This is a genomic window from Ruegeria sp. D7, assembly GCF_056534355.1.
Window position 1 is genome coordinate 1 of sequence record NZ_JBQFPG010000022.1, and the last position, 45,233, is coordinate 45,233.

At 55.6% G+C, this 45,233-nt stretch carries 37 protein-coding genes; 13 read left to right on the forward strand and 24 right to left on the reverse strand.

The features are described 5' to 3' along the window. From ACRZ9U_RS20270 to ACRZ9U_RS20285, 4 genes are all read right to left on the reverse strand, one after another. On the reverse strand, window positions 1–1,916 hold a 1,916-nt coding region (locus tag ACRZ9U_RS20270; protein ID WP_480902855.1), incomplete at its 3' end, for an adenylate/guanylate cyclase domain-containing protein. Window positions 1,917–2,311: 395 nt separating this feature from the next. Beyond that, a complete protein-coding gene (locus tag ACRZ9U_RS20275) occupies window positions 2,312–4,285 on the reverse strand; it encodes a pyridoxamine 5'-phosphate oxidase family protein (protein ID WP_170407202.1) in 1,974 nt (657 codons plus the stop codon). A 26-nt stretch (window positions 4,286–4,311) separates the two neighbouring features. After that, the gene (locus ACRZ9U_RS20280) at window positions 4,312–4,788 is read right to left on the reverse strand and encodes a nuclear transport factor 2 family protein (RefSeq protein WP_170407199.1); all 477 of its coding nucleotides are present in this window, start codon (window positions 4,786–4,788) and stop codon (window positions 4,312–4,314) included. Window positions 4,789–4,800: 12 nt separating this feature from the next. Then, complete coding sequence (locus ACRZ9U_RS20285; protein ID WP_170407197.1) at window positions 4,801–5,424, reverse strand: glutathione S-transferase; 624 nt, start codon at window positions 5,422–5,424, stop codon at window positions 4,801–4,803. A gap of 107 nt (window positions 5,425–5,531) precedes the next feature. On the opposite strand from ACRZ9U_RS20285, the gene ACRZ9U_RS20290 reads away from it, so the two are divergent. After that, the gene (locus tag ACRZ9U_RS20290) at window positions 5,532–6,434 is read left to right on the forward strand and encodes a LysR family transcriptional regulator (protein WP_170407194.1); all 903 of its coding nucleotides are present in this window, start codon (window positions 5,532–5,534) and stop codon (window positions 6,432–6,434) included. Window positions 6,435–6,682: 248 nt separating this feature from the next. Here ACRZ9U_RS20290 and ACRZ9U_RS20295 read toward each other — a convergent pair whose 3' ends face one another. The 16 genes from ACRZ9U_RS20295 to ACRZ9U_RS20370 all read right to left on the reverse strand — a co-directional run bounded on the left by ACRZ9U_RS20295 (window position 6,683) and on the right by ACRZ9U_RS20370 (window position 26,577). Beyond that, entirely contained in the window at window positions 6,683–9,343 is a 2,661-nt protein-coding gene (locus ACRZ9U_RS20295; RefSeq protein ID WP_170407191.1) for a nitrate reductase, read from the reverse strand. Next, the gene (nirD, locus tag ACRZ9U_RS20300; RefSeq protein ID WP_170392822.1) at window positions 9,343–9,675 is read right to left on the reverse strand and encodes a nitrite reductase small subunit NirD; all 333 of its coding nucleotides are present in this window, start codon (window positions 9,673–9,675) and stop codon (window positions 9,343–9,345) included. The genes ACRZ9U_RS20295 and nirD overlap by 1 nt, the downstream gene beginning before the upstream one ends. Next, on the reverse strand, window positions 9,672–12,107 hold the full coding sequence (gene nirB / locus ACRZ9U_RS20305; protein ID WP_170407187.1) for a nitrite reductase large subunit NirB: 2,436 nt from the start codon (window positions 12,105–12,107) through the stop codon (window positions 9,672–9,674). The genes nirD and nirB overlap by 4 nt, the downstream gene beginning before the upstream one ends. Before the next feature lie 4 nt (window positions 12,108–12,111). Beyond that, the gene (locus ACRZ9U_RS20310; protein ID WP_170407184.1) at window positions 12,112–13,791 is read right to left on the reverse strand and encodes an ABC transporter ATP-binding protein; all 1,680 of its coding nucleotides are present in this window, start codon (window positions 13,789–13,791) and stop codon (window positions 12,112–12,114) included. A 5-nt stretch (window positions 13,792–13,796) separates the two neighbouring features. Next, window positions 13,797–14,879: an ABC transporter permease gene (locus ACRZ9U_RS20315; RefSeq protein ID WP_170407182.1), complete on the reverse strand. Its 1,083-nt coding sequence runs from the start codon at window positions 14,877–14,879 to the stop codon at window positions 13,797–13,799. Window positions 14,880–14,952: 73 nt separating this feature from the next. Beyond that, on the reverse strand, window positions 14,953–16,317 hold the full coding sequence (locus ACRZ9U_RS20320; RefSeq protein ID WP_480902861.1) for a CmpA/NrtA family ABC transporter substrate-binding protein: 1,365 nt from the start codon (window positions 16,315–16,317) through the stop codon (window positions 14,953–14,955). Between the two features lie 271 nt (window positions 16,318–16,588). Next, the gene (locus ACRZ9U_RS20325) at window positions 16,589–17,758 is read right to left on the reverse strand and encodes an ABC transporter substrate-binding protein (RefSeq protein WP_170407176.1); all 1,170 of its coding nucleotides are present in this window, start codon (window positions 17,756–17,758) and stop codon (window positions 16,589–16,591) included. After that, window positions 17,755–18,339, reverse strand: coding sequence for an ANTAR domain-containing protein (locus ACRZ9U_RS20330; protein ID WP_170407173.1), 585 nt, complete (start codon window positions 18,337–18,339; stop codon window positions 17,755–17,757). Before ACRZ9U_RS20330 ends, ACRZ9U_RS20325 begins: the two co-directional genes overlap by 4 nt. Before the next feature lie 862 nt (window positions 18,340–19,201). Continuing rightward, window positions 19,202–19,750, reverse strand: a complete 549-nt coding sequence (locus ACRZ9U_RS20335) for a hypothetical protein (RefSeq protein ID WP_170407170.1) — start codon at window positions 19,748–19,750, stop codon at window positions 19,202–19,204. A 245-nt stretch (window positions 19,751–19,995) separates the two neighbouring features. Then, complete coding sequence (locus ACRZ9U_RS20340) at window positions 19,996–21,054, reverse strand: aldolase/citrate lyase family protein (RefSeq protein ID WP_480886615.1); 1,059 nt, start codon at window positions 21,052–21,054, stop codon at window positions 19,996–19,998. 12 nt (window positions 21,055–21,066) lie between these two features. Continuing rightward, window positions 21,067–21,867, reverse strand: a complete 801-nt coding sequence (hpaH, locus tag ACRZ9U_RS20345) for a 2-oxo-hept-4-ene-1,7-dioate hydratase (RefSeq protein WP_170407165.1) — start codon at window positions 21,865–21,867, stop codon at window positions 21,067–21,069. Beyond that, window positions 21,864–22,718 (reverse strand): fumarylacetoacetate hydrolase family protein, encoded by an 855-nt coding sequence (locus ACRZ9U_RS20350; RefSeq protein WP_480902866.1) that lies wholly within the window; start codon window positions 22,716–22,718, stop codon window positions 21,864–21,866. The genes hpaH and ACRZ9U_RS20350 overlap by 4 nt, the downstream gene beginning before the upstream one ends. Before the next feature lie 62 nt (window positions 22,719–22,780). Next, window positions 22,781–23,764: a 3,4-dihydroxyphenylacetate 2,3-dioxygenase gene (gene hpaD, locus ACRZ9U_RS20355; RefSeq protein ID WP_170407161.1), complete on the reverse strand. Its 984-nt coding sequence runs from the start codon at window positions 23,762–23,764 to the stop codon at window positions 22,781–22,783. Window positions 23,765–23,776: 12 nt separating this feature from the next. Continuing rightward, window positions 23,777–24,628, reverse strand: coding sequence for a 3,4-dihydroxyphenylacetate 2,3-dioxygenase (gene hpaD, locus ACRZ9U_RS20360; RefSeq protein WP_170561957.1), 852 nt, complete (start codon window positions 24,626–24,628; stop codon window positions 23,777–23,779). A 51-nt stretch (window positions 24,629–24,679) separates the two neighbouring features. Continuing rightward, window positions 24,680–26,191 carry a 5-carboxymethyl-2-hydroxymuconate semialdehyde dehydrogenase gene (gene hpaE, locus ACRZ9U_RS20365; RefSeq protein ID WP_170407157.1) on the reverse strand — a complete coding sequence of 504 codons (1,512 nt, stop codon included), beginning with the start codon at window positions 26,189–26,191 and terminating at the stop codon, window positions 24,680–24,682. A gap of 2 nt (window positions 26,192–26,193) precedes the next feature. Further along, entirely contained in the window at window positions 26,194–26,577 is a 384-nt protein-coding gene (locus ACRZ9U_RS20370; protein WP_170394004.1) for a 5-carboxymethyl-2-hydroxymuconate Delta-isomerase, read from the reverse strand. A 105-nt stretch (window positions 26,578–26,682) separates the two neighbouring features. Between ACRZ9U_RS20370 and hpaR the strand changes: the two genes are divergently transcribed. Next, window positions 26,683–27,123, forward strand: coding sequence for a homoprotocatechuate degradation operon regulator HpaR (gene hpaR / locus ACRZ9U_RS20375; protein WP_170394006.1), 441 nt, complete (start codon window positions 26,683–26,685; stop codon window positions 27,121–27,123). A gap of 34 nt (window positions 27,124–27,157) precedes the next feature. Here hpaR and ACRZ9U_RS20380 read toward each other — a convergent pair whose 3' ends face one another. Together ACRZ9U_RS20380 and ACRZ9U_RS20385 are read right to left on the reverse strand one after the other, a co-directional pair. After that, window positions 27,158–28,510 carry an aminotransferase class III-fold pyridoxal phosphate-dependent enzyme gene (locus tag ACRZ9U_RS20380; RefSeq protein ID WP_170407155.1) on the reverse strand — a complete coding sequence of 451 codons (1,353 nt, stop codon included), beginning with the start codon at window positions 28,508–28,510 and terminating at the stop codon, window positions 27,158–27,160. Continuing rightward, complete coding sequence (locus ACRZ9U_RS20385; protein ID WP_170407153.1) at window positions 28,507–29,322, reverse strand: IclR family transcriptional regulator; 816 nt, start codon at window positions 29,320–29,322, stop codon at window positions 28,507–28,509. Before ACRZ9U_RS20385 ends, ACRZ9U_RS20380 begins: the two co-directional genes overlap by 4 nt. A 109-nt stretch (window positions 29,323–29,431) precedes the next feature. Here ACRZ9U_RS20385 and ACRZ9U_RS20390 point away from each other — a divergent pair, with 109 nt between their 5' ends. The 11 genes from ACRZ9U_RS20390 to ACRZ9U_RS20440 all read left to right on the forward strand — a co-directional run bounded on the left by ACRZ9U_RS20390 (window position 29,432) and on the right by ACRZ9U_RS20440 (window position 44,001). Further along, complete coding sequence (locus ACRZ9U_RS20390; RefSeq protein ID WP_170407151.1) at window positions 29,432–30,361, forward strand: tripartite tricarboxylate transporter substrate binding protein; 930 nt, start codon at window positions 29,432–29,434, stop codon at window positions 30,359–30,361. A 62-nt stretch (window positions 30,362–30,423) separates the two neighbouring features. Next, window positions 30,424–30,960 (forward strand): tripartite tricarboxylate transporter TctB family protein, encoded by a 537-nt coding sequence (locus ACRZ9U_RS20395; protein WP_170407149.1) that lies wholly within the window; start codon window positions 30,424–30,426, stop codon window positions 30,958–30,960. A 10-nt stretch (window positions 30,961–30,970) separates the two neighbouring features. Beyond that, window positions 30,971–32,503 (forward strand): tripartite tricarboxylate transporter permease, encoded by a 1,533-nt coding sequence (locus ACRZ9U_RS20400; protein WP_170407148.1) that lies wholly within the window; start codon window positions 30,971–30,973, stop codon window positions 32,501–32,503. Window positions 32,504–32,508: 5 nt separating this feature from the next. After that, window positions 32,509–33,993 (forward strand): aldehyde dehydrogenase, encoded by a 1,485-nt coding sequence (locus ACRZ9U_RS20405; RefSeq protein WP_170407146.1) that lies wholly within the window; start codon window positions 32,509–32,511, stop codon window positions 33,991–33,993. A 73-nt stretch (window positions 33,994–34,066) separates the two neighbouring features. Beyond that, window positions 34,067–35,299: a Tm-1-like ATP-binding domain-containing protein gene (locus tag ACRZ9U_RS20410; protein WP_170736131.1), complete on the forward strand. Its 1,233-nt coding sequence runs from the start codon at window positions 34,067–34,069 to the stop codon at window positions 35,297–35,299. Between the two features lie 331 nt (window positions 35,300–35,630). Continuing rightward, on the forward strand, window positions 35,631–35,999 hold the full coding sequence (locus tag ACRZ9U_RS20415; protein WP_170407142.1) for an antibiotic biosynthesis monooxygenase: 369 nt from the start codon (window positions 35,631–35,633) through the stop codon (window positions 35,997–35,999). A 208-nt stretch (window positions 36,000–36,207) separates the two neighbouring features. Continuing rightward, the gene (locus tag ACRZ9U_RS20420; RefSeq protein ID WP_480902873.1) at window positions 36,208–39,567 is read left to right on the forward strand and encodes an adenylate/guanylate cyclase domain-containing protein; all 3,360 of its coding nucleotides are present in this window, start codon (window positions 36,208–36,210) and stop codon (window positions 39,565–39,567) included. A gap of 43 nt (window positions 39,568–39,610) precedes the next feature. Beyond that, complete coding sequence (locus ACRZ9U_RS20425) at window positions 39,611–40,552, forward strand: hypothetical protein (protein ID WP_170407138.1); 942 nt, start codon at window positions 39,611–39,613, stop codon at window positions 40,550–40,552. Further along, on the forward strand, window positions 40,539–41,015 hold the full coding sequence (locus ACRZ9U_RS20430) for a hypothetical protein (protein ID WP_170407136.1): 477 nt from the start codon (window positions 40,539–40,541) through the stop codon (window positions 41,013–41,015). The genes ACRZ9U_RS20425 and ACRZ9U_RS20430 overlap by 14 nt, the downstream gene beginning before the upstream one ends. Further along, complete coding sequence (locus tag ACRZ9U_RS20435; RefSeq protein ID WP_170407134.1) at window positions 41,012–42,916, forward strand: GMC family oxidoreductase; 1,905 nt, start codon at window positions 41,012–41,014, stop codon at window positions 42,914–42,916. The genes ACRZ9U_RS20430 and ACRZ9U_RS20435 overlap by 4 nt, the downstream gene beginning before the upstream one ends. After that, entirely contained in the window at window positions 42,913–44,001 is a 1,089-nt protein-coding gene (locus ACRZ9U_RS20440) for a ferritin-like domain-containing protein (protein WP_170407132.1), read from the forward strand. Before ACRZ9U_RS20435 ends, ACRZ9U_RS20440 begins: the two co-directional genes overlap by 4 nt. A gap of 447 nt (window positions 44,002–44,448) precedes the next feature. Here the strand turns inward: ACRZ9U_RS20440 and ACRZ9U_RS20445 are convergent, their stop codons facing one another. Both ACRZ9U_RS20445 and ACRZ9U_RS20450 read right to left on the reverse strand, forming a co-directional pair. Continuing rightward, a complete protein-coding gene (locus ACRZ9U_RS20445; protein WP_170394035.1) occupies window positions 44,449–44,793 on the reverse strand; it encodes a RidA family protein in 345 nt (114 codons plus the stop codon). A gap of 116 nt (window positions 44,794–44,909) precedes the next feature. Then, a partial coding sequence (locus tag ACRZ9U_RS20450) for a pyridoxal-phosphate dependent enzyme (RefSeq protein ID WP_480902876.1) occupies window positions 44,910–45,233 on the reverse strand: 324 nt, incomplete at its 5' end.

Sequence of the window (45,233 nt, forward strand, 5' to 3'; positions counted from 1 at the left end):
GCGGCAACTTCCTGCTTGAACCGCCCTGCCCTATAGTGTGCAAGGCCTTGTTCGTAGAGCTTGATCCAAGCAAGAGATTCGGCGGACCCATCCTTCATGGCGATCAGTTCATAGACCACCAATTCTTCGGTGCGTCCAGACACGGTTAGCGTGTCAAGCTCGCGGACAACTATCGAATCGGCCGCCTGGCGTTTCGTTTCCGGCCCGATCAGGATCAGCGTGCCATAGTCCTTGTTGGCCCCTTCCAATCGGCTGGCAACGTTCACGACATCGCCAATTGCGGTGTAATTCAACCGTTCTTTTGAACCGATATTTCCCACCAGAGCATCGCCACTGTTCAGCCCGATCCTTACGCGCAAAGGGTTGCCAGCCTCATCTTCAATTCCGGACGCGTCTACGGCATTGACTAGTTCCAAGGCTGCTCGGCAAGCATTTATAGCATGGTTGGTATCTTTGCGCGGCGCTCCCCAAAACGCCATCACAGCATCGCCAATGAATTTATCGATTGTCCCACCGTTTTGAATGATGGCCGTAGAGGCCGCGCTAAAGAAAGGTTCCATCAATTGGACGATTTTGGGACCGAGTTTTTCAGACATTCCCGTAAAACCCGTGACATCGCAAAACAGCACCGAAATCTGTTTCATGTCTCCACCTGGCTGCGTCTTGATACCCTCAGCAACCAGCATGCGCACCAGATCGGTGGGCACGTATTTTCGGAACGCTGACAGACCTGCAGCCATACTTGCGGTTGCCGCAGAAAGATTTTCAAGCTCAGACAGTTTGGAGGGCCTACGCGCAATCCGTTCAACGTCAAAGCGCTCAATTTTACCAAGGTCTTCGGCAATGAGCGCCAACGGATTTGCTACAATTCTGCGGATCAGCCAGATCGCAAGTCCGCTTGCAACAACCACTACAACGATAAAAACGTAAATCAGGTTAATCAGCGTTTCATCAATGCCCGAAAGAAAGGCCGCTTCAGGTATGACTGTCGCAACGCGCCAGCCGTAAAACCCCAGTGGGGTAAGTGCCACCACATAAGGCACTCCGTCGATGACGATACGTTTCGTCAAAGTGCCTGGAGCATTCGTTTGGGGGTCAGCCAACAGCTTCTCGCCTGAGATCATGGCGACTTCATAGAGTTCGCCCTCGCCCATGCGCGCAGGAGTAATCTCATCTGCTTTAGCATCAGGTACAGCAATAACTTTTCCATCGGCGTTCAGGATAAAGGCAGCACCGAATTCGCCGGGCGCGAGCGTGGCAAGAAAGCGAGACAAACGATCCGTTTCGATCGCAACGGCCAGAACCCCTTGCCGCCTTCGGTTGACGTCTATTGGACCGGCAAAGGCGTAAATGGTTTTGTTACTATCCGGAAGGTTACGTGCTTCGATCCACCCGGCTGAGTTGAGGCCCATAAAGTTCTCAAACCAGGCATGTTCGCGCGGATCATAGGATGTTTCAGTAAAGGTCCGCTCTTCAAACTGGATGTCACCGGGAATGAAGATGTAGCGGTCTTTCCGTAGCATTCGGTTCCGGATACTTTCGTCGATTTCAATCATCTCGAGCCCGCCGTCACCCAAGCGATGCGATGCGAAAAAATTCCCATCTGGCCAGCCGAAGAAAATCCACGAGATATTTGGCTGTGCCTGCAATTGCGATAGAAAAACAAACTCTCGCTTATCCGCCTGCCGCGTTGCAATGACGTTCTGAACAAAGATAGTGCGAACAGCTGCCCAAGCGGCTTCGGCTGAACTTAGGGTCGCGCCCACCTCGATGCGGACTGTGTTTGCAATCTGGCCGTTAATTTCAGCTGCGAGCATACGGCTATTGTGTCGCGCTGTTGTCCACCACAGGGAGTGGACGATAAACGTCGACACCCCGATGGACACAGCCACCAGAATTGACACAGCGATGCCCACGCTAAATCGCAACTAAATCTCCGACAACAACGTCAAGTGCCTCAGTATTGAATTGAGACTGTGAGGAGGGCAAAGCTTTCTTAGATCCAATACAGAATTCTCACGTATCTGTTAGGTGCAAACTAATAGCTTTGTCGAAGCTGCCAACTTAACACTATCGGCTGTGCCTGATCTTCGACGTTTTTCCAGATGCTTCGCACAGATCGAATTGCAGCCCAATTCGGACCTTGAGCGGAGCGTTCAGACTCTGCGAGATCAGCCTATTAAGCGGTCATTAGTCCGGGACAACACAAAGGAATCCAGTGTCGTTTCGATTTGGTGAACGCCTTTCCAACACCCAATTTCAGATTGGGTGATCCTGTCCTGCAAGGTCATGAACAAGTTTTATCCCCCTATCAAAACACAAACGTCTCACGGTGAAGCCTTGCTTCCTCGAGGCCCAAATCGTTGAGCGCCGCTTCAGAACTGGTCATCAAAGTTTCAGGGCCGCACATATATACATCTCGCATTCCGAGATGCGCGACCGATTGAATGTCTTTGCTATGCATGCGTCGCTCCTGAAGCTGCAGCGGCTGATCGGTGAATGCTGCGTTCAGATCATCGCGAGCGGATTTCGCAGCCAATGGGTTTTCGCCTGCGCTTTGAAACGCGACAATACGTAGTGTTACTTGATCCGAAACAGAGCTGTTTTGCTCCGCAAAGTGCTGCAGAACTGTGATGTCATCGTCCCGACCGGAAAACAGAAACACGATATCGATGTACTGATCCTGCGGGTAAGCCTTTACCACTTGTTTGATCCCGTCCCACATCGCCATGAACGGGGTGACGCCAACGCCGCCCGCGATCCAAAGCATCTTTGCTGGGAGCTTTGGGCTGCTGCCCTCAGCCACTTCGGAAAAACAGGAAAAGCCCGCTCCGGTGCCCTTGAACTGAACGGGAAGTTTGTGCGTAATCAGCTTTTCCGCGTTGGTGTGCAGGAGGTTGGACATCAGACCGCCCGGTTTACGCTTGACAGTAATACTGACCCGATCGGCACGACGAAAACTGTTGTTCTCTGAGTCATATCTCGGCGCGCTGGAGAGCGTCCAGGTGCGGACGTAGTCCTCGTTCACAAGCTGAGGGTTTGTCTCGTTCATGTGACTATACCCGGCGTCCACGAGGTCTGAGAAGTCAAAGACGCCAAACCCACCGGGCAGCGGGGCTTTGATTGGCTCAGACAGCACGAATTCGAATGTACTGATTGAGCTGGACAGCGATTTTGCTTCGACAAGCTTGGCGGTCAACGGGATTGTGGCCCCATGCGCCTCGATTGCATGCCCCATCTGCTCCAACTCCGCACGCAATAATTTTACCGGCGGATTATATGGGGAGAGCTGCTCTTTTGATGCCAGCTTGAGGTTCAGACCTCCGCGGACGAAAACCGCGCCGGTCACCTTGATACGTGTCAGCAGGCCCACGCGCGGCATTAGAGCATCTGCGTCATCTCCAAGCAGATTTTCAGCATCCCCCGTAATATAGAGGATCTCGCCGGTTTCAAAGTCTGGAAAGACCAGCCCAACCTTCGGGTCCGTTTCGATATTGCCCAGCGACTGGTAGAAGCGATTGCCAGAATGATCAGGCAGGACCAAATAGGTCGTGACCCGCGCCCCATCGTTCTCCTCGTAGAGCCGGGTAAAGCCGGGCGCGCCGCCGCGATGGTTGACGCCCATATCGGTCTGAGCGCCTGCAGTGGTGCCATCGCTTGTATGTTTTGTCGCCAAGAACACAGTACTGGCACGCGCCACGACGGATTTGGCTTCATCCGGCAGCGCAGATGAGTGTACATCGAAGGCGTCATGGATAATTTCAGGGCTGCGTCGCGTGTGTTTCAAGGAGCGGACTGTAATGTACTTGGGACAGTTCCCCAGATGCTGATCGGACAACAACAGTAACCTGACCTTATCCGTGCCCTCGACATCTGCGGCACGTATGGAGCCCGCAATTTTGTTACGTCGGCGATTACTGAAATCGACCCCAACCCCGGCAAAGAGCTGCGCTTCAAGGCCCGAAGGGTGATCTTGGCTCAGAGCGCGCACAAAGGGGTCATGCGGATTGGTTTCCGCCACCACATGTGTGGTGTTCCGGCCATCAATCTGAATGCCAACGGATGGGTCGTTGTCTGACTGTGTGACCAGAAGGCTGACCCATGGGCGTCCCTGATGGTCAAGCGTTGCGAGCGGCAAATAGGACAGACCCGCAAAGAAATCCGCATGCTGTTTCGGCATGTCGCTTTCGATGTAGTGCGGAATCGCATCGCTCAGCTCTTTGGGAGTGTGAAGCCGGTCTTGCAGCATCAACTCACCTCTGTGGGATTTATGTACCTGTGCCATCGCTTGAGCCTTTCACCGTCGCCGCGTCAGAGGCCTAAATCGCTCAGACCGGGGTGGTCATCTGGACGGCGCCCCAGCGGCCAGCGGAACTTTCGATCCGCCTCTTGGATCGGGTGTTCATTGATGCTGGCAAACCGGCGTTCCATGTAGCCATCCTTGTCGAACTCCCGATTTTCATTGCCATAGGCCCGGAACCAGTTTCCGCTGTCATCGTGGTACTCATAGGCGTAGCGGACCGCGATGCGATTGCCGTCATGGGCCCAAAGCTCTTTGATCAGACGGTAGTCCAGTTCCTTGGCCCATTTCCGGGTCAAGAAGTCCTTAATCTGATCGCGCCCTTCTGGAAACTCGGCCCGGTTGCGCCACTTGCTGTCCGGCGTGTAGGCCAGTGCGACCTTTGTCGGATCCCGACCGTTCCAACCGTCCTCGGCCAGGCGCACCTTTTGAATGGCGGTGTCTTTTGTGAACGGTGGCAAAGGATACCGTTGGGCTTCGGTCGTCATGGGTTGGCCCTTTCACTCTGCAACAAGACCAACAGCGGTTGCCGGCATGGCTTCAAAACCAGGCAACGCCTCGAACCGAGCGAGCCAGGCACGGACATTCGGATACGGCTCAAGCGAGACATTCCCCTCTGGCGCGTGGGCCGTATAGGAGTAGTTGGCAACATCAGCGATCGTGGGTCGCCCGCCAACAAGCCAATCACTGCCTGTGAGCCCGTGCTCCAGTTTTTGCATCGCTTTTTCGGCAGTCGCGGCGGCGAACGCTGGATCCAGCGGCGCACCAAAGACGGTGATCAACCGTGCAGCACAGGACCCAAATGCAATCTCTCCAGCCGCCAACGTGAGCCAGCGCTGCACATTGGCTTCTCCGACCGGATCAGTTGGCATCCAATCAGGTGCATAGTTCCGCGCAAGATAGACAAGGATCGCGTTCGAGTCGGACACAACAACCTCGCCATCCTCAAGAACCGGGACTTGCCCATTCGGGTTCATGGCAAGAAATTCAGGTGATTTATGCGCGCCAGCTGCTAGATCGACGGGAACAACCTCATGTGCAATCCCGGCAAGTTTCGCAAAGACCAAAGCGCGGTGTGCATGGCCAGATTTGGCGAAATGGTGAATACGAACAGCGTTGGACATGGGTTTCTCCGGTTGGTTGCAGGTGTTGAACAAGCAATACACATTGCGCTTCTTGATGATAATCTCCTATATTTGACGAACTTTAAGCCCTCAGAAGGCGCAATGGGATGGACAAGATAGACCGCATGCGGGCCTTTGCGCTGGTTGCAAAGAACACGTCGTTCACCGTCGCTGCGCAGCGCATGGGGCGGTCTGCGCGTTTGGTCAGTAAGTACGTAGCTGATCTGGAAAACGCGCTTGGTGTACAGCTGCTCAATCGCACGACCCGCAGCGTGTCGTTGACAGATGCGGGTGCAACATACCTGATGTTGTGCGAGCCGCTTCTCGACGGATTCGACGAACTCGAAGACAGGGTCAGAAATGAGCAGGCGTCCCTTCGCGGTGTGATCCATATCTCGGCGCCAACGGGGTTTGGCGCATTGCGGTTGGTACCTTCGCTCGCAAAATTCGCTGAGAAACACCCCCATGTAGAGCTCGATCTGAAGTTTTCTGATCGCAGAGCGTCGATTGTTGAAGAAGGCCTCGACCTTGCTGTCAGGATTGGCCCAATGCGGGACAGCTCGCTCAAGGTTCGGCAATTGGGCCGCATGCCCTTGGTTGTCTGTGCCTCACCCACCTATTTGGAACGCGCAGGGCGCCCGGACCATCCCCGGGCACTGGCCAAACATGAGTGCATTCTCGATGGCAATATGACAGAGCCTACAGTGTGGAGGTTCGACTTCGGCGGCCAAGAAGAGGCTGTCCAAGTGACCGGACGCTTCCGAATGAACGCTCCCGCTGCGTCAGCTCGCCTTGCTGAACAAGGCGCCGCCATCGCACGGTGCCCGGCATATACAGTCGCAGATGCCTTACGGTCCGGCGATCTGGTCGAGCTGTTTCCCGAGAACCGGGTGTCGCCATATGTCGTCGCTGCATTGTTTCCACAGAACAGGCGCATTACAACTCGGGTGCGCGCGCTTCTGGATCACCTAGCAGGCGACCCGGCTTTATGTCCTGATGGCAAGCGCTGAAGGCCCAAAGATGCAGTTCGACTCCAGTCGCCTTAGCTCTATTGCTGCGCGTTAGAGGAGACATTCGCTGCAAAACCGAAATTGCTACGTAGTTAAAGGTCTGGAGCGCAGAGCCAGCCATCGTCTGACAAATTATTCGAACCGGCTAGTAAGGCTTAATCGGATATCTGGTTCAGAGTGAATAGAACCCCCTGCTTACGTTGACAACCACCCAAAGCTGACCACGGTCCTGTTTGAAAGCCCAGAGTCTATCCTAAATGTTTCTGTGGGCAATTCTTCAGTTTGTTGCGGTTCAATTTCGAATGCTCCATGATCAAACCTGCCAACTCTGGTTGGCATGAGCCACAGTTAGTTCCGGCTTGAAGAGCATCTCCAATATCGTCCACACTGATCAGATTTAAGTCGTCAATTGCGCGGATGATAGTTCTTAGCCCGACTCCAGTACATGAACAGACAATTGGGCCGCAGTCTTCTGAGGCAGCAGAGGAACGACCGGATAATATCCGCAGCGGCGAAACTTGGGGTAAGGTTGCCAAATAGTCTCGCATCAGCGCGATGGGCTTAGGGGAGACGAAGAGTGCCGCCAATATGCGCCGTTCTTCTGACAGCGCAATTCTGAACGACCCGCTCTTAGCATCTTCTACAGTGGTGGCTGCGGCATCATGTAATCCAAACCATTGTCGGGCGGTATTTTCCCAATCATCGATGACCTGCTTCCCGGCCAATTCCATTCTGTAGCCATTGGTTGTTTTGGAAGTTGCCCAATAGTCTGCTTCAGGCGAGGCCGCGGCAACTGAAACGGCAAAACCGTACCATGCGGCATTCATACGTTGTACAGATACCGCTGTGGATTTGCTTTCAGGTTGTCCGGAAATCGGATCCGTCACACTTGGAACAAGCACGTCCACACGAGCTGATGGGGCGGTTTCGCCTGTCCAGTGAATAGGTGCAAACACCTGACCTGGCGGGATAGTTTCCGTGATGCGCAGTCGAAAGATGCCACTTCCAACGGAGCTGTTGAGCTCTACCAAATCGGCAGAACTGAGACCAAGTTCATCAGCGTCCTTGGGATTAATATCAATGTAAGGTTCGGCAAGATGAGCTGACAGGCGCGGCGACAATCCGGATCGGGTCATGGTGTGCCACTGATCCCGATTTCTCCCTGTGTTCAACAGGAAAGGGTAGCGTTCTGATGGCTCTGCCTTGGGCGTTCGATGGGTGACCGGCACAAACCGTGCCTTGCCATCAGGATGAAAAAACTGCCCGTCTCCGAAGAAACGACCGTCAGTTTTCCGCGATGCCGTGGGCCATCGTGTCGGGCACATCGCATCATAATCTTCGTCGTTGATGTCCGAAAAGCCAGCAATCTCAAAGTCTTTGCCAAATGAGATGGCAAGCGAGGACATGTTCGCATATTCCCTAAAAATCTGCGCCGCAGACTCATAGCTGAAGGCCTCGGCCCAACCCATGCGGCGGCCAACCTCGGCCAAGATATCCCAATCCGCACGTGCCCGTCCCGGAGGGGTCAGAACGGCGCGTTGCCTGCTGATCATGCGGTCGGAATTGGTTGCTGTGCCGCTTTTTTCGCCCCATCCTGCTGCTGGAAGCAATACGTCTGCGAGACGCGCGGTGTCTGTTTGGGCAGTCAGGTCGCTTACAACGGTGAATGGGCAGTTTTTGATCGCCGCCTTGACTCGATCGGCGTCCGGCATCGTGGCCGCTGGATTGGTGTGGATGATCCAAAGTGCTTTGATCTGTCCATCTTTAACGGCGCGAAACATGTCGACAGCTTTGAGCCCCTGCTTTTCTGGCAGGATGGGCGCTTTCCAAAAGTCCCGGACGGCTGCTCTGTGGGCCTCGTTTTCGATATCCAGGTGACACGCAAGCATGTTGGCCAGACCGCCGACCTCTCGACCACCCATGGCGTTTGGTTGACCGGTAACCGAGAACGGGCCCATCCCTGTGCGTCCGATGCGTCCCGTAGCCAGATGGCAGTTCAGGATCGAGTTGACTTTGTCTGTTCCGCTGGAGGATTGGTTTACGCCTTGACTGAAAATCGTAACAACCCGCTCGGTTCCAATCCACAGATCGCAAAACGCTTCGATTTCACCTGGGGTAAGTCCGGTCTCATCCGGATCATCAAGCTGTGCGAGTTCGAGGGCTTCAGTGTACCCTACGCTGCGATCCAGAAAATCCGGTGCCACATGCCCCGATTGGTGAATTCTGCTCAGCAAGCGGTTGAACAATGCCACGTCACTGCCGGGTTGCAACGCCAGATGGAGATCGGCCTGATCGCAGCTGGCTGTTCGGCGCGGGTCGACAACCACAATCTTCGTACCGCGCGCCTGACGCGCAGCTATGACGCGTTGATAGAGAACGGGATGGCACCATGCGAGGTTTGAGCCAACCAAGACAACCAAATCAGCCTCATCCAGATCCTCATAAGTCCCGGGCACGGTATCTGTGCCAAAGGCGCGTTTGTGTCCGGCCACAGTTGACGCCATACACAGTCGAGAATTGGTGTCGATGTTGGCCGACCCCATAAAACCCTTCATCAGCTTGTTGGCGACGTAATAATCCTCTGTCAGCAACTGCCCCGAGACGTAAAATGCCACGCTGTCCGGTCCATAGTTCTTGATTGCGGCAGAAAACCGATCTGCGACCAGTTGCAGCGCGTTGTCCCAGTTTGTGTCTCGGCCGAAGGCGCGAGGAGCCAGCAACCGATGTTCCAGCCCAACTGTTTCGCCCAAAGCCAATCCTTTCGAGCACAAACGCCCAAAATTCGCTGGATGATCCGGATCGCCGCGAACGGTCAAGCCTCCGGCCCCATCGGGCCGCAAAAGCACACCGCAGCCGACCCCGCAATAGGCGCAAGTCGAGCGAACTTCAGGCAGACCACTTCCGTCCATCAGGCGGCGCTCCGCCGGGTAACTGCGCTGTCGTCTAACAGGATACGGTCGTCTTCAATGCGCACGGGATAGATGGTGATGCGGCCATCATCCGCGCCTTGCGCCTCGCCCGTATTCAGGTCAAATACCCAATTGTGCAAAGGACAGGTCACCGACTGTCCGTGCACGATACCCTCAGACAAAGGACCGCCCTTGTGCGGACAGCTGTTGGTCGCGGCATAGACCTCCACCTCGGCAGTACGGAAGACAGCGATGCAGCCGATATGCGTCTTGACAAGACGCGCCCCACGCAAGGGAACCTCGTCGATATGTCCGATGTCGATCCAGCTCATTCTGCGGCCTCCAGTGTGAAATCTGCAATTGGCGCGTAGGTTTGCGCTTTTTCTTTGACGTGTTCGGCCCACGGGTCTTTGCGGTAGATGTTTTGCGACAGTTCAAACCGCGCGACGAGGGCCGCGCGATTTTCAAGGTCGTCCACGACCTGCACCTTGACCCAGTCCATGCCCACCTTACCCAGCCATTTATATAAACGGTCCAGATACTTGCCGCCTTCGCGATAGGCTTGCGTGACGGCCATCACGATCTCGACCGCTTCTTCTTCGGTGGGAATCTGACAGAGTAGCTCGGTCTCTTTGACATCCATCCCTGCGGCCCCGCCGATGCTGATCTGATAGCCAGATTCGACGCAGACCACGCCGATGTCCTTGCAGGTCGCCTCGGCACAGTTTCGAGGGCAGCCAGATACGGCCAGCTTCAGCTTGTGCGGCGTCCACGACCCCCACAGGATTCTTTCAAGCTTTATGCCAAGCCCGGTGCTGTCCTGAGTACCAAACCTGCAATGATCGGTGCCGACGCAGGTTTTGACCGTGCGCAGACCTTTGGAATAGGCGTGGCCAGAGACCAGCCCGGCTTTGTTCAGGTCTGACCACATGGCGGGCAGATCTTCGCCTTTGACGCCCAGCAGATCGATCCGCTGACCGCCCGTGACCTTGACGGTGGGAACATCGTATTTATCCGCCGCATCTGCAATCGCGCGCAGTTCGTCGGGCGTGGTGATCCCGCCCCACATACGCGGTACAACGCTGAACGTGCCATCCTTCTGGATGTTGGCGTGTTTGCGTTCATTGACGAAACGGCTTTGTGGGTCGTCTTGGTATTCCAGCGGCCAGTCGGCCAGCAGGTAGTAGTTGATCGCGGGCCGACAGACATGGCAGCCATTGGGCGTCGTCCAACCCAGTTCCTGCCAGACGGCAGCCTGGCTTTTTAACTCCTGCCCTTTGATCAGGCGTCGCACATCCTCATGAGTCAGGTCGGTGCATCCGCAGACCGGCTGCGCGGCAGGCATCTGGAACGCGTCGCCCAGAGTGACCTGCAACAATTGCTCAACCAATCCTGTGCAAGTTCCGCAGGATGCGCTAGCCTTTGTGGTCGTGCGCACCGCGCCCAGATCACCCGCCCCCGCATTGATCGCCTCGGCGATGTCACCTTTGCATACGCCGTTGCAGCCGCAAATCTCCGCCTCATGCGGCAATGCTGCAACGGCTGAGAGAGGGTCCGCAGTGTCGCCCCCCTGATATGCGGGTCCGAAGATCAGCGTCTCGCGCATTTCTTCTACGCTGGCGCCGTCTTTGATGAGGCCAAAGAACCAGCTGCCATCAGTGGTGTCACCATACATGACCGCGCCGACCAGCCGATCCTCTTCAATCACAAGCCGTTTGTAGACCCCGCGCGAGGGGTCGCGGAACACGATATCCTCGCGCCCCGGCCCATCCGCAAAATCCCCCGCACTGAACAGATCGCAGCCGGTGACCTTCAACTTGGTCGATAGGGTTTTCTGAGCAAACGCAGCCTCTTCACCCAACAAAGCCTGCGCAGCCACTTTCGCCTGATCGTAAAGCGGCGCGACAAGACCGAAGACCGCCCCGTCATGTTCGACGCATTCACCTACCGCAAAGACATCCGAATCCGAAGTTAGCATCTGGTCATCCACATGGATACCGCGCCCGGTGGCCAGCCCAGCCTCTTGCGCCAGAGCTGTGTTGGGGCGGATACCCACGGCCATGACAAGCAGATCACAGGGCAATTCGGTCCCGTCGTCCAGAAGCAGCGCGCGGACCTTTCCGTCCTGTCCGAGGATTTCTTTAGAGTTCGCCTGCAGGCAAATCCTGATGCCTTTGTCTTCCAGCGATTTCTTCAGCAGGTAGCCTGCGGCCTCGTCCAGCTGTCGCTCCATCAGGTGACCCATGATATGCACCACTGTCACGTCAACGCCATGGGCAGCCATACCCGCGGCGGCCTCGAGCCCCAGCAAGCCGCCGCCGATCACGACCACCTTGTTGTCAGGGCCCATGCCTATCATCTGCTCGGTGTCTTCCAGATCGCGGTAGGCAATCACACCCTCCAGATCATGCCCTGGCAGAGGGATCATGAACGGGTTAGACCCGGTCGCAATCACCAGCTTGTCATAGGGAACGTGGCCGTTCTGACCTTCGACCACCTTCATCTCGCGGTCGATCTTCGCGACCTTTTCACCAAAGCGGCAGGCAATGCCCCGCGCGGAATACCACGCGTCGTCATGGGTGACGATCTCTTCATAGGTTTTCTCGCCCGAGAGTACCGGGCTGAGCATGATGCGGTTGTAGTTCCCGCGCGGCTCGGCGTTGAACAGGGTGATGTCGAACGTATCCGGCGCGGCGTCGGTCAGGTGTTCCAACACCCGGCCTGAGGCCATACCCGCGCCTATGACAACAAGTCTTTGCTTCATGATTTCACTCCGCTGCAATCGCCTTGGGGGCGGGTGTTTTGGGCTTGGCGCCATGTTCATATTCTTCGAGGAAATCGAGGACTTCCTGCCGGTAAGCATAGTAATCCGGATGCTCCAGAAGGGCTTTTCGCGTGCGCGGACGCGGCAGCTCAACCTTGGTGATCTTGCCGATCGTTGCCTGCGGACCGTTGGTCATCATCACCACGCGATCGGCCAGTAAGATCGCCTCATCCACGTCGTGGGTAACGCAGATCGCAGTGACCTTGGTGCGGGACCAGACCTCCATCAGGACTTCCTGTAATTCCCATCGGGTCAGGCTGTCGAGCATGCCGAAGGGCTCATCGAGCAACAGCAGTTTGGGGGACAGAGCAAAAGCACGGGCGATGCCGACGCGTTGCTTCATGCCGTTCGATAGGTCGCTTGCGGATTTGTCCATCGCGTCAGCCAAACCGACCCGTTCCAGATAGTATTCGACCACATCCTGACGCTCGGCCATGCTGGCCTTTGGATAGACCTTGTCCACCCCAATCGCGACGTTCTCCTTGGCGGTTAACCATGGGAACAGGTTGGGGGATTGGAACACCACCGCGCGTTCGGGATCGGCCCCTTCGACGTGACGGCCATCCAGCTTGATCGCACCCTTCGAGATGTCGTTCAGCCCCGCCGCCATGGTCAAAACCGTGGACTTGCCACAACCCGAATGGCCGATCAGCGAGATGAACTCGCCCTTGTCGATCTTCAGTTCGAAATCCTCGACCACGGTCAGAGGGCCTTTGGGCGTCGGATACACCTTGTGAAGCTGCGAGAAGTCGAGGAAGCGGTTCTCGATCAGCCCCTTTTGCGCCTCGGCCACCGCCGTTGGAACACCGTGGATTGGAGTGACATCCGGGAGGATACGCGAGCCTTCGACCTTGGCCTCGATCCCCACATCCATCAGGTATTTGGTGACGTCCGCGCGCAGGCGTTTGAAAGTCTCGTCATTGTTCATCGCAGCGCGTTCGCGCGGACGCGGGATTGAGACAGGGAATTCCTGCCCCAGTGTGCCATCCGGGTTCAGGGCAATGATGCGGTCGGCCAGAATGATTGCCTCGTCCACATCATTGGTGATCAGTACGCAGGTTTTTTTGTCGGCTTCCCAAATGTGTTCGATCTCATCAGCCAGATTGGCGCGGGTCAGCGCGTCGAGCGCCGACAGAGGCTCATCCAGCAACAAAACTTCGGGGTTCATCGACAACGCACGCGCCACGTTGACCCGCTGGCGCATGCCACCCGACAGCTCGGCCGGACGGCGTGTGGCGGCATGGCTGAGGCCAACCATCTGTACATAATGCGCGACTTTCTCGGCTTTCTCGGTCTTGCTGAGACCCGGGAAGACCGTATCAACCGCCAGACCCACATTGCCGCTGACCGTCAGCCACGGCATCAGCGAGTAGTTCTGGAAGATCACGCCCCGCTCCGGGCCCGGCCCTTTGATCGGGGTACCTTTGAACGTGACCTCTCCGCTGGTTGGGCTATCCAGCCCGGCCATCAGATTGATCAGGGTCGTCTTGCCAGTGCCCGAGAAGCCAAGGATCACCAGAAACTCACCCTCTTGCACGTTCAGATCGATGCCTTTCAGCACATCCGTGCGAGCGGTGCCTTCACCGAAGGATTTCGAGGCGTTCTTGAAACTTAGGATGCTCATCGCACTCACCGGTTGTTTGTGAAGGTAAACAAGGATTGCAGCGCGTACATCACCCGGTCCAGCAGGAAGCCGATGATACCGATGGTGAAGACCGCAACCATGATCTTGGCGAGCGAACTGGAGGAACCGTTCTGGAACTCATCCCAGACGAATTTGCCCAGACCGGGGTTCTGCGCCAGCATTTCCGCCGCAATCAGAACCATCCAGCCGACGCCCAGTGACAGGCGCAGGCCGGTGAAGATCAGAGGCAGGGCAGAGGGCAGCACCAGTTTGGTGATCTTGGTATAGGTGTTCATTTTCAGGACTTTGGAGACATTCACCAGGTCCTTATCGATGGAGGCTACACCCAAAGATGTATTGATCAATGTGGGCCATAGCGAACACAGAGTCACGGTAATGGCCGAGATCAGGAAGGATTTCGCGAACCAGCCGTCATTGGTGACGTAAACGGCCGAGACGATCATCGTGACGATCGGCAACCAGGCCAGAGGCGAGACCGGTTTGAAGATCTGGATTAGCGGGTTTAGGGCTGCATTTGCAGTCGGAGACAGGCCGGCCGCGATACCAAGTGGGACCGCGATGACGGTGGCGATCAGAAACCCAAAAAACACTGTTTTGATCGAAGTCCAGATTTGCTGGTAATAGGTCGGAGCACCCGTGAAGGCGACCTCTTTCACTTTCTCCGGCTGGCCAGCGTCAATGAATTTCTGATTGCGCTTCTCGACCATGGCCTCGAACTTCGCGCGTTTGGCCGCTTTGGCCTTGGCATCCTGGTTCAGGCTGACCATCTCTTCCCAAACCTGCGCCGGCCCCGGAACCGCGCCGAGAGAGGTCTGCACCTTGGGGGCCAGCGTTCCCCACAGCAACAAGAAGGCGCAGATCGACAACAGAGGCACGATCAGCAACCGCCATATCTCGGTCATCTGAGCGCGGGGATTGTCTCCGGCAGCAGCTTTCAGGATGGGTGTGGCCCAGCTGAGTCCCAGCACCTGGAACCATTTGTCGGCTGCATTGATGCGGGTGAAAAGGCGGGCGCGACGTTCCTCTCGGGCGGCGTCTGCGTTGAATTCGGGATCGACCGTTGTCATCTGATGTGTCCTTGCGATGGCGGGGCACTTTGGGGGCTGCGCCCGGCGCGGGCCGGGCGCGGGTTTTGGGGAATTAGCCTTGCACGTCCGAGCCGATGATCTTCTGCTCGCCCTTCAGGCCTATGGACAGGCTTTCGAGATAGGCGTTGGGTGTGCGTCCGTCGTAAGCGATGCCGTCAATGATCTCCTCAGCTGCGGTCGGCGCTTTGTAACCATCGCTGTCCCAGGGGAAGTCGGCTTCATTCGCCAGACCTTCGTCGACCAGCAAGCGGGCGGCTTCCAAATAGATCTCGGGTTTGTAGACGGACTTGGCGACCTCGTCATACCAGCTGTCGGGCTTGGACTCGGCAATCTGCCCCCAGCGGCGCATCTGCGTCAGGTACCAAACGGCGTCCGAGTAGAACGGATAGGTCGCGTTGTAGCGGAAAAACACGTTGAAATCGGGGACCTCACGCTTGTCGCCCTTCTCATACTCAAACGTGCCGGTCATCGAGTTGGCGATAACCTCATAGTCCGCACCCACATATTCAGCCCGGCTCAGAATCTCGACGGCTTCAGGGCGGTTGGCATTTTCGTTCTCGTCCAGCCACATCGCTGCGCGGATCAGGGCCTTGGTCACGGCCAGAGTGGTGTTGGGGTACTGTTCTGCGAACTCGGCATTGAGACCAAAGACCTTTTCGGGGTTGTTCTTCCACAGCTCGTAGTCGGTAATAACCGGAACGCCGATACCCTTGAACACAGCCTGCTGATTCCACGGCTCGCCCACGCAATAGCCATAGATCGTGCCGGCCTCCAACGTGGCAGGCATCTGCGGTGGAGGGGTCACCGACAGGAACACATCCGCACCAATCTGACCGGTCACGTTTTCAGGGCTGTAGTAACCCGGATGCAGACCACCGGCGGCCAGCCAATAGCGCAGCTCGTAGTTATGGGTCGAAACCGGGAAGACCATGCCCATGTTGAAGGGCTTGCCTTCTGATTTGTACTTCTCGACAACCGGGGCCAGAGCCTCGGCGCTGATCGGATGCTGGGGACGGCCGTCGTCCATCACCGGGATGTTCGGCTTCATCTCTTCCCAAATCTCGTTGGAGACGGTGATGCCGTTGCCGTTCAGGTCCATTGAGAATGGCGTGATGATATGGGCTTCGGTCCCATACCCGATGGTTGCGGCCAATGGTTGTCCAGCCAGCATATGTGCGCCGTCAAGCTGTCCGTCAATCACGCCATCCAACAGCACCTTCCAGTTTGCTTGTGCTTCCAGCGTCACGAACAGGCCTTCGTCCAGAAAGTACCCATTCTCATAGGCGACAGCCAGCGGCGCCATGTCGGTCAGTTTGATAAAGCCAAAGGTCAGCTCGTCTTTTTCCAGTTCCAATTCGGCCAGTGCTGGAGACACAAGCGCCGTCGTCGCGGCGAGGCCTAAAAGAAGCTTTTTCATCTCGATCCCTTTCGGTTCAGCCCAACCCCATGGGCAAACAAAAAAAGCCGCCGACACAGTCCGCCGGGAGGAGGTGGCGGATGGTCGAGCGGCTTTGCTCTTCTAAGGTGCCCTGGATTGTGGGCGAATTCCGTCGGTGGGCGTCGTTGCCTTCCGATGTCCCGATTAAGTCAGACGCGCAGTGCGACGTCATCATTTTTTGACATCTTCACTTCGAGAATTCTGCAGCGCAGCAAAAAGAGATGCTGCGCTGCAAAAAAATTGTGCAATCTTACCCTGCGGGCTCGAAAATGCGCCGGTCGAAGAAGACGTTCCGAGACAGAATCAGGCTGCCATTGGCTGAGGCAACGGCCGTCGACTCAGACAAAGCTCCTTCAAGTTTCTCGGATGCGCCGGGTGTTTCCACACCAAGCCCTTGCAACTCCCGACGATAGAGATCACTTCGAAAGACCTTGGCTGCTTGTCGTTCCGCTGTCCCGACGTCCAGCCCGTTTCTTAGCGCCAATTGATGCGCGACCCATTTTGCCTGACTACGCCACGGGAAGGTGGCAGCACCGTCAAAAAACTCGACAAACCCTTCCACACTGCGTTGCTCGCCGCGTGCAGATATGGCGAACTCACCCATTAACGCTCGGTCGATCAGCTCGGGTGAGACATTGAGGTAGGTTTTGCGTGACAGCATCTCGGACGCGGTTGTTCGGCTGTCCGTGTTTGACAGCCAGCGTCCCGCACGCCATACAGTCCGCATGAGACTTCCCAGCAAATGCGGTTCCGTCTCGGCCCAGTCGTTTCTGACTGCCAACACCTTTTCAGGTGCACAAGTCCAGATCGCCTTTCCGGGCAACAGCAGTGCGCCAACACTGTCGTCCACTGCGAAGGAGCCCCAAGGCTCGCCCACGCAAAAGGCATCGATCTCGCCTCCCGCAAGCGCCTGCGCCATGAGTGGCGGCGGGACGGTACGGATTTCGACCTGTTTTGAGGCCAGTTTGGTTCCCGCAATCCAATAGCGCAGCAGCTCGACATGCATTGAAAATGGGAAAGGCACGCCAAACACCAAGACTTCATCGGCAGCTTTTGCCAGTGCAGCCCCAGCTGCAGCGGCATCAGTGAAATCAAAACCATAGCCCTGGTCGATCAATCGCTCGGCCAATTGCGTTCCAACACCGATAACATTGCCATTCAAAGACAGGACAGATACCGCGGATAGCGGTGTCGCGATTCCACCAAGACCCAAAGCCATCGCAACGGGGACAGGCGATAGTAGATGCGCCGCGTCCACATGCCCAAAGGCCAGCATATCGCGCAGAGAGGACCACGATGGCGCCGGACGCAGGTCCAGCGAGATGCCTTCAGCATGGTCGAACCCCATCTCGCGCGCGACGATCAATGGGGCCGCGTCGACAAGCGGCATATACGCGACGGGCAGTGTTACGGTTCTCATGACAACAACCCCGAAGCAGTGACCAAGGCTTCGGCCACCTCGGCGACGCGGCGGTTTTGGTTCATCGCGGTTTTTCGGAGTAGCGCATAGGCTTCATCTTCCGAAATGCCCTTGGCTTTCATCAGCAAACCTTTTGCGCGGTCGATCACTTTACGCTCTTCAAGCGCACGGCGGGTTTCTGCAAGTTCAGTCCGCATCTGGCGCAGCACCTGAAACCGAGCGATGGCGGTATCGATAACAGGTTTAATTCGCTCAGCTTGCAATCCATCGACAACATAGGCCGATACACCGGCCTCAACAGCAGCTTTTGCCAATCCGCCTGCGGCGCCTGAGACGAACATAGCCACGGGTCGTTCCAATGGGCCCGAAGCAACGGTAAGTTCTTCCAACATATCTCGAGAGGGGTTGTCTATATCGATCAGGACAATGTCTGGGCTTTGCGTTGCAATTTTACGTGCTAACCCAGAGACGTTGCCGATCACAGAAACATCTACGTCTCCAGTCTCTTTCAAGGCATCTACAATTGCAAAAGCACGTTCTTGATTTTGCTCGACGACAACGACAGTCAGGTGTTGTTTCATGAAGACTCAATCGAACTCAAGCTTGAGTTGATCGCAATTTCAAGATCATCAAACTCGCGAGCAGGCTAGCGGTTCGCCCAATTTATCAGCTTATTTTTGTAAGTAGTGGAATGTCTGCACAGTTTTTCTACATGCCAACAAAGAAATCTGCCGTGAACACCGCGGTCGCGCATTGAGTCGAATCATTGGTTTGTCCTTTGCGTCACCCATTGGTTTTGGAAGGGCCAATTGCACTTCAGCAGACCAGGCGAAATCGAAGGTCCGCTTTGACAGCTAGAACCATGTGAGGCCTCGATCGCAGCGAATGACTGCTTCCCGCCTGATTAGTGTATAAGAAATGTATGCTTCGGGTTATTCGTATGTTGGTTTTAGGCATCGTTGGCCTCAAATTAGCAATCACTAACCAGGATCGTGCGTCGGAAAAACTCGTACTTTAGGAGTTGTTCCCAGAGCTCGATCGAAGTCTAGGAGGCCGTACAGCGAACCTACGAAGATATTGTGCACGGTGTTTTAAAAGAAGCGAGAGATTGCCAGCACCTTTATCTTAGCCCCACTCTTTGGTTGGGTCTCCACAATTGCAGCGAATTCAATAAGTTCTTCCAGTGCATTGAAGCCCTCGTTGACGATACGTTCGTTCAAGAGGCGCGGATATCGCGCCGACAGCCTGTTAGAATCAGGTAGCGCACGAGTCGTCCGAATGAGGATTCCGGATCAGCTGTTATCTAGATGGTACGAAGCTCTTCGTCAGTTTAGGCTCGACCCATCTCAGATTTCTTGACGCGCTCTGATCGAGTGTTCAGACGGCTCTGATATTCAGCCAGCGGATTGACCTCCAGAACACGGGCATCGAATGTGCGCCAGTTCAAAAAATGGAGCAGTGCGTGCGAAAAGTGCCACCAGCTGTTCCACCACTTCTCTTATCCAGACGCTCGATGATTTCAGCATATTCCCATGTTTTGACCTCTGAAATCGCGCGACCGAGCAAAGGGCGGAGACGACTTCGAAGCAGACTTAGTACGTCGATATGGGTCACATATTTGCGGCGCTCTAGAAGCTGGTCATATCGATCCAACAGTTCTTTGACAGTTGAGAGAGTCCGTCGCTTCTCTTCTCCGCGCTTTGCGTTTGGATCTTCCCCTGATGCAAACTTGCCCAAAACTGCGAGTGCCATCCCGCGTGCCCCTTTGACATTTGCAATCGAATTAGGAGAGGCGATCTTGAACCGCTTCGCATTGGCCGCGCGTCTCTGCCTTACCGGGCAATATAGCACTATGTAAGACATGCTTTGACTTCTGACGCGGAGTCCAAGCTCCGTTACTTCAATGTCCCAAATGACGATCTCGAACCGCGCTTTTTCAGGCTCGATCGAGCGTAGAAAAGCATCAGTAAGCTTTCGTTTTTCAGTTGCCAATGTGTCCCCTCGGGCAGCCCCGACTGAAATACCCCTCAGAACCTCTTGAGACTCAGTAGCCGGTAATTTATTTTGTAAAACATAAAGTTAGAATACCGATTTATACTGGGCGAGCCCTGCCGATACGCAAGAGTACTGCCTTCGGGAGGCAGGGGTCGGAGGTTCGAATCCTCTCACTCCGACCAAAAACAAAGTTCCTGATGGGCCTCTTTGTTTTTCTGCGATATCCAGCTTAGCAAAAGTCGCTAGTCATCCCAGTTCAGTTCAAGCTCTTCGCGAAAGGCAAACCGTTTTAGGTGATCGGAAATCACCGTCTTCCAACTGTCTAGGTCACCGCGTTGATGCGCCGAGGCGCAAACTTCCAGCGCTACTGGCGTCGCCTTTAGTTCGACGACATTGCCACTGCCAAAAGAAACGGTTCCAGTATCTGCATCGAACTCGACCTGTCCCTTATGTGACCAATGTTTGCACAATTGCTGTAAGTACTTGCTGGCATTTTCTGTTGTCGCCGATCCGATAGCGTTTTGTCGCGGCAAAAGCGCGAGGCCGTTTTGCGCTTTGGCGCGCATGCTTTTTGCGAAAAGGGTGACGTCAATTTCAGTGGCCAGAAAGGTCACGCCGATCTCAAGACACCTACGCTGCATTGCAGGGTCCAGTGTTAGGATACCCGCGGCTTTACCTGCCGCGACGATGCGGGTCAGCGCGTCTTCAATGGCCTCCACAACATCTTGATGCCCGGCGTTGCCGATATGACCCATGTCGGCGGCCAGATCTGCAGGTCCGATGAAAACTCCGTCTACTCCATCAATTGTCAGAATGTCGTCCAGAGCGGCCATGCCCGCGTTGTTCTCTACCTGTACCAGCAGACAAATCTGCTCATCCGCCGTATCGAGGTAGTCCGGGATTTTGGCAAATTGCGAAGCCCGCGCAAGGGATGATCCCACACCTCGGACGCCGCGTGGGGGGTATTGCACCGCTCGCACCAGTTCGCGCGCCTGATCAGCGCTTTCGACCATCGGCACCAGAATACTCTGAACACCCGCGTCGAGATATTGCTTGATCATCCATGTCTCACCAATCGGTAGACGTGCGACTGGCGCGCTGCCCGAACTTTCGATCACTCGCACCTGTTCAAGGGTCGAGCGCAGGTCGTTTGGTGCGTGTTCGCCATCGACCAACAACCAATCGAACCCTGCGGTCGCGGAAATTTCTGCTGCATATGCGTCGGCCATTCCGATCCAGCACCCGACCTGAGGCTTTCCAGCCTTCAATGCAGCCTTAAAGGTGTTTTTTGGTGAGGGCATGTCGCTGCTCCTTTAGGCAAAATTGATGTCGACGGATCCGAACGATCCGAAATCGGCGTGGATTTCCGCACCCGATGGGCATTCGATCGGGCGAATGAAGCTGCCGGACAGGATTACGTGGCCGGGTTCAATGCTCTGGCCGTATTGCGCCATGCGACGGGCAAGCCAGACCACACTTTCGACCGGATCATTCAATACGCCCGCACCCAGGCCGGTTTCCTCGATTTCGCCGTTGCGGAAGGTTAGGGCCCCTACCCATCGCAGGTCAAATGCATCCGCTGGGTGGCGTTCCGCCCCTAGTACAATGCCGGCATTTGCGGCGTTGTCGCTGATTGTGTCGAATACAGTGCGGGACTTTCCAGTCCCAGGGTCTGCCCGCTTAATACGAGTGTCGAGGATTTCGATGGACGGAGTAACATAGTCGGTCGCCCGCAAAACCTGATCGCGGCTCACATCGGCGCCACCAATGGCCTCCTTCATGACAAAGGCGATCTCGGCTTCGATACGTGGTTGGATGAAACGACCTGCGGGAACGGTCCCGCCATTTTCAAAGGCCATGTTGTCAAACAGGATACCACTATCAGGAATGTCGATATTCAAAGCATATTGCATCGCTTTCGAGGTCAGCCCGATCTTCCAGCCGATGACCTTGCGCCCTTCCGCCAGCTTGGCCCGATAGATGGCATTCTGCACTTCATAAGCGTCATCCATCGCCATTTCGGGATACCGCAATGTCAGTAGACCGATCTGCTGTCGCGTCCTTTCCGCGTTCAGCAGATCGGCGGCAGCGCGCGCATGGTCTTCGGGGGTCATATCTGCTCATCCTCGATGGTGTTGCGCAGGGTGCCTATCCCATCGACGGATACCTCAACCACATCGCCGGGAGCCAGGTATTTTGGCGGATCAAATCGTGCACCTGCGCCGGTTGGGGTGCCGGTAACGATGATATCGCCCGGTTGAAGCGTCATAAAGGTCGGGATGTATTCAATCTCGCGCCGGATCGGGAACATCATTCGGTTCAACGTATCGTCCTGACGCAATTCACCATTCACATGAGTCTGAATGCGGGCGTCATCCAACTGGGCAGCGTCATTGAAAGGGACCAGCCAAGGGCCGATGGCGCCCGATTTGTCCCAGTTCTTGCCTTGCGTGACGTTGAACTTGGCGTGGCGAACCCAATCGCGGATTGTCCCTTCGTTGCACAGGGTCAGGGCAGCGATATGGTCATAGGCATCGTCCTGCGAAATCCGGCGGCCTGCTTTGCCGATCACGATGGCCACTTCGCCCTCGTAATCCAGCGTGTGATTTTCGGGCGGGCGGATCAGAGGGCGATTATGGCCGGTAAATCCGCTGGCGAAGCGCGGAAACAGCGACATGTATTTCGGCTGGGCACTGCCATCTTTGTATTCCGCGTTGCGATCTGGAAAGTTCACGCCAACGCACAGAATACGGCGGACATCCGGCATCACCATCTCAAAGGTGAAATCCGTGTGGGTTACGGGCTTTCCTGCGGCAGCCTTGGTCAATTGGCCAAACGCCCCGGCGGCGACAACCTCGTAGAGGCTTTTGAACTCGGCAAATTCGCTGTTTAGTGCGACCGCGCCTTCATCTGTGATCGCACCAAAAAATGTTTCACCGTTGGCAGTGTAGGTTGCAATGCGCATCAGGCCTCCTAGGCGTTATGGAACCCGCCCATACTGAGAGTTTTAGATCAAGCATACTTTGCTTACGGTGCGATGATGGGAGACGCAGACAGGTCTGGCTCGTTTACATCCACACCGACAAAGGATGTGCCGTGTTCAAACCAACTGCGTGGCGCCGGAGCGCCCCAGAGCGTCTGACGCTGCGGGTCCTTCAGGTCCCATTTGATCGGCTCCAGATCGGGGTCAACGGTCTGATAATCCGAGCAATAAATCTCAATCCGGTGTCCGTCGGGATCGAGTATATACAGGAAGAAAGCATTCGAAATACCATGTCGCCCCGGGCCGCGTTCGATGTTGTCCACATAGCCGGTGGTGGCCATTAGATCGAGCAGATCGATGATGTTCAGCGGTGTTGGCACCCAGAAGGCCACGTGGTGCATCCGTGGGCCTTTGCCATTGGTGAAGGCCATATCATGCACCCCACCCTTGCGGTGCATCCACGCGGCCCACAGTTTCTTGCTGTCTTCGTCTTCCGTATACTCGGTCACGCGGAACCCGAAATCACTGTAGAATGCGACACTGTCATCGACATTGGTCGAGAAGCAGTTGAAGTGATCGATCCGTAGCGGTTTCACACCACGATAGAGCGCGTATTTCTGATGGATCGGCTCCAGGCGACCCATCTTGTGATAGAACTCTAGCGGTATGCCCATATTGTCCGAGGTTAGCAGAGTCCGGCCCTGATAGGGGCGATCAACCCATGAGGTCGGTCGGCCTTTGGATTGAAAATACGCCTCGGCCCGATCCAGATCCTCTTCGTCGAAGGTTTTGAAACCCATGACTTCAACGGTGCCCGGCTGATCGGATTTCTGCAGGATCACACAGTGATGTCCACGTTCCTCCATAGCGCGCAGGTAGACATGTGTGTCGCTTTCGTCCGAGACCTGCAAACCCAGAATCTCCGAGTAGAATTTGCGCGAAGCAACAAGATCGCTGACGTTCAGGCAAACATGGCTTAGCCGGATCGTGTTGAAGTCTGGGTACAGGTTGGGGGCTGGAACGGGCATTGAAACCTCCTGTTAAACGGGGAAGATGACGTTGGTCTGACCAGTGCCGGAACTTGGGAAATACTCGGTCACAACCTCGCATTTTTTGTCATAGGCGTCCCAACCCAACGCTCCGTAGAGCATCGACGTGTCATGCATCGAGCCTTCGCCGCAGCAGAAATTGGCATAGTCGCCCAGCATTTTCAGGAACGTGGCGTGGTCGCCGTTCTTCCACATCTCGAGCACATGCAAGTCCATCTGCCGGTTGAATTCCGAGCTGATGGTGAAAGTGCCGTTATTGGCGGCATAATCCTTGTTCGCCCAGATCTTGTGCGACAACGAGCCTGACGCGACCAACAGCACCTTTTCATTGCTGGCCTCAACCGCTTCACGGATGGCCTCACCAATGACCCGGCTTTCGTCATGGCTATGCACCGTGGCCCAGGCCGCGACTGAGACGACTTTCATATCATGCTCGCGGCTCATGAAGCGCATCGGGACCAGCGTACCGTATTCCAGTTCGAGACTGTCCAAGTGATGCGCTAAAGTGTAGACGCCTTTGTCCGACGCGATCTTTGCGATGGCATCACCCATTTCAGGATTGCCCTCATAGGAATAGGGCAGGTCCTGGATGAACTGCGGGAACTCGTTCGACGTGAACAGACCTTCGAATTTTTCATTAGCGTTGATGTGGAACCCGGCATTGATCACCCAATGCGTGTCGCAGATGATCACCGTGGTCGCCCCCAGCGCTTTTGCACGGCGCGCGATTTTGCGGTGACCATCAATGGCAGGCTGGCGTTTGCCTTTAACCGGGCCTTCCTGCTCAGACATGAGCAGAGTCGGCACATGGGTCATTTTGGCGGCAAGAACGATTTCTCCCATGGTCTGCTCCTGGAGTTAAGGTTTTTCGCGCGATTGTCGTCTGAGGGGCCGCTATAGCTTACCCAATTGCATGATCTTGTGCTGGCCTGTGGCAAAGCCGACATGCTTTTGTTCCATGTAGAACTCAAAGCTCCAGTCGCCGCCGTCGCGCCCGATGCCGGATGCTTTGACCCCGCCAAACGGTGTGGGCAGATGGCGCACGTTTTCCGAGTTCACCCAGATCATTCCGGCCTCAAGCTTGTCCGTGAAACGTAACGCGCGGGTCAGATCGTTGGTCCAGACATAGCCGGTCAGCCCATATTGCGTGTCATTTGCGATCTGCAGCGCCTCCTCCTCAGTCGAGAACGGGATCACGGTCAGGACAGGGCCAAAGATTTCCTCGCGTGCGATGCGCATTTGATTGTTAGCGTTAGTAAACAGGGTGGGCCGTACGAAGTACCCCTCTTCGCCCACCTTGACGCCACCGGCCGCGACGGTCGCGCCGTCTTCCTTGGCGATGTCGAAGTATGAAGTGACCTTGTTGTAATGCTCTTCCGTTACAAGAGGACCAATCTCGGTTGCAGGGTCCAACGGGTGGCCGACTTTGATATTGTTCACGCGCTCGATCAGCTTGGCTTCGAACTCTTCCTTGATTGTATCATGTACCAGCAACCGCGAAGAAGACGTGCAGCGTTCGCCGTTGATCGAATAGATCATGAAGATCACCGCATCCAGCGCGCGATCCATGTCGGCGTCGTCAAAGACGATGACCGGGTTCTTACCGCCCAACTCCAGATGCATCCGTTTCAGCGTATCTGCGCCTTGCTTGGTAATGATGCTGCCAGTACGGCTTTCACCGACAAAGGCAATGGCTTTGATCAATGGATGTTCGGTCAGCCGCTTACCGGCGTCTGGACCAAAACCGTTGACAGTGTTCAGCACACCCTTGGGCAGACCGGCTTCTTCCGCGATTTCGACCAATAGCCGCGCAGACAGCGGTGAATCTTCAGCTGGTTTGTGGACGACCGTACAGCCAGCGGCCAGTGCCGGAGCGATCTTCCATGTCGAAAGCATGAACGGGGTGTTCCACGGCGTGATGACACCAACGGGCCCGATTGGGACGCGGGTGGTTATGTTCATCAGTGTCGGTGATTTCAGGTGTTGACCATCCCGCGCCTGAACCACCTGATCGGCAAAATAGCGAAAATTCTCAGCCCCTCGCAGGGCGGCTTTGGACATAAAGCGCAGGGTCTGGCCGGTATCCCAGCATTCGCACAGCGCGATCTCTTCGGCTCTTGCCTCAATCGCATCTGCAACATTCAGCAATATCCGGCGGCGCTCCGGGGCGGGCATGTCGCGCCAATCTGCAAAGGCCTCATGCGCGGCCTGTGCTGCTGTATCGACATCTTCCGTAGTGCCATGGGCGACGTCGCAGATCACCGATTTATCCACCGGAGAGATCGTCTGAAACACCCCTGCTGACCCATCTTGATCTTCTCCTGCGATCCGGTTCTTGATCCCGGTCTTCTTGAAACGGGCAAGGAAACCATCAAGCCGTTCAATATTCTTGTGCAGGTCACTCATGGTCAGGCCTCCAGATGGTCGCGGATCGTGCCGGTTTTGGGGGAGAGGTCGGGATCGATGTCGCGCATCTCAAGCGACAGCGCGATGGAATGCTGGCTCATGGCGGGTTCCAGATAGGTTCGGGCCGCCTCGAAGATGCGCTGCGTTGCGTCCTTCTTGTCGGCCTGCGAACGACCGGCCCGCAGCCGGATCGAGATATCGATGAACCCATGCTTTGGATTTCCGTCTGCGATGGCATAGTGATCAACACGGATCGCTCGGACGCGAATGCCTGCTAGCGGAAAGGTGTCAATCTCAGCGGCCGTTGCACGGATGCAATCGCACAGACCGCCCATGTCGATCCTGTCTTCCAGATTCCAGGAATATTCGACGTGAAAATGCGGCATGATTCCTCCGTTATTAATTAACATGTTTAGCATTTTGAGATTATGTCGTCAAGAAGTTGCGTTGTTAATCTTTGCATTTCCTGGGGCAGCACACTAGAAGGCGGCATGAACACTCAAAGCCATACCAAGAGCACCTCAAGGTCGCTTCCTATTGCATTATTGCGCGCCCGCGAAACGATCATGGCCCCCATCAGGGACATGCTGCAGGACATCCAGATATCCGAGCAAAAATGGCGCGTCCTGCGCGTACTGGATGAGCTTGGCGAGGTCGAGCAAAGCGCTATCGCCAAAGAAGCTTGTCTGTTGCTGCCCAGCCTGACGCGAATATTGCGCAGCATGGAAGCCGATGGGCAGGTCACACGTCGTCAGGACAGCCAGGATAAAAGGCGGACGATGGTGATGATTACAGATGCGGGTCGGCAGATTTTGAAAGACAACCTTCAAGCGTCATTGGCCATTTCAAATAGTATTGAGGCGCAGATGGGGCGAGAGAAGCTTGATGAGCTACTGGACCTACTTGAAGAGCTGCAGGCTGTTAAGGTTTGACCCCGCCAGTTGGCAAGCGGGGTCTGCGCGACGACTACAAACTCGACAATCCTGTATCCAGCGCTGACAGGATCTTCGCAACATCGTCGGATGTGACAATCAGAGGTGGCGAAATGATGATGTTGTTGCCAGATACGCGCACCATCACACCATCCTCATAAGTTGCCTTTTGCACCTGTATTGGCAGTTGTTTGGCAATCGGCGCTTTGGTTGCGCGGTCCGAGACCAGTTCCAGCGCGCACATAAGGCCCTCGCCCCCTCGGACGTCACCGATCACCTCGTGCTTTTCAGCCAGTTTCTTCAAGCCCTCTAACAGCTCATCCCCGCGTGCTGCAGCGTTTTTCCAAATCCGCAGACGATTGATTTCTGAAAGAGCCGCCAGTGCCGCCGCCGCGCCGACGGGGTGACCGGAATAGGTGTATCCCTGATCAACGGATGCCAACCCGGTTGTGTCATTTTCAAATACCTCGGCAACTGCCCCCGAGATCATCGCGGCGCCAAACGGGAAATAACCATTGGTGATCGCCTTGGCCGTCGTCATGATGTCAGGCTGGACGCCCCAATGTCTCGCTCCGCTTTCACTACCGGTTCGACCAAACGCCGTGATGATTTCGTCTGAGATCAGCAGAATACCGTTCTTCGAACAAACCTCACGCACCATGGGCATAAAGCTTTTGTGCGGCGGAATTACGCCGCCTGCGCCCAAAATCGGCTCCATGATGAAGGCGGCAACCGTGTTGGCCCCCTGGAACGCAATCTCGGCTTCAAGCGCTTTGACGCAAAGCTGAGCCAGGCGTTCAGGGTCGGTTTCGTCAAACGGGTTGCGATAGGTCCAAGGCGCAGGCACATGAAAACAGCCTGGCATCATGGGTTCATACACGGCGCGGAACTTCTGATTGCCGTTAACCGAAGCGGCAGCGAAATGGGTGCCGTGGTATCCCTGCTTGAGACTGATGAACTTGGTGCGACCGGCCTCACCCCGAACTTTGTGGTACTGGCGTGCCAGCTTTAGTGCGACTTCCACCGAATCCGATCCGCCCGAGGTGAAAAAGGCGCGCGTAAGCCCGTCAGGGGCAAAGAACTGCGCCAATTCGTAAGACAGCTCGATCGCCTTGTCATTGCTCGTGCCCCGGAAGGTCGAATAATACGGCAGCGCATTCAGTTGATCAGTGATCGCCTGTTTCACCGGATCGCAGGAATAGCCCAGATTGACGTTCCAAAGGCCGCCCACGGCGTCGATGGCCTTGTGCCCGTCCACATCGATGATGCTAACCCCTTCCCCGCCGGTCAGAATGGTCGGAGGGTTGTTCCGGCTGTCAGCCGGGTGCGCCATCGGATGCCAGAAATGGCGGGCGTTGTTCTCCTTGAGAAAGTTGGAGTCTTTCATGTTGCGGTTCTCCGGGGGTTGTCCACTTTCGCTGATGGGTGGAACTCGGTTGGAAAGGCCTCGGGCATCTGGCCGCCGAAATTTGCGGTCAGATCGCGCGAGAGGGATTGAAGGGATTTCAGAATCACGGGCAGGCGTTCACGGGTAGCTCTGATTTCTGGGACCGCGATCGAAATGGTCCCAAGGGCGACTTGGTCGATGCCAAAGATTGGGGTCGCAAATCCAAAAACACCTTCTTCGTAGCTGCCGTTGCTGTTGGCCCAGCCAGCCCGCTGGATCAGAGCAACTTTTTCCTTGATCAGATCCGGGTCTGTCAGGGTGGATTCGGTGAAACGTACCTGCGCTTCCTGATCCAGACGATCCAGCAGGAAAGGTGGGCCAAAGCTGAGCATACATAGACCCGCCGCAGTCGCGTTGACCGGGATGATCTCGCTTGGATCAAGGCTGACGCGAACGCTGTGCTTGGTCGTCTCAACCACGATGGCGGTTTGCAGGCTGCCCTGTTCCAGCAGCGTTAGGTGCAGGCTTTCGCCAACCTCTTGCATGGCCAAGTGCATTTTCTGGCGCGCGCCTTCAAGACCGGGTTTGGCAATCTCGCGCAGTGCCGCAAGCCGCAGCGCAGCCGGTCCGATGGTATAGGTCTTTGACTGCGGGTTTTGTTCGATCAACCCGAATTCTTCAAGCGCTCGTAGGTGACGCAGGGCTGTCGCCTTATTCAACCCTGACAGGCGCGCGGCCTGACTCAGGCCAATTTCGGCCATCGTATTTGAGAATAAGTCCAGCATTTTTAGGGCATTAAGCGCGGCACCCATGTGTTTTGCCTCCTTCCGCTGAGGTTATCCTTGACAGAATGAACTTAACAAAGCAAGATTATTATTGTTAACACGGTTCAAATAATGAACCATACACTGGGAGGTGTAAATGAAAAAGTTTATTGCGGCAGCCGTGATGGCCGCCTCGGCAACGGCCGCTTTGGCAGAATACCCCGAAAAGCCGGTATCCTTTGTGGTTCCTTGGCCTCCGGGTGATCTTGAAGATGTCCTGACCAGAATGATCGCAGATGAATTTCAGGCGATGTACGGGGTACCGGCAGCTGTTGTGAACAAGCCCGGCGGCGGTGGTGGTCCTTTCCCCGGCGCAGTCGAAGTCGCCACAGCACCGGCGGATGGCTATACGATCGGGTCGTTTGTGATTGGTGTTCCGGTCATCGGGCCCGAGATTGGTATTCCTGAATTGAACCCGAACCCGTTTGAACCGATCGGCATCTTCATGACCTACCCGTTCGTAATCGCGTCGAGCAAAGACGCCCCGTTCCAAAGCTGGGATGAGTTGGTGGAACACGGCAAGTCAAACGACGTGGCACTCGGCCACTTTGGCTCGGTTCTGCCACCCACGCAGGTTACTTTTGCCGCCGCTGTCAGCAGCGGTTTCGACTTTGCCAGCGAAGCCGCGTTCGATGCGCTGGACTGCAACACCTTGGCGTCCGGTGACGTTGATGTCATCAACACCACGCTCCAGCTTATTCTGCCCTGTCTGGATGAAGTGAACGTGCTGGCCAGCATCGGCGGCGACCGGATCGCTCTGGTACCGGATACGCCGACAGTGGTTGAGCTTAACCCAGACCTGCCATTGGCGCTGTGGAACGGATTGTTTGTTCACAAAGACACGCCGCCCGAGGTTCGCGAAAAAATCACCGCCGCAGCCCAAAAAGCACTGCAATCGGACAAGGCTAAAAAGCTTGCCGAAGAAACCGGTGCGCTGATCTATTGGCAGGATCCCGATGCTTCGAATGCCCAGATCGAGCAAGATAAAGCGTCATTCGCCAAAATAGAAGAGATTCTAGGCGAGTAACACCCCGGATCGAGGCGCGGGCAGTGATTTCCGCGCCTTCTTCATAGGGCTGGGAGGATGAAATGATCGCAAGAACGCTTCAGGACATGTTCAAACGGTATCGCCGTCCGGGTGATATTGTCTTTGCCGCATTGTTCCTGGCTTTCTCGGTGTTTCTACTGTCTCAGCTTGGGGAGCAGACGCAGGTCGTCAAGCGGACCAAATGGTTTGCTCAACCCGGTCTGTGGCCCACCGTTGCCGTGTGGTGCATGGTCTTGTTCAGCTTTTTACATTGGCTCAGCTCTGCCTTATCCGATCGGATCGATGGTCGTTGGGCCGAGGTCGGGTTTTGGGTCCGGTCTCTGGAATATGTGGCTTATTTCCTGATTTATGTCCTACTGGTGCCACAGCTTGGCTATCTGCTGTCCACCATGTTGTTCGCGGTGTTTCTGACGCTGCGCTCAGGATTTCGAGGCTCGGGCGCGATCGGCATCGCAGCCCTGTTCGGCTTCGTCGTCACCATCGTGTTCCGAGCGTTTCTGCAAGTCAAAATCCCGGCAGGGGCTGTCTATGAATACCTTCCCGACTCGATCCGCGCCTTTGCGCTGACATATTTGTAGGGAGGCACGTATGGATACCCTTCTGTCCGGTGTTTCAATCCTGCTGCAATGGCAGGTCATCGTGGCCTTGTTCATCGGCTCGATCGGTGGTGTCATCATCGGCGCGCTGCCCGGTGTGGGCGCTGCCGTTGCCATCGCCATCCTGTTGCCCGCAACCTTTGCCTTTGAGCCCATCGTCGGGCTGACCTTGTTGTTGGGGATTTACGGATCATCCATGTATGGCGGCGCGATCCCGGCCATCCTGATCAACACGCCCGGCACGGCGGTCAATGCGCTGACGACCTATGATGGCTATCCAATGACCAAGCGCGGCCAAGGCCACAGGGCGTTATCGCTGGCTTATTCAGCTTCATTCTTCGGGGGGGTCTTTGCCATCATCTGCCTGATGGTCCTCTCGCCCGTGTTGGCCATGATCGCCCCGCATTTTGGCAGCCGCGAGATTTTTTTGGCCGCGTTGCTAGGTATTGTTCTGGTCGTTTTAGCCCATCGAGGACAGATCTTTGCAGCAGGTATGCTTGCTGCATTTGGCGTCTTTTTGAACACGGTCGGACTGGAGCCCGTCAAATATACGCGCCGCTATACATTCGATCAAAGTTGGCTTGCGTCAGGCGTTGACCTGATCGTGGTTGTGCTGGGCCTGTTTGCGCTCAGCCAGGCTTTTCTTTTGCTGTTGGAAAAGAACCACGCTCCAGAGGACACCCATGTCAGCGGGAATATCTTTGCAGGTTTGAAGGAACTGTTGGGCCTGAAACGGATCGCTACCGTTTCTTCAAGCATCGGGGTATTCATGGGCATGGTGCCGGGAACGGGTGAGTTCACTTCGCAGTTTCTGTCCTACACCTATGCTCAGAAAAGCTCGAAAAATCCCGACAAATTCGGCGATGGCTCGCCCGAAGGGTTGGTGGCATCCGAAGCCGCGAACAACGCCGTGCCGGGGGCAGCGATGATCCCCCTACTCGCCCTCGGTATACCCGGCGAAGCGCTTACGGCGATGATGCTGTCGGTCTTCTATGTTCACAACGTGATCCCCGGCCCGCAACTGTTTGAGAACCAGATGGATTTCGTCATGGCCCTATATATGGCGCTGATCCTGCTGAATGTGATCGTTCTGGTCTTTCTGCTGTTTTCGACAAACCTGCTGTTAAAGATCATTCAAATCCCCACACGCTTCCTCGGCGTGATGATCCTGATCCTTGCTTTTGTCGGAGTATACAGCCTGCGCAATTCGATCACCGATTGCGCGATCGCTGCGGGGTTTGGCGTCTTTGGTCTGATCCTCAAACGGCTTGATCTGCCGATCGTCCCGATCATCCTGGGCATGGTATTGGGTGGAATCATGGAAACCAAGCTTCGCAGCGCAATGGCTCGGGTCAAGACGCCGCTGGACTTCATCGACCGGCCCATCGCAGCCATTCTGTTCGGCCTGATTGTGCTGATCCTGATCCTGCATTTCCGCACGCTGTACTACGAGTTCAAAAACAAGCTGCGCCCCGAACCCCATGTCCCAGCCGTGGATTCCGACCACCCGAACCAACAAGGATAGCTTTCATGGATCAGTCTTCCATCGATGCCTTGCGCGTGCAGGAGATTGCCACACGCGGACACTTTATCAATGGCGATTTCCGTGCCGGTGAAACTGGCGCCCTGCATGAGGTGCTGTCGCCCATCGACGGCCAGCCTCTCGCTCAAATCGCCGAGGGCAGCCCGGCGGATGTGAATGCAGCGGTGCGCGCCGCGCGGACCGCGTTTGAGGATGGTCGGTGGTCGCGCATGGCCCCTGCAGGACGCAAGAAGGTTCTGCTGAAACTGGCGGATCTGATCGAATCCCGCGCGCTCGAGATCGCGGTGCTGGGCGTACGTGACAATGGCACAGAGATTAACATGGCGTACAAGGCCGAAGCGCTCTCGGCTGCCGCCACCTTCCGGTATTATGCCGAAGCCATCGACAAGGTTTACGGTCAGGTTGCCCCGACCAACCATGACGTTCTGGGCCTCGTGCATAATGCGCCTGTCGGTGTTGTCGGGGCGATTGTGCCCTGGAACTTCCCGCTGATGATCGGCAGCTGGAAAATCGCCCCTGCCCTTGCAGCGGGCAACTCCATCGTCTTGAAACCGGCAGAAAGCGCATCGCTCAGCCTGTTGAAAATCGCTGAACTGGCTGCCGAAGCCGGAGTTCCGGATGGCGTCTTCAACGTGGTGACCGGGCGTGGTTCGGTCGCGGGCGAAGCTTTGGCCTTGTCGATGGATGTGGACATCATGGTCTTCACGGGATCCGGCGCGACAGGTCGGCGACTGCTGGAATACTCGGCGCGGTCCAATCTGAAACGCTGCTATCTGGAATTGGGCGGCAAGTCTCCGAATATTGTTTTCGCTGACGCGCCCGATTTGGCGGAAGCTGCAAAGGTCTCGGCCGCCGGGATTTTCCGCAACTCCGGACAGGTCTGTATCGCGGGCTCGCGCCTGCTGGTGCAGCAGGACATCTACGAGGATTTTGTCGCCGAGATCACGCGCTACGCCGCAGCCTTTCGCGTTGGTGATCCGTTGAACCTGAACAGCCAGATTGGTGCCGTACACAGCCTGCCCGAGTTAGAGGCCAATTTGGAGTTCGTTACCAAGGCCGAAGCTGAAGGTGCCGAACGTCGTACGGGCGGAAACCGCATTCTGCCCGAAACCGGGGGCTACTATATGTCCCCTACAGTAATGGCAGGTGTCAAAGAAACGGATCATCTGTTTCAGAACGAAGTCTTCGGCCCAGTCTTGGCCGTGACCCCGTTCAATGACGAAGCCGAGGCGATCCGGCTTGCCAATGCCACAGTCTATGGGCTCGCAGGCGCAGTCTGGACTTCAAACCTCAGTCGCGCGCATCGCATGGTGGCCGAAGTGCGGACCGGGGTCATGCATGTGAACACCTATGGCGGCTCGGACCTGACCGTTCCGCTTGGGGGCGTGGGTCAATCCGGGAACGGGCATGACAAATCTTTGCACGCGCTTGAGAAGTACTTTGCATTGAAAACCGCCTGGATAAAGCTCTGACTGCGGGGCGTCTGAACGACATGTCTTCACCGCTTTGTCTCGGGCCCATAGGTCGCATGAATAGGAGGAACCAATGACCACAAAGACAATCCTGCTGATTGGGACCTACGACACGAAAGAACCCGAGATGCGGTTCATCGAACAGGCGATCAAGGCGCAGGGCGCGGATGTGTTGACGATGGATGTCTCGGTATTGGGCGACCCTTTGGAGCCAACCGACATCTCCAAGCACGACGTCGCCCAAGCGGTTGGAATGACCATCGAAGATGTCATCGCACAAGGGGACGAGAACAAAGCCTTTCGCGTGATGTCAGACGGTGCCTCAAAGGCCGTTACCCAAGCCTATGCGGATGGGCGATTTGACGGGATGCTGGCGACCGGGGGCACTATGGGCACCGATCTGGCCCTGGACTGTGCACAGGCCTTGCCCATGGGGGTGCCTAAATACATCGTGTCGACCGTCAGTTTTTCTCCGCTGATCCCGCCGCACCGACTGGCTCCGGACATTCAGATGATCCTGTGGGCCGGGGGGCTCTACGGTATGAATTCGATCTGCCAATCTTCGCTTGCGCAAGCGGCCGGCGCTGTTGTTGGTGCCACAAAAGCTGCCACAATACCGGATCGCAGCAAACCGCTGATCGGGATGACCAGCCTTGGGTCCTCGTGTCTGCGCTATATGAAAACGCTCAAACCAGCGCTGGAAGAGCGCGGGTTCGAGGTTGCCGTTTTTCATTCCACCGGAATGGGCGGCATGGCATTCGAAAAACTGGCGGGAGAAGGGGCGTTTGCCTGCGTCATGGACTTCTGCATGCAGGAATTCGGGAACCTGATGGCGGGTTCCGTGGTCTCCAGCGGTGAGGATCGCGTGACAAATGCCGGGCGTGTCGGCACGCCACAACTGGTCGCACCGGGTGCGTTGGATCTTTTGGATTTTGCCGGATGGCAGGACATCCCTGACCAGTATGCCGACCGTCCATTTCATGAACACAACCGCCTGATAAAAAGCTCGGTCTTCAATGGCGATGAACGCCGTGCCTGGGTGCGGGAGCTTACCAACCGATTGGAGGCCTCAACTGGCCCGGTTCACTTTTTTCTGCCCGTTCACGGGGTCGAAGCCTGGGACAAGGAGGGTGAAGAGGCGCATAATCCCGAAGCCCTGGCCGAGATGATGGATGAGGCCCGTAAAGTCATGCCCGGGCGCGTTCCGATGACCGAAATAGACGCACATATCAACGATGCCGCGTTTTGCGATCATGTATTGGCCCAGTTCGACGAATGGGTCGCAGAAGGCGTGGTCGCAACATAAATTCAGGATTTACGCCCGTCTTTATGATATACACGCAGGTCAAACACAGCCTCGGTGGCGGTGAGTTCGGGCGCATTCTTCCACGTGCGGCCGACTTGCAGCTAGATGCATAGCCATCACCGCTTGGATACTTGTTAAAGACTATTTTTCGGCGGAATCGTGTCACCGGTTCAAGGTGGCCAAAGACCTGTGCAGTAAGTGAAGAATTGAACTCGACAAATGCCCAGGATTAGCGACCCGTTCCGCCGGTGACGTTGCCAATATTGAGCGGCAACCAAACCGTTGGACCCGCATTTAGACGATCGGTCCAACCCATGCAAGGAGCGAGGAAATGCTAACCACGATTGCGATTTGGTATCTGAACCCAGAAACCCGGTCCGAAGGTATTGCTGCACTCCGGCGGCTTGCTAGGGACGTCAAGAAAAACGAACCTGATACCTGGGGTTACCTTGTGCACTCAGGTGGCGCGGACTCGGTCCCGCCATGCGATGACGATAAGATTGTGTTCGTGGAAATCTACAAAAACGAAAAGGCATTTAAAAAACACCTGAGCAAAGGATCGGATTTTTCGAAGTTCCTGAAAAAAAGTGGTCACCTTTTTCTTTCTGCCCCAGGGAGCGAGAGCCCATTCTTTCAGGTCATGAACGTTGATCGCATTCAGGGATTCGTACGCCCCGAAGCTGGGTCGAGCAACGGCTAAAGGTACGTCGGGCGATCCCGGCCGCCCCAAGGAAACCCTGTAATTTTGTTGATCCACGGGGCTTTGCGCCGGGTAAAGTTGCAGCCTGGTTCATCCATCAGGAATTGTTGGGCGACGCATTGTTGATATTATGTTATAAGAAGCCGTGATTTCGTTCTATCGTTTCTAATTTTGACCTGATCTATCTAAACTTACGAAGGCGACCATTTTGGTAAGTCCTGACGTTAATTGCCCAAATTGTGGTTCGGCCAATCCTGCCGGATCGAAATATTGCCAAAGCTGTGGAAACGCCCTGTCCCTTACGTGTACAGCGTGCGGAGCCCCAGCTTTGCAAAAGGCAAAGTTCTGCACGGCCTGCGGTGCGTCTGTGGTCGGATCAGCGCCGGTCAAAAACTCAGAGCAAGACAATTCACCGCCACTAACGCCCGCACCTGAAAATGTTGCGGAACGGCGGCAACTGACCGTCATGTTCTGCGATCTGGTTGGTTCTACCGCGTTGTCCGAAAAATTTGATCCCGAAGACTATCGTGAGCTTATCACCCAATATCGCGATCTGGTCGGTAGCACGGTTGCGAAATTTGGCGGTGAGATCGCAAACTATGCAGGTGATGGTGTTGTGGCTGTCTTTGGTTACCCCGTCGCGCAAGAGGCGAGTCACTATTCGGCCGCGCTGTGCGCGCTTGAAATTACCCAGATGGCAGAGGGTATTGAAGTTGGATTTTCCAGCCAGCCGGTTGCGACCAACGTTCGCATCGGAATGCATACCGGACCCGTTGTTGTTGGCACCGCCAACAGCTCGTCATTGGACGAAAAGATGTGGCTGTTCGGAGACACACCGAACGTGGCGGCCCGTATTCAGTCCGTTGCCGAGGTCGGGCAAGTCGTGATCTCCGAGGTGACGCGACGCCTGATTGGTGAACGGCTCGACTTTGTGTCTTTGGGCGCGCCGCAATTGGCAGGGATTAGCGCTCCGCTAGAACTGTTTGAGGCCCGGCAGAAGGTTTTGGGGTTCGAAACGGGGCGCAAAGACTTTTCACACGACAAAACACCAACCATCGGTCGAACGGCGGAAATTGCCTTGGTCCGATCTCGGTGGGAGGGTGCGCTGGAAGGTGAAGGGCAAGTGCTGTTGCTGACCGGCGATGCGGGTGTCGGAAAATCTAAGATCGCCTTTGGGCTAAGCGATGACCTGGCCGAAGAAGATGCGTCGCAGTTCATTCTGTTCGGCTCACCGCTTCATCAAAGCAGCGCATTTTACCCGATAAAAAACGCGCTTACGGCGTTGACCGGAATGACACCTGATGAGACTCCAGAACAGAACCGGGCTAAGATCATCGGGTTTTTGTCTGAACTCGGTCTCGATGATCCTGACTGTGTTATGCCCATTCTGCGCCTAGTGGCGCTGGAAGACACTTCAATCCCGGCTGAACCAATGGCGCCTGAACGGGAAAAGGGTGCGTTGATCGAAGCGTTGCTGCGCCTTTGCGCAGGCTTAGAACAATCTTCACCGCTGATGTTGTTGCTAGACGACGTACATTGGTTCGATGCTTCCACGCTTGAGTTTGTCGACGGATGGGTTGAGCAACTGTCAAGTAGACGCTGCCTGGTCTTGATGACGGCCCGCAGTGAATTCCAGTCACCCTGGCGAAACCAGTCACATGTCACCACCTTGGAGCTGAACCGTCTGGTCCGGCGCGATATCTTCAAACTGGTTGAAAGCATTTCGGGAATCCGCCCTTCGGATGAGGTTCTGAGCCAGTTGGCAGACCGAACCGATGGCGTGCCGCTGTTTGTCGAAGAACTGACCAAAATGGCGATGGAATCCGGTCTGCTGGTAAGCCGGGGGCAAAGTAAGGCCGAGTTGTCCATGGCAATTCCGGAGTCTCTGCAGGATTCCTTGATGGCCCGGCTGGACCGTTTATCCGCCAGCCGCGAGATCGTGCAGGTCGCTGCTGCAATCGGGCGCAACTTTGAAAGAAACCTGCTTAGCCACGTTTTGAAATGGAGCGACCAGGAAATCACCAGAGCGCTGGAGCAGCTACTTGAAACAGAGTTGATTGTTCCCGCCGGGCTGAGAGGCGTGGAAGACACATATCGGTTCCGTCACGCCTTGGTACAGGATGCGGCGTATCAATCCATGCTGCGTTCGACGGCGTCCAGATGGCACGGTCAAATCGCGGCGGTTCTTGAAGAGAACTACAAGGAAATTGTTAAACACGAGCCAGAGATTCTGGGCCATCACTATTGGCGCGCCGGTGATTATTTGGCGGCCGAGCTCAACCTTATGCGGGCCGCGCGCCAGGCATTGGATCATTCTGCAAATGTTGAGGCCATCACCCATCTGCAACACGCCCTGGAATGTCTGCAGGAACTGCCTGCTTCGCAAGACCGCGACCGGCGCGAGATTGATCTGCAAATCACCATCGCGGTTCCGTTGGCGTTTGTACGAGGATACGCACACAATTCGGTCCTTTCCGCCTATGCCCGGGCACAAACCTTGTGTCGTGAATACGGCGAAACAGAGCGGTTGTTTAAAGTCGTCTATGGCCAGTTCCGATCGACAATGCTGGGGGGCGAATATGCTGTATCGAAACAGAATGCGGATCGCCTGGTGTCGCTTTGTCAGGATCTGAAAAGCCCTCTTGCTATTGTATCCGCCGAGAGATCACTTGGCTCGCTGCAGACATATCTTGGCCAGCCGCAGGACGCACTAACGCATTTGCAGGCAGGGATTGATGTCAATCTGTCGCTTGAGCACCGGTTCATGGGGCTGGATTTTGACGTCGTTGATCTATCCGTCGCGCTTCAGGGATATCGTGCGCTGTCTTGCTGGTTGTCAGGCGACACGAAAAGCGCTTTGGCCGCGATCGAAAAGGCCGTGCTTCACGCTGAAGAAACAGCGCATCCCTTCAGTCAATCCTTTGCAAATGCATTTCTGGGTTGGATCTCGCAGTTCCGCGGCGATGAAGACCTTGTACTGGAAAGCTCGGCCAATCTGATTGCGCTGTCAGAGGAGTACTCGTTTCAGTTCTGGCGTGGATGGGCGCGGATCATGAACGGATGGGCACGCCGGAACGAGTTGGGCGACGGCGCGCTGAAGGAAATCGAACTTGGTCTTCAGGAATGGCGGGATACCGGCTGCCGGCTGGGGTTGAGTTTCTTTCTGTATCTTTATGCAGACGCGGCCATCCTGCACGGACATCTCGAACTCGCAGAAGAGCTTTTGGACGAAGCCGAGCAGATCACGTTGGGTGGGGGGGAACAATTCTGGATTGTCGGTTTGACCCGGCTAAGAGGACGTCTGTCGCTTGCCCAAGGTCAAGAAGAAGCGTGTATCGATCATTTCGAGCAGGCTGTCAGTTTGGCGCTGGACCGCGGGCATTTTGGTCCACTGCTGCGTACGATCAAAGAGCTGGCAAAGCTTGATCCAACCCCCGATTGCCTGAACCGGATCAAAAAAGCGGTTGAAGAAGTCGCCGGGTTCGATGGTCCGGATTTGGCCGAGACACGCGCTATTCTGAATAAACTTGGAACTGCAAAAACGGAGAGCTCATCACAGGACATTTGAAAAATACGAGATAGTCAAAGCCAGTCGGGAGGACATAGCCATTATGACTAAGAAGAAATCAAAAGGTGACCGCTGCCATCAGACGAATGTCACCGGTGTCATGCCAAAACTGCCCAAGCAGTTTGATACATTTCCCTTCTATTATGCCTCTCTGCAATGCCAATGGATGTATTGGTATACCTCAGTCGAAGCCGCCAAACCCTTCGTCAAGGGTACAGGATTGTGCGTGGCGGAGTTCCCCGATGAAAATGGAAAGAACAAAGCTGTCATTCTATTGAATTTTCAACGCTACACCGCCCACTATGACAATTCCTTGGGCTTTGTGAACGAGGTTGAATTTAACCTTCTGGCTTACCCTTCGAACCGGGTGCCCGGCGTTCCGAAGATGTCCCTGACCGAGTATCTGCACGGCCGCGATCAGACCAAAACCATCGGGCATCTGCGAATACACGTAGCTGCAGACAATGCGGTTGCAGTCAAGGCTGGGCGTCAGGCCTTTGGCGAGCCCAAGTTTCTGGGGCAGTTCAATTACAAAGTGCCGTCGCTGAACGCCAAAATGAAAGGAAATCCGCCAATCTCTCCGAAATCCTGGTGGATTCAATTGGTCAACCCCGACGACCCGCAAACCATCGTCTACGATTTGACCGCCGATTTGGGAAAGCTCAGCGGCAATCAGTGGACGACAACAAATTGCACTCCGATCCCGGAATTCGCGACCGGTCTTGGCCGCACTGTTTGGACCCGCTGGACAATCTCGGGCCTCTTCGAAACTGCAATGCTGGACAACAAGGACGGCAAGCGCATCGCCAAGACATTCAAACTGAAACTCGGCAACAACGATTTCCCAATGACACGGGACATGCATCGGTTGTTCACCGACTTCACCCCTGTCGCCGTACAGGTTTTTGAAAGCCCCCCCGCCTGCTTCGAGCCGCGCGGGTTCTACGTGGATGCCATTGATGGAGACCGCCATGTCACAGCATGACAACAGTCCCGCCCATCAAGCCTTCCTGTCGGTCAGCGCGGCATTGACGGGTTACAATAGTGCCGAGTTGCAAGGGACCGGGTGCACCGGGGAATACTGGCATCAATTCCGACAGGTTCTACCAGAAGAGATTTTGAGCCGGTTTCTGTCTCACGCTCAATCCCTCGGGCAAGGGGACGATGATCAGATTATCCGCCAAACTTATCTGTCGGACAGGTGCCTTGGCCCGATTGCGCGTTCGCTGATTCAGCTTTGGTACACGGGTCAGTGGGTTCCGCTTTCGCAAGAATGGCGCGAAAGCTACGGCGCTTCTCGCTTTGATGTGGTCAAGATCATCTCGACACGCTCGTACAAGGAAGGGTTGGTCTGGGACGCCATCGGTGCCCATCCCATGGGGGCAAAGCAGCAGGGTTTTGGTGCTTGGGCGCTTGAACCTCCTCGGAAACGGGAGGCGGGCCAATGAACGCGATTACAGACGACGACAGAACCTATGATGTGGTCATTGTAGGGGCAGGATTTTCCGGTGCCATTCTGGCGAAAGAGCTTGTGTCAGCAGGGCACACTGTTCTGATCCTCGAGGCCGGTGCGGATCATGGCAAAACGTGGGAGACCTACCGATCCTATCTGGATCAGTACTACCTCTCGTTGGCGAAAACACCGAACTCACCCTATCCGGATCTGCCGACTTTGCCGTCACCCTCGGTGCTGGACATCACGGCGGTTCGCGGCACCGAACCGGACACAAACGGGTATTTTGTTCAGCGCGGGCCGCTGCCGTTTGGCAGCAACTATCTGCGTGCCTATGGCGGGACCTCCTTGCACTGGCTGGGCACCAGTCTTCGGATGATGCCCGCAGATTTCGAAATGCAGAGCAGGTTCGGCAAGGGGGTCGACTGGCCATTTGGCTACAAGGATATTCGATCCGACTATGAGAGGGCCGAATGGGAAATCGGCGTCTCAGCAGACGCCGAGGAACAGACACCCAGAGCATTGGGAATAAAGACCTCGGGCAAGCATGATAACCGGGGGTACTTTGCTAAAGGATATGACTTCCCCATGCACTCGATACCCTCGTCTTATATCGATGGGTTCTTTGCCCGGGCAGACGGCATGCCCATTGAAATTGGCGAAGACCCTAAAGACACGGTCAAACTGAAAGTCTCACGCACGCCGCAAGGCCGCAACTCAACCCCGCGTAAGCCAAAGAATGCCAATGGTATACCCGTGGGCCGCAAGATGCGGCATCAGTTTCGCCCGCGAGGATCGACCGGTCCATTTGCCTATATGGGCCAGCGGTGCGAGGGCAACTCAAGCTGCATTCCGATCTGCCCAATTCAGGCAAAATACAATGCGATGAAGACGCTGGAAGATGCCAAGCACATTCGCAAACATCACATGAAAACAATCACGCAAGCCGTGGCGTCCAAGGTCGAGCTTGCCGAAAGCGGTCGGGTTTCGGGTATCGTCTACAAGAAATACCCGTTCTCCGGTGTTACGCAATACGAACTGCGCCGTGCCAAGGGCAAACAATACGTCCTTGCTGGTGGAGCGGTGGAAAACGTAACTCTTGCGCTGGCTTCCGAGATTTGTCGGACCAGCGGCGAACTGGGCCGCAACCTGATGGATCATCCCTACATGATGACGTGGGGTTCCGCGCCCGAGCCAGTTGGTCCGTTTCGTGGGCCGGGATCGACGTCAAGCTACGCCAATTTCCGGGACGGGACCTTTCGTGACAGAACTGCCGCCCATAGGCTCGAGATCGGAAACTGGGGCTGGAACTTTGCCACCGGGGCCCCAAACACGGATGTGGCGCGCTTTGTTGAACAGGAGAACCTCTTTGGCAAAGCGCTTCGTGACAAATTATATCACGATGTTCAAAGACAGGTTCGCATCGGCACGATGGTCGAACAACTGCCCCGCTCGACCAACCGAGTCACGATTGATCCCGCCTATCGCACACCGATGGGTGAATATCGCCCTGTGATCAGCTATGATCTGGATGACTATTCGCGGGCCGGTTTGGCGACGGCGTACGACACCTGTACGCAGATTTTTCAGCGCCTGGGTATTCGAAACCACACGGCCTACAACCCATCTGACGCCGGATATTTCACCTATGACGGCCGGGGATACACGTTCTTTGGCGCAGGTCATCTTGTCGGAACCCATCGGATCGGAACGCACCCGCGCAATTCGGTGACTAATGACGTAATGCGAACCTGGGATCACGACAATTTGTGGATGGTAGGCGCCGGATCGATGCCAACAATCGCAACATCGAACCCGACACTCACGATGTCGGCAATGGCTTACCGAGCCTCCAGAGCAATATCGGATGCTGTTCGGAAAGGGGGGGCAAAATGACCTCGAAAGACAAACTGGAGAAAGAGCGCGCGACACTGTGTAAACTGTTTCAGGACGCGCTTATTCTTGAACTCACTACCATTCCTCCCTATGCGACTGCGTGTTATTCGATCCTCGAACAAGGCCAGTATGACCGGTCTGAGCCAACAATCGTAAACGCCGAACCCATCGAAGTGATCCGGCAGGTTATGGTCGAAGAAATGCTCCACATGGTTCTTGCGGCGAATGTCATGAATTCGATTGGCGGAACTCCGGAGCTGAACAATCCTAAGCTGCTGCCCAAATACCCCCAGCCACTGCTAAACGGGCGCGGTCCAACTGTTTATCTGCGCAGGTTTACGCCAGACCAAATCAAGAGCTTTCGTGCGGTTGAAACGGCACCAAAAGATGAAAGAGCTGCGAAAAGCGGTGATTATCATACGATCGGAGGTTTTTACATCTACATCCGGGAAAGGTTGCGCAAAGCCTGTGATACTTATGGGGATGCCGCGATTTTTACTGGTAATGAGGCACGACAAATCACCGACGCCGACTATTTCGGTGCTGGAGGTGAGGTGATCGAGGTGATTGGTACCCCGTCGCAGCGCCGTAAGGCCGCGCTGAAGGCGATAAAGAAAATCATGGATGAAGGGGAAGGCGCAGACCTTGGTCACAGAGCTGGCGACAATGACATTATCCCTGGCCCTGATCACCGCGAGGATGTTGCGCACTATTTCAAATTCAACGAAATCCTGCACAGCCGGTATTATAAACCAGATGACAGCATAGACGGCCCGCCCACCGGTGGCGACCTCATCGTCGATTGGAGCGCGGTATCCCCGATGCGGGATGATCCGTCCGAAAAGGACTTCAAAAACGCGCCAGAGATCGCAGAAATATCTGCTGAATTTAACGCGGCCTGGTCCGGCCTGCTTGATGGTCTGCACATCGCGTTCAACACGGACAAGACTGCGCTAAGATCATTGGTCCCAGCAATGTATGACATCAAGTCTCTGGCGCAAAAATTGATGCGTATTCCTTTGCCTGATGGATCAGGGGAAACTGCCGGACCAACCTGGACGTATCTTGCAAAGACAAAGAGTTGATCGCTCGTTTCGTTGCAAGTCGATGCCATACGCGCCGCAGCTATTTGGTCAAATTCGGAAAGCAATAATTTGCTGTATTAGCAGCAGCATAGCGCAGTCCTGAATTGGCCAAAATGATCTGAGATAACACTCGTATAGCGCTATTTATCCTGTGTTGTTTCTTGACTCACCCAGGATGCGTAAGGATTTGAATCCACGACAGTCACTTTGGGCAATCGATAAGAACCCAACGGGCGCTCATTACATGTCAGTTGGTGGTAAAACTGCGAAACTAACGCATCGCCGTCATCTCCCGTCAGCAATCGCTTTCAGAGACGCAAATGTGGGCACGCGAACGCAGAAGCGAAGACCTAGGGTGTTTTCTAGACCGTGAATAGCTCAATCTCCGAGGGACTGGACTTGCAAAGGTCCAGAAAACCTACCCTATTAACCGCAATCAGCCGCCGCTCAGTCGTAAGCTGCCGTCACGATCATTTCGACCTTCAATACATCACGGGCGAGCTTGGATTCTCCGCAGGCGCGGGCGGGCGCGTGGCCTTCGGGCACCCAAGCGTCCCAAACGGCATTCATCTCGGCAAAGTCTGCCATATCCGCCAACCAGATTTCGCATTTTAGGATGCGGGTCTTGTCGCTGCCTGCCTTTTGCAAAAGATCCTCAACCTTGGCCAGAATGTCCTGCGTCTGATCTGCCACGGTCGGCGCGTCCGAAGTCTGACCGCACAGGTAGGCAACGCCGTTGTGTTTGACGATCCGGCTCATGCGCTGACCGGTTTCGATGCGGGTGATTGTCATAACTTGTACTTTCTCATTGTTGAATTTAGCAGTGATTTGAGCTGCCCACGGCACAAGCGTTGAAATGCCAATGGGAGCCATAGATCAGAAGCCGGCATTCCGAGGCCGAGTTTCCTTCAAGTCAGATTGTCCGCCAGTTCATTTTGATATCCAAAAAGGGCCGGCAGCCCGCCGGTGTGCAGCAGAATGACCTTCTGACCCGGTTTAATCTTCTGGCTTTCAACCAGATGCATCAAACCGGCGAATGTCTTGGCGGAATAAACCGGGTCGAGGAAAACCCCTTCGGTCCGTGCCATTTTTTCCAGTGCGGCAAGCGTTCTTGCGTTCACTTTGCCGTAACCTGGCGGCAATGCATCGTCATAGGCATCGATCCGCGCCTGCAATAGAGCGGCATCAACATCCAGCAAGTTTGCAAGTTTCTGTAGAACGATCATCATGCG

Coding starts and splice junctions, on each gene's coding strand:
- ACRZ9U_RS20310 (WP_170407184.1), bottom strand. CDS start 13,791: ATGAGCATCCTAAGTTTCAAGAACGCCTCGAAATCCTTCGGTGAAGGC.
- hpaD (WP_170407161.1), bottom strand. CDS start 23,764: ATGCCCGTTCCAGCCCCCAACCTGTACCCAGACTTCAACACGATCCGG.
- ACRZ9U_RS20400 (WP_170407148.1), top strand. CDS start 30,971: ATGGATACCCTTCTGTCCGGTGTTTCAATCCTGCTGCAATGGCAGGTC.
- hpaH (WP_170407165.1), bottom strand. CDS start 21,867: ATGACCCCCGAAGACCATGCGCGCGCTGCCGCCGATCTGCTGAACGCG.
- ACRZ9U_RS20390 (WP_170407151.1), top strand. CDS start 29,432: ATGAAAAAGTTTATTGCGGCAGCCGTGATGGCCGCCTCGGCAACGGCC.
- ACRZ9U_RS20285 (WP_170407197.1), bottom strand. CDS start 5,424: ATGTCCAACGCTGTTCGTATTCACCATTTCGCCAAATCTGGCCATGCA.
- hpaD (WP_170561957.1), bottom strand. CDS start 24,628: ATGGGAGAAATCGTTCTTGCCGCCAAAATGACCCATGTGCCGACTCTG.
- ACRZ9U_RS20350 (WP_480902866.1), bottom strand. CDS start 22,718: ATGCGCATTGCAACCTACACTGCCAACGGTGAAACATTTTTTGGTGCG.
- ACRZ9U_RS20395 (WP_170407149.1), top strand. CDS start 30,424: ATGATCGCAAGAACGCTTCAGGACATGTTCAAACGGTATCGCCGTCCG.
- ACRZ9U_RS20430 (WP_170407136.1), top strand. CDS start 40,539: ATGTCACAGCATGACAACAGTCCCGCCCATCAAGCCTTCCTGTCGGTC.
- ACRZ9U_RS20445 (WP_170394035.1), bottom strand. CDS start 44,793: ATGACAATCACCCGCATCGAAACCGGTCAGCGCATGAGCCGGATCGTC.
- ACRZ9U_RS20405 (WP_170407146.1), top strand. CDS start 32,509: ATGGATCAGTCTTCCATCGATGCCTTGCGCGTGCAGGAGATTGCCACA.
- ACRZ9U_RS20380 (WP_170407155.1), bottom strand. CDS start 28,510: ATGAAAGACTCCAACTTTCTCAAGGAGAACAACGCCCGCCATTTCTGG.
- ACRZ9U_RS20440 (WP_170407132.1), top strand. CDS start 42,913: ATGACCTCGAAAGACAAACTGGAGAAAGAGCGCGCGACACTGTGTAAA.
- ACRZ9U_RS20275 (WP_170407202.1), bottom strand. CDS start 4,285: ATGGCACAGGTACATAAATCCCACAGAGGTGAGTTGATGCTGCAAGAC.
- ACRZ9U_RS20435 (WP_170407134.1), top strand. CDS start 41,012: ATGAACGCGATTACAGACGACGACAGAACCTATGATGTGGTCATTGTA.
- hpaR (WP_170394006.1), top strand. CDS start 26,683: ATGAACACTCAAAGCCATACCAAGAGCACCTCAAGGTCGCTTCCTATT.
- ACRZ9U_RS20370 (WP_170394004.1), bottom strand. CDS start 26,577: ATGCCGCATTTTCACGTCGAATATTCCTGGAATCTGGAAGACAGGATC.
- hpaE (WP_170407157.1), bottom strand. CDS start 26,191: ATGAGTGACCTGCACAAGAATATTGAACGGCTTGATGGTTTCCTTGCC.
- ACRZ9U_RS20410 (WP_170736131.1), top strand. CDS start 34,067: ATGACCACAAAGACAATCCTGCTGATTGGGACCTACGACACGAAAGAA.
- nirB (WP_170407187.1), bottom strand. CDS start 12,107: ATGAAGCAAAGACTTGTTGTCATAGGCGCGGGTATGGCCTCAGGCCGG.
- ACRZ9U_RS20385 (WP_170407153.1), bottom strand. CDS start 29,322: ATGGGTGCCGCGCTTAATGCCCTAAAAATGCTGGACTTATTCTCAAAT.
- ACRZ9U_RS20325 (WP_170407176.1), bottom strand. CDS start 17,758: ATGAGAACCGTAACACTGCCCGTCGCGTATATGCCGCTTGTCGACGCG.
- ACRZ9U_RS20425 (WP_170407138.1), top strand. CDS start 39,611: ATGACTAAGAAGAAATCAAAAGGTGACCGCTGCCATCAGACGAATGTC.
- ACRZ9U_RS20415 (WP_170407142.1), top strand. CDS start 35,631: ATGCTAACCACGATTGCGATTTGGTATCTGAACCCAGAAACCCGGTCC.
- nirD (WP_170392822.1), bottom strand. CDS start 9,675: ATGAGCTGGATCGACATCGGACATATCGACGAGGTTCCCTTGCGTGGG.
- ACRZ9U_RS20320 (WP_480902861.1), bottom strand. CDS start 16,317: ATGAAAAAGCTTCTTTTAGGCCTCGCCGCGACGACGGCGCTTGTGTCT.
- ACRZ9U_RS20315 (WP_170407182.1), bottom strand. CDS start 14,879: ATGACAACGGTCGATCCCGAATTCAACGCAGACGCCGCCCGAGAGGAA.
- ACRZ9U_RS20340 (WP_480886615.1), bottom strand. CDS start 21,054: ATGCCCTCACCAAAAAACACCTTTAAGGCTGCATTGAAGGCTGGAAAG.
- ACRZ9U_RS20290 (WP_170407194.1), top strand. CDS start 5,532: ATGGACAAGATAGACCGCATGCGGGCCTTTGCGCTGGTTGCAAAGAAC.
- ACRZ9U_RS20280 (WP_170407199.1), bottom strand. CDS start 4,788: ATGACGACCGAAGCCCAACGGTATCCTTTGCCACCGTTCACAAAAGAC.
- ACRZ9U_RS20295 (WP_170407191.1), bottom strand. CDS start 9,343: ATGGACGGAAGTGGTCTGCCTGAAGTTCGCTCGACTTGCGCCTATTGC.
- ACRZ9U_RS20330 (WP_170407173.1), bottom strand. CDS start 18,339: ATGAAACAACACCTGACTGTCGTTGTCGTCGAGCAAAATCAAGAACGT.